This is a genomic window from Vibrio sp. 1CM23M (assembly GCF_023161755.1).
Classification (GTDB): Bacteria; Pseudomonadota; Gammaproteobacteria; order Enterobacterales; family Vibrionaceae; genus Vibrio; species Vibrio coralliirubri.
Genome location: NZ_JALNTR010000005.1, coordinates 230,687 through 288,357 on the forward strand (window position 1 = coordinate 230,687; position 57,671 = coordinate 288,357).

At 44.2% G+C, this 57,671-nt stretch carries 49 protein-coding genes and 1 other annotated feature (2 of these 50 running past the window's edge); of the genes, 30 read left to right on the forward strand and 19 right to left on the reverse strand.

Annotated elements, in window-relative coordinates:
- The 5 genes from lysS to MSG35_RS16925 all read left to right on the forward strand — a co-directional run.
- Positions 1–1,310, forward strand: the 3' portion of a protein-coding gene (lysS, locus tag MSG35_RS16910; protein ID WP_017059330.1) for a lysine--tRNA ligase. 223 nt of this gene lie to the left of the window's left edge; only the last 1,310 of its 1,533 coding nucleotides appear in the window; its start codon lies off the left edge, out of view; it ends in the stop codon at positions 1,308–1,310.
- Between the two features lie 271 nt (positions 1,311–1,581).
- Positions 1,582–2,916 (forward strand): cyclic-di-GMP-binding transcriptional regulator VpsR, encoded by a 1,335-nt coding sequence (vpsR, locus tag MSG35_RS16915; protein WP_048615012.1) that lies wholly within the window; start codon positions 1,582–1,584, stop codon positions 2,914–2,916.
- Positions 2,917–3,252: 336 nt separating this feature from the next.
- Entirely contained in the window at positions 3,253–3,375 is a 123-nt protein-coding gene (locus MSG35_RS24060; RefSeq protein WP_258954150.1) for a hypothetical protein, read from the forward strand.
- A gap of 109 nt (positions 3,376–3,484) precedes the next feature.
- A complete protein-coding gene (locus MSG35_RS16920) occupies positions 3,485–3,736 on the forward strand; it encodes a hypothetical protein (protein WP_004735015.1) in 252 nt (83 codons plus the stop codon).
- A gap of 214 nt (positions 3,737–3,950) precedes the next feature.
- A complete protein-coding gene (locus MSG35_RS16925) occupies positions 3,951–4,262 on the forward strand; it encodes a DUF6482 family protein (RefSeq protein ID WP_004735016.1) in 312 nt (103 codons plus the stop codon).
- A gap of 88 nt (positions 4,263–4,350) precedes the next feature.
- Here the strand turns inward: MSG35_RS16925 and mutH are convergent, their stop codons facing one another.
- Complete coding sequence (gene mutH, locus MSG35_RS16930; protein ID WP_048606845.1) at positions 4,351–5,016, reverse strand: DNA mismatch repair endonuclease MutH; 666 nt, start codon at positions 5,014–5,016, stop codon at positions 4,351–4,353.
- 615 nt (positions 5,017–5,631) lie between these two features.
- Between mutH and rppH the strand changes: the two genes are divergently transcribed.
- The 7 genes from rppH (at position 5,632) to MSG35_RS16965 (ending at position 13,161) form a co-directional block, all read left to right on the forward strand.
- Complete coding sequence (rppH, locus tag MSG35_RS16935) at positions 5,632–6,150, forward strand: RNA pyrophosphohydrolase (protein WP_017059335.1); 519 nt, start codon at positions 5,632–5,634, stop codon at positions 6,148–6,150.
- A gap of 2 nt (positions 6,151–6,152) precedes the next feature.
- Complete coding sequence (ptsP, locus tag MSG35_RS16940; RefSeq protein WP_050644343.1) at positions 6,153–8,402, forward strand: phosphoenolpyruvate--protein phosphotransferase; 2,250 nt, start codon at positions 6,153–6,155, stop codon at positions 8,400–8,402.
- Between the two features lie 8 nt (positions 8,403–8,410).
- A complete protein-coding gene (locus MSG35_RS16945; RefSeq protein WP_048606789.1) occupies positions 8,411–9,202 on the forward strand; it encodes a sulfite exporter TauE/SafE family protein in 792 nt (263 codons plus the stop codon).
- A gap of 57 nt (positions 9,203–9,259) precedes the next feature.
- Positions 9,260–10,081, forward strand: coding sequence for a prolipoprotein diacylglyceryl transferase (lgt, locus tag MSG35_RS16950; protein WP_017059338.1), 822 nt, complete (start codon positions 9,260–9,262; stop codon positions 10,079–10,081).
- A gap of 9 nt (positions 10,082–10,090) precedes the next feature.
- Positions 10,091–10,942 (forward strand): thymidylate synthase, encoded by an 852-nt coding sequence (locus tag MSG35_RS16955; protein ID WP_248384597.1) that lies wholly within the window; start codon positions 10,091–10,093, stop codon positions 10,940–10,942.
- 124 nt (positions 10,943–11,066) lie between these two features.
- Complete coding sequence (locus MSG35_RS16960) at positions 11,067–12,467, forward strand: winged helix-turn-helix domain-containing protein (RefSeq protein ID WP_248384598.1); 1,401 nt, start codon at positions 11,067–11,069, stop codon at positions 12,465–12,467.
- A gap of 217 nt (positions 12,468–12,684) precedes the next feature.
- Positions 12,685–13,161: a hypothetical protein gene (locus MSG35_RS16965; RefSeq protein WP_248384609.1), complete on the forward strand. Its 477-nt coding sequence runs from the start codon at positions 12,685–12,687 to the stop codon at positions 13,159–13,161.
- Between the two features lie 497 nt (positions 13,162–13,658).
- Here MSG35_RS16965 and MSG35_RS16970 read toward each other — a convergent pair whose 3' ends face one another.
- Positions 13,659–14,804 carry a Na/Pi symporter gene (locus tag MSG35_RS16970; RefSeq protein WP_048606795.1) on the reverse strand — a complete coding sequence of 382 codons (1,146 nt, stop codon included), beginning with the start codon at positions 14,802–14,804 and terminating at the stop codon, positions 13,659–13,661.
- A gap of 389 nt (positions 14,805–15,193) precedes the next feature.
- Here MSG35_RS16970 and nhaR point away from each other — a divergent pair, with 389 nt between their 5' ends.
- Together nhaR and MSG35_RS16980 are read left to right on the forward strand one after the other, a co-directional pair.
- The gene (gene nhaR, locus MSG35_RS16975) at positions 15,194–16,084 is read left to right on the forward strand and encodes a transcriptional activator NhaR (RefSeq protein ID WP_048615016.1); all 891 of its coding nucleotides are present in this window, start codon (positions 15,194–15,196) and stop codon (positions 16,082–16,084) included.
- 100 nt (positions 16,085–16,184) lie between these two features.
- Positions 16,185–16,478 (forward strand): metalloregulator ArsR/SmtB family transcription factor, encoded by a 294-nt coding sequence (locus MSG35_RS16980; protein WP_004735028.1) that lies wholly within the window; start codon positions 16,185–16,187, stop codon positions 16,476–16,478.
- Positions 16,479–16,791: 313 nt separating this feature from the next.
- Here the strand turns inward: MSG35_RS16980 and rpsT are convergent, their stop codons facing one another.
- Complete coding sequence (gene rpsT / locus MSG35_RS16985) at positions 16,792–17,052, reverse strand: 30S ribosomal protein S20 (RefSeq protein WP_004739529.1); 261 nt, start codon at positions 17,050–17,052, stop codon at positions 16,792–16,794.
- A gap of 251 nt (positions 17,053–17,303) precedes the next feature.
- Between rpsT and murJ the strand changes: the two genes are divergently transcribed.
- The 6 genes from murJ (at position 17,304) to ispH (ending at position 25,148) form a co-directional block, all read left to right on the forward strand.
- Positions 17,304–18,866, forward strand: a complete 1,563-nt coding sequence (gene murJ / locus MSG35_RS16990; RefSeq protein ID WP_032545655.1) for a murein biosynthesis integral membrane protein MurJ — start codon at positions 17,304–17,306, stop codon at positions 18,864–18,866.
- Positions 18,867–18,936: 70 nt separating this feature from the next.
- Positions 18,937–19,872 carry a bifunctional riboflavin kinase/FAD synthetase gene (ribF, locus tag MSG35_RS16995; RefSeq protein ID WP_017062867.1) on the forward strand — a complete coding sequence of 312 codons (936 nt, stop codon included), beginning with the start codon at positions 18,937–18,939 and terminating at the stop codon, positions 19,870–19,872.
- Between the two features lie 63 nt (positions 19,873–19,935).
- The gene (ileS, locus tag MSG35_RS17000) at positions 19,936–22,794 is read left to right on the forward strand and encodes an isoleucine--tRNA ligase (RefSeq protein WP_248384599.1); all 2,859 of its coding nucleotides are present in this window, start codon (positions 19,936–19,938) and stop codon (positions 22,792–22,794) included.
- A gap of 157 nt (positions 22,795–22,951) precedes the next feature.
- A complete protein-coding gene (lspA, locus tag MSG35_RS17005) occupies positions 22,952–23,452 on the forward strand; it encodes a signal peptidase II (RefSeq protein WP_004735054.1) in 501 nt (166 codons plus the stop codon).
- Positions 23,453–23,601: 149 nt separating this feature from the next.
- Complete coding sequence (gene fkpB / locus MSG35_RS17010) at positions 23,602–24,033, forward strand: FKBP-type peptidyl-prolyl cis-trans isomerase (protein ID WP_081090253.1); 432 nt, start codon at positions 23,602–23,604, stop codon at positions 24,031–24,033.
- Between the two features lie 158 nt (positions 24,034–24,191).
- Complete coding sequence (gene ispH / locus MSG35_RS17015; protein WP_248384610.1) at positions 24,192–25,148, forward strand: 4-hydroxy-3-methylbut-2-enyl diphosphate reductase; 957 nt, start codon at positions 24,192–24,194, stop codon at positions 25,146–25,148.
- A gap of 118 nt (positions 25,149–25,266) precedes the next feature.
- Here the strand turns inward: ispH and btsR are convergent, their stop codons facing one another.
- From btsR to MSG35_RS17030, 3 genes are all read right to left on the reverse strand, one after another.
- Positions 25,267–25,998, reverse strand: a complete 732-nt coding sequence (gene btsR, locus MSG35_RS17020) for a two-component system response regulator BtsR (RefSeq protein WP_017106772.1) — start codon at positions 25,996–25,998, stop codon at positions 25,267–25,269.
- Positions 25,999–26,103: 105 nt separating this feature from the next.
- Complete coding sequence (locus tag MSG35_RS17025) at positions 26,104–27,774, reverse strand: sensor histidine kinase (RefSeq protein WP_017080271.1); 1,671 nt, start codon at positions 27,772–27,774, stop codon at positions 26,104–26,106.
- A 281-nt stretch (positions 27,775–28,055) separates the two neighbouring features.
- On the reverse strand, positions 28,056–29,549 hold the full coding sequence (locus MSG35_RS17030) for a carbon starvation protein A (protein WP_248384600.1): 1,494 nt from the start codon (positions 29,547–29,549) through the stop codon (positions 28,056–28,058).
- Between the two features lie 332 nt (positions 29,550–29,881).
- On the opposite strand from MSG35_RS17030, the gene MSG35_RS17035 reads away from it, so the two are divergent.
- Positions 29,882–30,232 (forward strand): DUF2799 domain-containing protein, encoded by a 351-nt coding sequence (locus tag MSG35_RS17035; protein ID WP_248384601.1) that lies wholly within the window; start codon positions 29,882–29,884, stop codon positions 30,230–30,232.
- Between the two features lie 268 nt (positions 30,233–30,500).
- Here the strand turns inward: MSG35_RS17035 and murQ are convergent, their stop codons facing one another.
- Genes murQ through MSG35_RS17055 form a run of 4 tightly spaced genes read right to left on the reverse strand, consistent with a single transcriptional unit; the run spans position 30,501 to position 35,056 of the window.
- Positions 30,501–31,421, reverse strand: coding sequence for an N-acetylmuramic acid 6-phosphate etherase (gene murQ, locus MSG35_RS17040; RefSeq protein ID WP_048606806.1), 921 nt, complete (start codon positions 31,419–31,421; stop codon positions 30,501–30,503).
- Between the two features lie 45 nt (positions 31,422–31,466).
- A complete protein-coding gene (locus MSG35_RS17045) occupies positions 31,467–32,579 on the reverse strand; it encodes an anhydro-N-acetylmuramic acid kinase (RefSeq protein WP_248384602.1) in 1,113 nt (370 codons plus the stop codon).
- A complete protein-coding gene (locus tag MSG35_RS17050) occupies positions 32,576–33,460 on the reverse strand; it encodes a BadF/BadG/BcrA/BcrD ATPase family protein (protein ID WP_122080704.1) in 885 nt (294 codons plus the stop codon). Before MSG35_RS17050 ends, MSG35_RS17045 begins: the two co-directional genes overlap by 4 nt.
- 3 nt (positions 33,461–33,463) lie before the next feature.
- The gene (locus MSG35_RS17055) at positions 33,464–35,056 is read right to left on the reverse strand and encodes a sodium:solute symporter (protein WP_048618288.1); all 1,593 of its coding nucleotides are present in this window, start codon (positions 35,054–35,056) and stop codon (positions 33,464–33,466) included.
- Positions 35,057–35,303: 247 nt separating this feature from the next.
- Between MSG35_RS17055 and MSG35_RS17060 the strand changes: the two genes are divergently transcribed.
- From MSG35_RS17060 to tyrA, 4 genes are all read left to right on the forward strand, one after another.
- On the forward strand, positions 35,304–36,152 hold the full coding sequence (locus MSG35_RS17060) for a MurR/RpiR family transcriptional regulator (protein WP_017077734.1): 849 nt from the start codon (positions 35,304–35,306) through the stop codon (positions 36,150–36,152).
- 11 nt (positions 36,153–36,163) lie between these two features.
- Positions 36,164–37,153 (forward strand): beta-N-acetylhexosaminidase, encoded by a 990-nt coding sequence (gene nagZ, locus MSG35_RS17065; protein ID WP_248384603.1) that lies wholly within the window; start codon positions 36,164–36,166, stop codon positions 37,151–37,153.
- Positions 37,154–37,399: 246 nt separating this feature from the next.
- Positions 37,400–38,473: a 3-deoxy-7-phosphoheptulonate synthase gene (locus MSG35_RS17070; protein ID WP_017059354.1), complete on the forward strand. Its 1,074-nt coding sequence runs from the start codon at positions 37,400–37,402 to the stop codon at positions 38,471–38,473.
- Positions 38,474–38,591: 118 nt separating this feature from the next.
- A complete protein-coding gene (gene tyrA / locus MSG35_RS17075; protein WP_050622330.1) occupies positions 38,592–39,719 on the forward strand; it encodes a bifunctional chorismate mutase/prephenate dehydrogenase in 1,128 nt (375 codons plus the stop codon).
- Positions 39,720–39,880: 161 nt separating this feature from the next.
- On the opposite strand, the gene MSG35_RS17080 is transcribed toward tyrA, so the two are convergent.
- The 3 genes from MSG35_RS17080 to ettA all read right to left on the reverse strand — a co-directional run bounded on the left by MSG35_RS17080 (position 39,881) and on the right by ettA (position 43,067).
- Positions 39,881–40,891, reverse strand: coding sequence for a M23 family metallopeptidase (locus MSG35_RS17080; protein ID WP_048606822.1), 1,011 nt, complete (start codon positions 40,889–40,891; stop codon positions 39,881–39,883).
- A 49-nt stretch (positions 40,892–40,940) separates the two neighbouring features.
- Positions 40,941–41,309 carry a PilZ domain-containing protein gene (locus MSG35_RS17085; RefSeq protein WP_048615035.1) on the reverse strand — a complete coding sequence of 123 codons (369 nt, stop codon included), beginning with the start codon at positions 41,307–41,309 and terminating at the stop codon, positions 40,941–40,943.
- A gap of 90 nt (positions 41,310–41,399) precedes the next feature.
- Complete coding sequence (ettA, locus tag MSG35_RS17090) at positions 41,400–43,067, reverse strand: energy-dependent translational throttle protein EttA (RefSeq protein WP_017056147.1); 1,668 nt, start codon at positions 43,065–43,067, stop codon at positions 41,400–41,402.
- A gap of 263 nt (positions 43,068–43,330) precedes the next feature.
- Here ettA and MSG35_RS17095 point away from each other — a divergent pair, with 263 nt between their 5' ends.
- Positions 43,331–45,280: a transglycosylase SLT domain-containing protein gene (locus MSG35_RS17095; RefSeq protein ID WP_248384604.1), complete on the forward strand. Its 1,950-nt coding sequence runs from the start codon at positions 43,331–43,333 to the stop codon at positions 45,278–45,280.
- Positions 45,281–45,452: 172 nt separating this feature from the next.
- Positions 45,453–45,746 (forward strand): trp operon repressor, encoded by a 294-nt coding sequence (gene trpR, locus MSG35_RS17100; RefSeq protein ID WP_048615039.1) that lies wholly within the window; start codon positions 45,453–45,455, stop codon positions 45,744–45,746.
- A gap of 121 nt (positions 45,747–45,867) precedes the next feature.
- On the opposite strand, the gene yjjX is transcribed toward trpR, so the two are convergent.
- The 6 genes from yjjX to MSG35_RS17130 form a co-directional block, all read right to left on the reverse strand.
- Complete coding sequence (gene yjjX, locus MSG35_RS17105) at positions 45,868–46,389, reverse strand: inosine/xanthosine triphosphatase (RefSeq protein WP_248384605.1); 522 nt, start codon at positions 46,387–46,389, stop codon at positions 45,868–45,870.
- Positions 46,352–48,730: an EAL domain-containing protein gene (locus MSG35_RS17110; protein ID WP_086971431.1), complete on the reverse strand. Its 2,379-nt coding sequence runs from the start codon at positions 48,728–48,730 to the stop codon at positions 46,352–46,354. Before MSG35_RS17110 ends, yjjX begins: the two co-directional genes overlap by 38 nt.
- Positions 48,731–49,063: 333 nt before the next feature.
- A complete protein-coding gene (gene pheA, locus MSG35_RS17115) occupies positions 49,064–50,239 on the reverse strand; it encodes a prephenate dehydratase (protein ID WP_061019012.1) in 1,176 nt (391 codons plus the stop codon).
- Between the two features lie 12 nt (positions 50,240–50,251).
- Positions 50,252–50,373 (reverse strand) — a sequence feature (Phe leader region).
- Positions 50,374–50,483: 110 nt separating this feature from the next.
- A complete protein-coding gene (gene raiA, locus MSG35_RS17120; protein WP_004735034.1) occupies positions 50,484–50,819 on the reverse strand; it encodes a ribosome-associated translation inhibitor RaiA in 336 nt (111 codons plus the stop codon).
- Positions 50,820–51,257: 438 nt separating this feature from the next.
- Positions 51,258–52,682: a lytic transglycosylase F gene (locus MSG35_RS17125; protein ID WP_338116605.1), complete on the reverse strand. Its 1,425-nt coding sequence runs from the start codon at positions 52,680–52,682 to the stop codon at positions 51,258–51,260.
- A gap of 140 nt (positions 52,683–52,822) precedes the next feature.
- Positions 52,823–53,551, reverse strand: a complete 729-nt coding sequence (locus tag MSG35_RS17130; RefSeq protein ID WP_048606835.1) for an outer membrane protein assembly factor BamD — start codon at positions 53,549–53,551, stop codon at positions 52,823–52,825.
- Positions 53,552–53,688: 137 nt separating this feature from the next.
- On the opposite strand from MSG35_RS17130, the gene rluD reads away from it, so the two are divergent.
- From rluD to clpB, 3 genes are all read left to right on the forward strand, one after another.
- Positions 53,689–54,663 (forward strand): 23S rRNA pseudouridine(1911/1915/1917) synthase RluD, encoded by a 975-nt coding sequence (rluD, locus tag MSG35_RS17135; protein ID WP_017056156.1) that lies wholly within the window; start codon positions 53,689–53,691, stop codon positions 54,661–54,663.
- A 2-nt stretch (positions 54,664–54,665) separates the two neighbouring features.
- A complete protein-coding gene (gene pgeF / locus MSG35_RS17140) occupies positions 54,666–55,406 on the forward strand; it encodes a peptidoglycan editing factor PgeF (RefSeq protein ID WP_248384606.1) in 741 nt (246 codons plus the stop codon).
- Between the two features lie 142 nt (positions 55,407–55,548).
- Positions 55,549–57,671 carry the 5' portion of an ATP-dependent chaperone ClpB gene (gene clpB, locus MSG35_RS17145; protein ID WP_248384607.1) on the forward strand. 451 nt of this gene lie beyond the right edge of the window, so only the first 2,123 of its 2,574 coding nucleotides appear in the window; its start codon is at positions 55,549–55,551; its stop codon lies beyond the right edge, outside the window.

A 57,671-nucleotide genomic window follows, 5' to 3' on the forward strand; every position in this document is an offset into this window, starting at 1 on the left:
TCGCTGGTCGTGTTATGGCGAAGCGTGGTCCATTCCTTGCGATTCAAGAAACTTCTGGTCGTATCCAAGCATACGCAGCGAAAGACGTTCAAAAAGTACTGAAAGAGAAGTACCAAGGCCTAGATATCGGTGACATCATCGGTGTTAAAGGTGCGCTTCATAAATCAGGTAAAGGCGACCTTTACGTGAACATGGAAGAGTTTGAATTGCTGACTAAAGCACTTCGCCCTCTACCAGAGAAGTTCCACGGTCTAACTGACCAAGAGATGCGTTACCGTCAGCGTTACGTTGACCTAATCGTGAACGAAGATTCTCGCAATGCATTCATCGTGCGTTCTAAGCTTGTATCTTCAATCCGTAACTTTATGAGCGCGAAAGGCTACCTAGAAGTTGAAACGCCAATGATGCACGTGATCCCGGGTGGCGCAACTGCACGTCCATTCATCACTCATCACAATGCACTAGACATCGACATGTACCTACGTGTTGCACCAGAGCTTTACCTTAAGCGTCTAGTGGTTGGTGGTTTTGATCGTGTATTCGAGATCAACCGTAACTTCCGTAACGAAGGTCTATCTCCACGTCACAACCCAGAATTCACAATGATGGAATTCTACCAAGCGTACTCTGACTACAAAGACCTTATGGATCTGACTGAAGAGATGCTAAGCACGGCAGCAATGGACGTTCTTGGTTCTACTTCTATGCCTTACGGTGACGAAACGGTTGAGTTCGGTGGCACTTACGCTCGCATGAGCATGTTCGATGCAATCAAACACTACAACCCTGAGCACGCTGAGATTCAAGCACTAACAGAAGCAGACCTACAAGACCGTGAGAAGATGGTTGCTATCGCAAAATCTGTACACGTAGACGTAGAAACGTTCTGGACATGTGGTCAGCTTCTAGAAGAGATCTTTGGTGAAACGGCTGAGCCTCAGCTAATTCAACCAACGTTCATCACTGGCTACCCAGCGGACATCTCTCCTCTAGCACGTCGTAGCGATGACAACCCATTCTTCACAGACCGTTTTGAGTTCTTCATCGGTGGCCGTGAAGTTGCGAATGGTTTCTCTGAGCTTAACGATGCACAAGACCAAGACGAGCGTTTCAAAGCGCAAGTTAACGCGAAAGACGCGGGGGATGACGAAGCGATGTACTACGATGCAGACTACATTACTGCACTAGAGCACGGCCTACCGCCAACAGCAGGTCAAGGTATCGGTATCGACCGTCTAGCAATGCTATTTACAAACACGCACACAATCCGTGACGTGATCTTGTTCCCGGCAATGCGTCCACAAGCGTAATTCTCGCTTATAGGGCGTAACAGCCTATGTAATTAAAAAGCCACCTTCGGGTGGCTTTTTCTGTTTTTGGGCTTCAAAACCTAGTCTGTACCGCACTCTTGATTCGAAAAATCGTTATTTCTGACATAGTCTTACTATTGAGACATAAAATCTAAGATAGTCTCACTACTATACGTCTCTGCGCTGAATACGATCTCGCGGCATTTTGTCGAACGATGAAGCAGTGACTCGTATTAGTCTGATTTAAATAAAAATAGAATAAGGAAGAAGGATGGGAACTCAATTTAAGATGGATTCCTTACCAGGTTCTCTTATCGTCGTTGGTGGTGCGTACGAACCCTGGTTATCAGTGTTAGAACAAGTGGGTTGGCAGTGTACCCAGTGTGCAGATTTACGAAAAGCCGATGCCTTGATTGCTGATATTGGCCCATGTATTGGTATTGTCGATCTTAGTCATGATGAGTTCAGTCTCAACGGTATTGCTAACCTTGTGAGCAATAACAAGCAGGTGAGATGGCTCGCCTTTATCCGTGAATCTCAATTAAGCTCTGATACGATCTGCCAGTTTATCGTTAACTTCTGTATCGACTTTTTCACGGCGCCAATCCCAGATGCTCAATTGCTGAGTACCATTGGTCACCAACTGGGTATGCTTAAGCTTGAGCAGAAGGTATGGCCAAACTACGGCATCAATAACAACATGGGTCTTCTAGGCGATTCTGTGGCTGTGAAGCGCTTGAGAGACCAAGTGAAGCGTATTGGGCCGACTGATGTCAGTATCTTGATTTATGGTGAGAGCGGGGCTGGTAAAGAGACGATTGCACGCTCTATTCACCAAAACTCGTCGCGAGCACAGAAACCATTTTTAACGGTTAACTGTCGTGCCTTGTCTGAAATGAGAATAGAGGCCGAGGTGTTTGGTATCTCAGCACAGACAGCGACTGCGCCTTGTATGTTGGAAGAAGCTGATGGCGGAACCATCTTGCTCAATGATGTTTTAGCGATGCCACGCAATCAACAACTGAATCTGTTGCGCTTTCTACAAGAAGGTAAGATTGAAACCGCGAATGGACCCAAATCTGTCGATGTGCGTATTCTGGCCGCAAACTCCTCTGATATCGAGAAGGCGTTGATCGAGGGCGATTTCAATGAAGAGCTTTATCACTACATCAATGTTCTGCGTATTCATGTTCCAAGCTTAAAAGAACGTGTGAGCGATATTTCAGTACTGGCTAATCATTTTCTGCGTGAGTACTCGAAAGAGTTTAATGCTCAAGCGAAGAGCTTCTCAGACGATGCTATCCGTTCGATGAATCGCTACCATTGGCCTGGAAACGTGCGTGAGCTGATGAATCAGATTAAGCGTGTTGTGTTGATGTCTGATGCTGTGATCATTGAGGATCACCAACTGGATTTACCAAAACAGAATGATGAACGCCGAAGCTTGAAGAGTATTCGAGAGCGATCAGAGCGCGATGCGTTGTTAATTGTTTTGGAATCTTACGGTGGTCAGGTTTCGTTGGCAGCTAAGGAGCTCGGTGTATCACGAGCGACGATGTACCGCTTGCTGAATAAACATAGCCTAATCTCTGAAGGGGTTGTTTAGACTCTTTTCTGCATGGATTTATTCAGTCACTGTCAATTAAAGACCACGTATCTACGTGGTTTTTTTGTTTCTGAAGGGTAGTCCGTTGTTTTCTAGCTCATCCCTAAGAGAGATATGCTGCAATTTTATATAATCATAGTGAATATGTTATATGCAAATGAATATGCAACTGATATTTCAGGCGAATGCATTGTTTTAAAAATGTTAACCAATTAGCGGTTGAATAATATACTCACTTGGTTAGACTTTAACCGTGAAAGCAACGATTTAACAAAGACTTGTCTGCTTTTACTAACACATTTCTTTTTGGATTTTTTAGTTAGCTTGGAGGCGCAAATGAAACATTTCGATTTTATACAGCATATTTGCGCGTCGTTTGATCCATGTACTGACATGGTGACTGATATGTCACACACATCAGCCATGGCCGATCGAAACACCCAAGATAAACCTAACTAATAGATCCGTACCCTTATTTGGCTGCGGAAAAATAGCAGCTAAGTGAGAAGCCCTCATACTATCTAACACGCTATTTTTCCTCAGTTGATTCAACAACTGGAGAGTTATTATGCGTCACTCAGTATATTTAAAATTAGCAACAGTCCTTATCCGTGCCGATCTTCGTCGTGAAGAGCGTGAATGGCAACGAAAAGTTCGTCGTAGTTCATATGATCTGCCATGGAACAATACTCACTTATTAAGAGATATTGGTCTTGAAGCTGACGGTCGACCGATTGGTTTTTCTGAACCAGAAGTCGTCACGATTGAACGTCGAGTACGTCACCTTCGTCGTGTCTTAAGTGCGCGAATACCGACGTAATCTGCGGGGTTGATAGCACCTTTCAACCCCTAAGATAATTCACAGTGATAGTTATGGCGTCGAAAGTGCAAACTTTTGAACTAGAACTGGCCAAAAAAGAGAAGCTCTTGCTTCTCTTTTTTGCTTTTTTAAGCCGAGATTTGTGCTTTTTTAAGTCGTTATCTAGTAAAGGAAAAGAGTTCTACTAAGCTTTATAGAGCAAGGGAGGCCGGCTATGCAAAAGCATCAATTAGACATGTGGTTACATGGAGAGCACAAAGACTCTTATCAAACACCGAAAGTGTACGTTATTGGCTGTTCTGATATTTCAGAATATCTATTGGCGGTGGAGTACAAACACAAGCTAGAACCGGTAAAACAAGACGGCGAGCCGCTTCACTTTGGATCCTTGGATCAAGTGAAAGAGGAGTTACTCCGGCTCGGCTTTGAAAAGGCGTATCTTCGCTTACACAACGCTTATGATGAGTTTGGTAATGAGCCAAGCCAAAGCTACTGCGATATTGAACTGGCGCTCAAACCTCATTAAGAGGCGTTTGTAGCGCGAGATTGATTCTAATTACAGACTGTTTTGTAACGCACTGATAGTTTTGGCTATCGAGGCTAGATTAAACGATCTATGCGTAATGTGTTGTCAGCAATTTGTGGGTGAATTGAGTTCGTAGATAGAAACCGCGTGGTTTGGTTTTGATAGGTTTTCCACTTGCACCGTAAGCTTCCGTTAACACACGACTGTTAGCAGCCTTCGGACGTAAATGCAGTGCTTCTCCGTGTCTTGCTGTTATCTGTTCTACATTGCCTAAAACGATCAACTCCATCAGTTCTTCCCAATCTCGTTTCAAGAGCTCATCTTCCGCTTGGCTAGGTGTCCATAATAATGGGGATCCTACATGCCTCTCTGCTAGCGGGATCTCTCTTTCTCCCTCGACAGGGATCCACAACACCTTAGACAGCTTGTTTCGAACGTGGCTGGTTTCCCAAGTTATGCCTTGCACGCCCATCAAAGGCGCAACACACACAAAGGTGGTTTCGAGTGGCTTGCCAGAGTAGCCAATCGGAATGCTTTTTAGTTCTATCCCGAGCTTGGCAAAATCTTGTTCTGGCTTGCTGCCTGCAGGTGCACCCAAGTGCCATTCCAATAGCTGTCCAACCCAGCCTTTATCACGCTTAAGGTCGTTTGGCATCACCATCTCGGCTTCGTCGGCGAGCTCTTTAAAGGTCATTCCGGCGATAGCATACGCGCGCTCTAACAGCTCTTGTTGTGTTTGTGGTTCTGGTTTCATAATAAAAGGCATGATCAAAAAAACGATTTTATCAGAAGTTATCACCAAATGACGACTGGTTAAGAAATGATCTCCTTGCGAGAAAAGGGATCAAACTCAGGGTTATCCACAGGACATAAAGGTAATTAATTGAAATATTAATTTAGTGGATAAATAAACAGGGGTTTATGGTGGATAAAATGCTTGCCAAATGGGGTTCAAAATGAATCTTTCACTTGGTAGTGTGGATAAACATCGGAGTGGTTGATCTTTAACCATGTCAGGTTTCTGAAAGATCTTTTACATTTCTAATGTTTTTTAAAACCAGGATGTTATTTTAACTTACTGATTTATATGAAAATAAAATTAGTTTGACTGATTTGTCGTTTTTGGTGTTGATGAATCTATGGATTAAAAAAACGATTGCGGGTAATTCTTCACATAGTTATTCACAGAAAAGGTGAATAAATGTGGTCTATGTCTCACTATTGTGTGGGTAACTAGAATTTGAGCAAAACTTATCCATATTCCTAGTTATTATTCATAAATATAGCGCTTATCACGTCACTAAGTTTGCTCCGATTGGGGATATGTGGAAAAATCAGAGTAATTAAAAATTTAGATAGAGGTTGGCCAGTGATAGATGGCGATGGTTACCGATTAAATGTTGGTATTGTAATCTGTAACAACCATGGTCAGGTCTTCTGGGCTAAACGATACGGGCAACATTCATGGCAATTCCCTCAAGGGGGAATAGATGAAGGTGAGACTCCGGAACAGGCAATGTACCGCGAGTTGTATGAAGAGGTTGGCCTTACTAAAAAGGATGTAAAGATCGTCGCGACAAGTCGTCATTGGTTACGCTACAAGCTACCCAAACGACTGGTTCGGTGGGATTCTAAACCTGTCTGTATTGGACAAAAACAGAAGTGGTTCCTTTTGCGCTTAGATTGCGATGAATCGCATATCAACATGCAGCGTGGAAGTACACCTGAGTTTGATGGTTGGCGTTGGGTGAGTTACTGGTACCCAGTTCGACAAGTTGTTTCTTTCAAGCGAGATGTTTACCGTCGAGCGATGAAAGAGTTCGCATCTTTAGCAATGCCGTTTAAAGAGCGAAAAATAAAAGGAAAGCGCAAATTGCGTAGAGGTTAAGCATGCTCAGTCAACTAAGGGAAATAGTTGAACACGTATCAAGAGTTGAAGATGTGTCGACGGCTCTTGATATTTTAGTTAAAGAGACATGCAGTGCGATGCAGACGGAATGTTGCACCGTGTATTTGGCAAATAATGATATGCAGCGCCTTGAGTTGATGGCAACTCAAGGCCTGATCTTCAAAGGCAATAGCATTCACATTGGTTTTGACGAGGGTCTGGTTGGCCTTGTTAAAAGAAGTGCTGAACCTATCAACCTTGCACAAGCGTCTGCTCACCCTGCTTATAAGTTTTTTCCAGAGCTTGGAGAAAACGTCTATCACTCTTTTCTCGGAACTCCGATTATCCACCGCAAGCAAGTGCTTGGTGTATTGGTCATTCAACAGAAGACCCCACGTTTATTTAGTGAGATGGAAGAATCCTTCCTTGTCACGCTCTCAGCACAACTTGCCGTTATTGTGGCACACGCCCAAACTCAAGGCCATTGGCTGTTAGAGCAACAAAAGCTACCTGCGACTAAAGGTATTGCAGCTTCATCGGGCGTAGCAATTGGTGACTTATGGTGGGACAACACTCAGCCCGAACTCACCGATGTTTATCCTGCTTCGACGCTCAATGTAGAGAGAGAGCATGAGTTGTTGGCGGTAGCGGTTGAAAACGCCCTCAATGACTTTAAGCGCATGCGAAAGCGCTTAGATAGCGAAATTAATAAAGACGCGTTGGCGATCTTTGACCTGTTTACTCACTTACTCAATGATCCAATGTTGCGTAAGGATCTAAAAAGCCAAATTCAGAAAGGCGATAAAGCCGATTGGGCATTAAGGCAGGTTGTTGAGAGCTACTCGAACCGCTTTGCTCGTATGTCCGATGTGTATCTTCGTGAGAGAGCACAAGACATCCGAGAGCTCGGACAAAGGCTGCTCTATTTCCTCCACAACTCTGAACATGAACTTCGCACGTTAGATAAGCCGATTATCCTAGTGGTTCGTGAGTTAACCGCTTCGGTATTAGCGTCTATTCCCAAAGAAAAGCTCTTGGCGGTTATTTCTTTGGAAGGGGCGGCGAACTCGCACGCAGCAATTTTATCTCGAGCGCTTGGCATACCTTCCGTCATGGGGGTAAATCTTAACTTAGCTCAAGCTAATGGTAAGCGAGCGATTGTTGATGGGTATAGCGGTGAGATCTTTATTGAGCCGACTAAAAGCCTGCTCAAAGAGTATCGTGGGCTGATTCTAGAAGAGAGTGAGCTCTCCTCTATGGTCAATCGCGAGCTGTACCTTCCGGCAAAAACCCAAGACGACAAGCAAGTCGAGATCCTGCTTAATGCGGGCTTGAGTGCAGACACTAACATTGCTATCAACCAAGGCGTTGATGGAGTAGGGCTGTATCGAACTGAAATCTCTTTCTTGTTGCAGCAAAGATTCCCGTCAGAGGATGAGCAATTCAAGCAGTATCGTTCTGTGCTGGCAAGCTACCCAGAGAAACAAGTGGTGATGCGTACACTCGATATCGGTGGTGATAAGGCCTTACCGTATTTTCCTATCGAAGAGGACAATCCATTCCTTGGTTGGCGTGGTATTCGTTTTACGCTCGATCATCCAGACATCTTTATTATTCAGTTACGTGCCATGCTACGTGCGAGTTGTGAAAGCCATAACTTGAGTATTTTGCTGCCGATGATCTCTGGAGCTCAGGAATTGGATGACGCGCTACAGTTGATTGAACAAGCGTATGACGAAGTGCATGAGCTTGATAACCGAGTGCGTATGCCTCGCGTTGGTATCATGATTGAAGTGCCATCCATGCTGTACATACTGCCGCTGATTGCGGATAAGGTCGACTTCGTTTCAGTCGGTACCAACGACTTAACCCAATATTTATTAGCGGTTGATCGGAACAATTCACGAGTATCCGATGTCTATGAATCAATGCACCCTGCAGTGATCATGGCATTAAAACAAATTCATGATACTTGTAAGCAATATCAATTACCTGTGTGTATTTGTGGCGAGTTAGCCGGTGACCCGATGGGCGCGCTGCTATTGATTGGATTGGGGTATGAGACGTTAAGTATGAATACCTCGAATGTCGCAAGAACCAAATATTTGATTCGTCAATCGAACTTGGCTGAATTACAGGATTTGGCAAATAAGGCACTTTCAAAACCGTATGGTAGTGACATCTATAGTATGATGCTGAACTATTTCGAAGAGCGTGAATTTACAGGCTTCATTCGAGCAGGTAAAAAATAGGATTTAACGTGTCATATGAACTGATAGGCTTGTTAGCAGGCCTTGGTGCTATTGTTGGTGTTTTAGCTGGCTTGCTAGGCATTGGTGGTGGTTTGCTGGTGGTTCCTGCCTTACTGTTTTTGCTTCCTAAAGCGGGTATCCCTCAAGAGTTTGCGATGCAAATGGCATTGGCTACCTCGTTATCAACCATCATAGTTACGTCAGGATCGTCTGCGATTAACCATCTAAAGTTGGGTAACGTAGAGATATTTGTCGTTAAATGGTTGATGCCAGGTGTCGTGATAGGTGGCTTCCTCGGTTCTTTCGTGGCCGATGTAATCCCAGCTCAATACTTACCAAAAGTCTTTGGTGTGATTGTTTTGGTATTGGCGTTGCAAATGCTGCTGTCGATTCGCTCTAAGAGCCAAAAGTCGATGCCAGGTTCAGCTAAAACCGTGTTGTGCGGTGGCGGTATTGGTTTAGTATCAAGTTTAGCGGGCATTGGCGGTGGGTCTTTATCGGTACCTTTCCTTAATCATCACGGTGTGGAAATGCGTAAAGCCGTCGGCTCATCTTCGGTATGCGGTTGTGTTATCGCGATTTCGGGAATGCTAGGTTTCATTTGGCATGGATCTTCTGTCGATGATCTTCCTGCGTATAGCTTGGGTTATGTTTATCTGCCGGCTTTGATCGCGATATCTTGTACCTCAGTTTTGACCACTCGAGTGGGTGCGAAACTGGCCACTCAATTGCCAACCCCAGTGCTGAAGAAATTCTTTGCGGTGTTTTTAATGTTTATAGCAGCCACAATGCTGCTGTAGTGTCTTTTCTGTTAGTCATTGAACTAACCGTTAATCAATTTAGATAGAGAGCCAAGTATGTCTCAGGGTTTTATCGAATTCCCAAATATCGATCCTGTTCTTATTGAACTAGGACCAATCTCAGTTCGTTGGTACGGCCTAATGTACCTTGTCGGTTTTATGTTTGCTCTTTGGTTAGCAAATCGCCGAGCTGACCAACCAGGTAGCGGTTGGACTCGAGAGCAAGTATCAGACTTACTGTTTGCTGGCTTTCTAGGTGTGGTGCTGGGTGGTCGTATTGGCTACGTACTTTTCTACAACTTTGATCTTTTCCTAGCAGACCCACTATACCTATTTAAGGTATGGACTGGCGGTATGTCTTTCCACGGTGGCTTGCTTGGTGTTATTACTGCCATGTTTTGGTATGCCAAAAAGAACGGTCGAACCTTCTTTGGTGTGGCAGACATGATTGCACCATTGGTGCCATTTGGTTTAGGCATGGGACGCTTAGGTAACTTCATGAACAGCGAGCTTTGGGGCCGTGTGACTGATGTGCCATGGGCGATTGTGTTCCCTAACGGTGGTCCACTTCCTCGTCACCCATCTCAACTTTACGAGATGGCGCTTGAAGGTATTGTGCTGTTCTTCATCTTGAACTGGTTTATCAAAAAGCCGCGTCCTCTTGGTTCTGTATCAGGGTTATTCCTAGCAGGATATGGTACATTCCGCTTCTTAGTAGAATACGTACGTGAACCTGATGCTCACTTAGGTTTGTTCGGTGGATTTATCTCTATGGGACAAATTTTGTCACTGCCAATGGTTATCATCGGTGTGCTGATGATGGTGTGGGCATACAAGCGTGGTCACTACAAAGACGAATTACCACAACAAACGAAGTAAGGAATTGGTGTGAAACAGTATTTAGATCTCTGTCAGCGTATCGTTGATGACGGTACTTGGATTGAAAATGAACGCACGGGCAAGCGCTGCCTAACCGTGATCAATGCTGACCTTGAATATGATGTTGGTAATAACCAATTCCCACTGGTAACAACGCGTAAGAGCTTTTGGAAAGCCGCAGTTGCTGAATTGCTTGGCTATATCCGTGGTTACGACAATGCTGAAGATTTTCGTAAGCTAGGGACTAAAACTTGGGATGCGAACTCGAACCTGAATGAAGCATGGCTGAATAACCCTTACCGAAAGGGTGAAGATGACATGGGCCGTGTTTATGGCGTTCAAGGACGTGCATGGGCAAAAACTGACGGCGGTCATATCGACCAACTGAAGAAGATTGTTGATGATCTAACGAACGACATTGATGACCGTGGCGAGATCTTAAACTTCTATAACCCAGGTGAGTTCCACATGGGTTGTTTGCGTCCGTGTATGTACAGCCATCACTTTTCTCTACTTGGTGATACTCTGTACCTAAACAGCACTCAGCGCTCTTGCGATGTTCCCCTAGGCCTGAACTTCAACATGGTTCAAGTGTATGTCTTCCTAGCTATCATGGCGCAAATCACGGGTAAGAAAGCTGGCGTGGCTTACCATAAGCTAGTGAATGCTCATATTTACGAAGATCAACTTTCACCCATGCGTGATATCCAGTTAAAGCGTGAGCCGTTAGCTGGCCCAACATTCCATATCAATCCTGAGATTAAGTCTCTAGAAGATTTGGAAACGTGGGTAACGATGGATGACTTCTGGGTGGAAGGTTACGAATGCCACGAAGCGATTAAGTACCCATTCTCGGTTTAATCTCATTCGCTTTGTTTGATTGAAAGGCTGCCTCTGTGCAGCCTTTTTTATTTGTTATGCTTGGCTTGCTTACTATTTGTAAAACCAATAATCTTGAGTGGTCTTTTCTAACTACAGAACTACTATGACTCGCTCGCATTGCTTTGTATTGCAACACGACTTTCCCATTGCTTTCTACCCTGAGAAAAATCAGTTGGTAGTGGATAGCGAAGCGATTCATTTAGAGCCATTGCAGGCAAAGTTGCTCAGCTATTTCATCGAAAATCGCGGGCAAGTGGTTAGCACTCAACAGATAGCCGCGGATGTGTGGCAAAGAACTCAAGTGTCTGACAACTTGGTCAGACAGGTCATCAGCTTGTTGCGCAGTCAGCTTCAGGATAAATCACGTCCGTATCGGATTATTCAGACCATTCCTAAGCAAGGCTATCTGTTCGATGTTGAGGTGACTCAGCCGAGCGTCGACCCAACTCCCGTTGAGGACGTCTCTCAACCTGAATCTGAACCTAACCCTTTTGTTGCTAAGTCGAAAAAGAAAACCATCGCCCTGATTACAACCGCAGTATTCTCGGTTGGCTTAATAGCAACTTGGGCCTGGCAAACCGATGTCCCAACCAATGACACAGCTGTTATTTCTGCTCATCAAAGTGATGTGATTCCTGTTTATATCCATGACATAACACTCGATTCTGCGAACGATTATGAGATGTCAGAAAGCGTTTATAACTATCTTTTCTACGGGCTGAACTCGGCAAAAAACTTATCGGGTTACCACTTTTCTCAGCTATCGAAACAGGGCAAGCAATCTCTGGCCAACAATGGTGTTGAACTCAAAGGTTGGCTTAAGCAAAAGGGTGGTGATTATGTGTTGAGCGTGCTTGTACAAAACAACCGCCAACCCAATCAAAGTCAGAAAGTGGAAAAGACCTTTAGCCAAGATAATTTCTTCGATGCCATTGGGGATGTGATTCTCGAGATCAAAGCCATTATTGCTCCAATGAGCTCCGAATACGGCGTGGCAAGTCATCGAGTGACTTCTATTGACAACTACGATGATTGGAGTGTTATTTCTGAAGGGATATCGTTGTTCTACCAAGGAAAAGGTGGTCAGCTATTTGAAGAAATAGCACTTCAGTTGGATACGATTCAACAACAAGGGCGAGATAATTATCTGGTCAATGCCTTGCTGTCGTATTCGGAATCTTTGGCTTATTTGCAAAATCATGAGCAAGAAGATCGCGAACATGCACTGCAACTGGCAAGGCAAGCCTTCGAGATGAACCCACGTTGTGACATCGCTAATCTTACCTTGGGTCTTGCACTGTTAATCAACCAACACGCCAATCAAGCTTTCCCTTACCTTTTTTATGCGGCCGAAAGTACACCGAGCCCAATCAGTTTTTATCTGCTCAGTGTGGCTGACAAGCTGTCGGACAATCCAAAAGGTTCGCAATACAACTATCAACGCTATACCGAAGTGCAAAAAGAGCATGACGGTCAACTGTTTGATCTTATTGAATCTTTATAAAAAACAAACCTTTCCTAAACCACCAAATACGTTTTTAAGCGAAGGTGTTTCGTGAGCGCTGATGGCAACGGTACTTCCGCAAGGTGTCCTTGTACCAACAGGCCTCTCAATATGTTTGATTATTGTTTGGACTCAGGCTCGATTGCCTTGCATCAAGCGTAAAAACATCGACTTCCACATACTGGTCACCAAATCATTCATTATTTGGGGTACACACATGTTGAAGAAGTTTGCTTTTCAGATCATTCCAATTCAGATCTTCTTATTCGTCTTTTGGTTCAAAAATGGCTTTATCGATAAAGTGATGGGCGTGCTACTTGGCTTCATTACGCCCGATACTGCTTATGCGGGAGACACTTGGGCTGGTTGGAAGGGCTACATTGTCGGCACTTGGGATAAGAGCCAAATCGGTCATGCTCTACTGAGCCCAACGTTCGATCTTATGTTCCCGATTCTGATTGCTTTGCAATGTGTACCGTTTTTATTGGTTATTCGTTCGATACTTGCAGGTGAGTTCATGGCGGGCAAAGAGCGTCCGTGGTTACTCTATGCCGCATTCGCTTCTCTGTTTGTGACGGCTTGTATGGCTTTCACTCAAACTATCACTGGCGCAAGCGACGGACAGTATCTATGGCAATTTATCGGCTTTGGCATGGTTGCCATTATGTACCTGCGTAATGAGCAAGGTAAGTAAGCGTTTTTTAGATGCGAGTAAACGGGATGCGGGATACGAAGATCAAAAGCGCCCGTCATTCCCTAGACTGACGAAGGAAGGAGTAGGGAATCTCTGGGCGTTGTGTGTTAGGCAGATTCCCTATCACGCTCGTGCCTCGCTGTAGGGAATGACGGATTTTTAGATGCGAGTAAACGAGATGCGGGATACGAAGATCAAAAGCGCCCGTCATTCCCTAAACTGACGAAGGAAGGAGTAGGGAATCTCTGGATGTTATGTGTTAGACAGATTCCCTATCACGCTCGTGCCTCGCAGTAGGGAATGACGGGTGTTTAGATACGAGTAAACGAGATGCGAGATACGAAGAGCGTTTTTAATACGATATATCGAAACGCAGCTAATGAGAGGAAGTCGCTTTTCGTTACTCGTTCACCCGAATCCCGTATCTGCTCTTAAAAAGAAAAAGCCCGCAACCTAGGAGGTTGCGGGCTTTACTATAAGCGATGTTTATTTTGCTATTAAGCGGTAAGAGCTAACACGCTACCAGGAAGTACAAGGAATACCGCAACAAGGTAACCAGCCACTACAGCTTTGTTCTTCACAGCCATGTCTGAAATCAAGTCAGCGGCTTTAACAGGTAGTTCACGTAGGAACGGAATACCGAAGATGAATACCGTTGCCATGATGTTGAACACCAAGTGTACTAGAGCAATTTGTAGTGCAAATACTGCGAACTCACCAGATACTGCTGTCGCTGCAAGTAGAGCCGTAATACATGTACCGATGTTTGCACCCAGAGTGAATGGGTAAACGTCACGTACTTTAAGAACACCTGAACCTACTAGTGGAACCATCAAGCTTGTTGTCGTAGAAGAAGACTGAACAAGGATAGTCACGATAGAGCCAGAAGCGATACCGTGGATTGGACCACGACCGATTGCGTTCTTTAGAATTTCACGAGCACGACCAACCATTAGGCTCTTCATCAGCTTACCCATTACGGTGATAGCTACGAAGATAGTTGCGATACCTAGAGCGATAAGCATGATGCCGCCAACAGTGTCGCCAAATGTTGATAGAGGCTCTTTAATCGCACTTACTACTGGTTTAGTGATTGGCTTGATGAAGTTAAGACCACCCATGCTCATATCACCTGTTGCTAGCATCGGAGATACCAACCAGTGAGAAATCTTCTCTAGAATACCAAACGCCATCTCTAGTGGAAGGAAGATAGCAACGGCTAATAGGTTAAAGAAGTCGTGGATTGTCGCACTTGCGAATGCACGTTTGAACTCTTCTTTACAACGAACGTGACCAAGGCTAACTAACGTATTGGTTACCGTAGTACCAATGTTAGCACCCATGATCATAGGAATAGCTAGCTCAACAGGTAAACCACCTGCCACAAGGCCAACGATAATTGAAGTAACTGTACTTGATGATTGAATAAGCGCTGTTGCTACTAAACCAATCATTAAGCCTGCAACTGGGTGTGAAGCAAATTCGAAAAGAACCTTTGCTTGCTCGCCTGTTGCCCATTTGAAGCCTGTACCAACCATTGAAACTGAAAGTAATAGTAGGTAAAGCATGAATGCCAAGTTAGCCCAGCGTAGCCAACGAGTAGTGCTCGAGATAGGCGCTGCTGCAGTAGTAGCTTGGTTCATAATGTTTTCTCCATTGGACCGTTTAAGTCTGTGTTTGGTCTGTTTGTTTAATCTGAGCGTGATGTTAGAGGGGAAATATTTCAGTAATATTACATTTTGGTTTAGGTCGGACTTTTTTGTGATGATTTACTCTTTAAATATTCCTAAAGCTAATGCGGTTATTTTAAGTTGTTGTTTTAATTTGATTTTTAACGGTAGTTCTATAGGTGATATAGATCTTAAAAGTTAGAGAAAAATTGAAAATAATCGCTGAAATATTACATTATGAAATCAGACACTTCGAAAAAATAAGTGGTAAATCTATGTTTGTTTAGGTTTTTCCGAGTTTGTTGAGTGGCGGTGTCATATTTGATATAAAAGGGTATCTACTCTTTTATTACGGCACATCTATGTCGCATCTCAACTACAACCATCTGTATTACTTCTGGATGGTTTGCAAGCAAGGCTCTGTTACTAAAGCTGCAGAAGCCCTATTTCTAACACCACAAACGGTAACGGGGCAGATAAAAGCCTTAGAAGAGCGCATGGATGGCAAGTTGACCAAGCGTAATGGCCGCAGTGTTGAGCCTACAGAGCTTGGGCAACTGGTCTTTAAATATGCCGATCGTATGTTTGGCCTGAGTTACGAGATGCTGGATATCGTGAATTACAGCCAGCACTCTAATATTCTGTTTGATGTTGGCGTCGCGGATGCGCTCTCTAAAAGGCTCGTCAGTAAGATATTGATGTCGACCATCCCTCCAGATAACAGCATTCATTTACGCTGTTTTGAATCGACCCATGAAATGCTACTTGAGCAACTATCTCAACATAAGCTCGATATGATTTTGTCTGACTGTCCGGTGGACTCTAGTCAAAGCCCGGGCCTGTTCAGTAAAAAGTTGGGTGAGAGTGGAATGAGCTTTTTTAGTTCAGGTCAGGTTGAAGGTGTTAATTTCCCTGCTGTATTGGAGCAAAGAAAGCTTTTGATCCCTGGTAGCCGAACCTCAATGGGGCGTAAAGTGCTGCAATGGTTTGATAGACAAGGACTTAAGCCAGATATTTTAGGTGAGTTTGATGATGCCGCATTGATGAAGGCTTTTGCTCGTTACCATCATGATGCGATATTCTTAGCACCGACGCTTTATATGTCTGAAGTTGAAGAAGACACATCACTGCAACTATTAGGTGGTATTGAAGAATTAAAAGAGGAGTACTACGTCATATTTGCTGAGAGGATGATCCAACATCCAGCAGTAAAAAACGTATGTGACGCAGATTTTAGCAAATTGTTCGAATGAGTTAGTTTGTTAATGAATTGATATCGATTATCATAGTTCCACTATATGCCGGAAATACTGATAGCCCGTAGTTGGCGTAAAGGTTGTAGGGAGCCAAACTATGAACTTAAAAGAGATGGAGAAGAACTCAGCACAAGCTGTGATTCTACTTAAAGCCATGGCTAACGAGCGTCGCTTACAGATTTTGTGCCTATTACATGGTACTGAACTGTCGGTTGGGGAGTTGTGTGGCAAGTTGGAACTGAGTCAGTCTGCTTTATCTCAACATCTTGCTTGGTTGAGAAGAGATGGTTTGGTCGAAACTCGCAAAGAAGCTCAAACTGTGTATTACACATTGAGTAGTGAAGAAGTAAAAGCGATGATTAACCTACTGCATGGTATTTACTGCAAGTAGCTTATTGCTGGTGGGAGGGGGATTTCTTATCAGCGATAGAATGACACAAGGAAGTGTTAGTATTTCACATTGAACGTTAGTGTTTACCTATCTACCTATCTACCTATCTACCTATCTACCTATCTACCTATCTACGTACCAATTTGCTTCTCTATTTATTTTTCTGATTGTTTGTTTTATCTATCTGCTTAAATTGTTTATCGGTCAGAAAAGCGGCTGTTAGCACGTAAAATAAAAGCGTTACTCAAAATTTAGATATAAAAAAACCGGCCTAGGCCGGTTTTTTTCGTTTTGCGTTGTAATCAAATTTCTATTAAAGAGCTTTGATTGCAGCAGCGAAACGAGACTTATGACGTGCAGCTTTATTCTTATGAATAAGGCCTTTAGTCGCCATACGGTCAAGAAGTGGTGTAACTTCTACAAGAGCAGCAGTTGCAGCTTCTTTATCACCAGCTGCGATAGCTGCGATAGTCTTTTTCATGTAAGTGCGCATCATAGAACGACGGCTAGCATTGTGCTGGCGACGTTTCTCAGCTTGGATAGCGCGCTTCTTAGCAGATTTACTGTTTGCCAAGGGTCTAACTCCCAAAAACTTAGTTCGGTGACAATTTAAGGGCGAGGACTATCCCTCATTAGCGCTTAATTGTCAAATGATTTGTGCAAAAACCAATCGTAGCCAAACAAACTTTGGTATGGAAAGGTCATCGCGGTTAAGATGGCGGGGATTCTAACAGCATTTTTAGACCAATGCTAATAAATATGCTTCTTAGGACAGGATAGTATTTATCCTCGCTTGAAAGTAATCAACCAGTGTCAGAGGTTTCTGTGAGTAAACGACTATTAAAGTCAGGCCTGATTGTCAGCGCAATGACTTTTGTTTCCCGTGTATTGGGGCTAGTACGTGATGTAGTAGTAGCAAATTTGATGGGGGCAGGAGCGAGTGCCGATGTATTTTTCTTCGCTAATAAAATTCCTAATTTCTTACGTCGACTTTTTGCAGAAGGTGCGTTTTCTCAAGCGTTTGTTCCTGTATTAACGGAATATCACGCCGCAGGTGATAAAGATAAGACACGAGATTTAATTGCTAAGGTGTCGGGTACGCTCGGGGTTTTAGTTTCTATTGTCACCGTTATCGGGGTATTGGGCTCTGGCGTGATCACCGCGATGTTTGGTGCGGGTTGGTTTATCGACTGGCTAAATGATGGTCCATCAGCGCCAAAGTTTGAGTTGGCGAGCTTTATGCTCAAGATTACCTTTCCTTATTTATGGTTTATTACCTTCGTTGCTTTATCTGGTGCCATTCTTAATACATTAGGTAAATTTGCGGTCTCTTCTTTTACCCCTGTGTTCTTGAACGTGATGATCATAGGCGCTGCGTGGTTTATCTCTCCTAATTTAGAACAACCAGAAATTGGTTTAGCCATTGGTGTGTTTCTTGGTGGCTTAGTCCAATTCCTTTTCCAAATGCCTTTCTTGATCAAAGCGGGTGTGTTGGTTAAGCCGAAGTGGGGCTGGAGAGATCCGGGTGTGGTTAAGATCCGCACATTAATGATCCCTGCTTTGTTCGGGGTATCGGTCAGTCAAATCAACTTATTGTTTGATACCTTTATTGCCAGCTTCCTCGCAACAGGTTCTATCAGTTGGTTGTACTACTCAGACCGACTGCTTGAATTTCCTCTCGGTTTATTCGGTATTGCGATTGCGACTGTGATTCTTCCTGCTTTATCTCGTAAACACGTAGATGCTCAAGGAGAAGGGTTCGCGCATACCATGGATTGGGGCGTGCGCATGGTTTTGCTGCTTGGTATTCCTGCGATGTTAGGTCTTATCGTTTTAGCTAAACCAATGCTGATGGTGCTTTTTATGCGTGGTGAGTTCTCTCCACACGATGTACAGCAGGCATCGATGTCATTGGTAGCTTACGCATCAGGCTTGCTTAACTTCATGTTGATTAAAGTTTTAGCTCCGGGTTACTACTCTCGCCAAGATACCAAAACACCGGTTAAGTACGGCATTATCGCTATGGTGACTAATATGGTGTTTAACGCGATCTTTGCTTATTTCTATGGTTATGTGGGTTTGGCGATTGCGACGGCACTGTCTGCTTTTGTGAATATGGCATTGTTATATCGCGGATTACACCTTGCGGGTGTGTATCAATTAACTAAGACAACCTTGTTGTTTAGTGCCAAATTGATTATCTCAGGTGTGGTGATGGTAGCGGCTATTTTATGGCAGCTGGATAATATGCAACATTGGCTTGAATGGAGCTTCAGCCAGAGAGCGCTGACATTAACAGGCTTGATTGGACTTGGTGGCTTTGTTTATATTGTTTCGGTACTGATTTTAGGTATCCGAGTAAAACATTTAAAAGCAGCGACAGATTAATACTGATTAGTATATAATCCGTCGGTTTCACACAATAAATGATGCAAATAACAGGTTTTAGCTGATCATAATGGAACTGATCCGAGGTATACACAATATTAAAGCGCAGCATCATGGCTGTGTATTAACCATAGGTAACTTCGATGGTGTTCATTTAGGACATCAAGAGGTTCTGAGTCAGGTTTCTAAACAAGCTGCAGCATTAGGGCTCCCTTCTGTTGTCATGACGTTTGAACCGCAGCCTATGGAGCTGTTTGCCCGAGATAGAGCGCCAGCACGTTTAACTCGCTTACGAGACAAATACGTGCAACTGAGTAAGCTAGATATCAGTCGCTTATTGTGTGTTAATTTTAATCAGTATTTTGCAAGTTTATCCGCGGAAGCATTCATTAAGGATCTTTTGGTTGATAAGCTTGGTGTGAAGTTCTTGGTGGTTGGTGACGATTTTTGCTTTGGTAAAGGTCGCACCGGTAATTTCGCTATGCTCAAAGAGGCGGGCGAGAAGTACGGTTTTGAGGTGGTCAGCACCCAAAGCTATTGCTTAAACCAATTACGAGTAAGCAGTACTGAGATACGAAATGCATTAGCGGTCGATGACTTGGCTGCAAGTGCTACCATGTTAGGACGTGATTACAGTATTAGTGGTCGAGTGTCCCATGGTCGAAAACTAGGGAGAACTATCGGTTTCCCTACCGCTAATATTCCATTAAAGCGTTGTGTTTCTCCTGTATCGGGAGTGTATGTTGTTGAAGCATTGGATATCGACGGTGTTCCTGTCGGTGGCGTTGCTAATATTGGACAACGACCAACAGTTAATGGGGTAAGGCAGCAATTAGAAGTGCATTTTTTTGACTTTAAAGCCAATTTATATGGTAAACAGTTAGAAGTACGACTTTTGCACAAACTGCGCGACGAGATAAAATTTGAATCGTTCGACGCACTAAAGAATCAAATAGAATTGGATGCTGAAGCCGCAAGGGTGTGGCTGCTTCAGCTAAAGAATTAATCGGATGATTCCACCGATTAACATAATGTCTAACTTCGCCCAATATAACGGAATTAAGAATCGATGAGTGATTATAAAGATACCCTGAACTTACCAGAAACAGGGTTCCCAATGCGCGGCAATCTGGCAAATCGTGAGCCAGAAATGCTGAAGCGTTGGTACAAAGAAGATCTTTACGGCGAAATCCGTAAGGCAAAGAAAGGTAAAAAATCTTTCGTACTGCATGATGGCCCTCCATACGCGAACGGCGACATTCACATTGGCCACGCGCTGAATAAGATTCTTAAAGACATTATTATCAAATCTAAGACCCTTTCTGGTTTTGATGCACCGTACATCCCAGGTTGGGACTGTCACGGTCTTCCAATCGAGCTAATGGTTGAGAAGAAGAAAGGTAAGCCTGGTCAGAAGATTTCGGCTGCTGAATTCCGCGAAGAGTGTCGTAAGTACGCTGCGGGCCAAGTTGAAGGTCAGAAAGAGAGCTTCAAACGTCTTGGCATCATGGGCGAGTGGGACAAACCTTACCGCACTATGGATTTCGGCACAGAAGCGAACATCATTCGTTCTCTAGGCAAAATCGCAGATAAAGGTCACCTTCTTAAAGGTTTCAAACCAGTTCACTGGTGTACTGACTGTGGTTCTGCTCTGGCTGAAGCTGAAGTTGAATACAAAGATAAAGTTTCTCCATCTATCGATGTGAAATTTACAGCAGCTGACGAAGCGGCACTTCTAGAGAAATTTACTCTAGCTGAAGGCCACGCGGGTCAGGGCGAAATCTCTATCGTTATCTGGACGACAACACCATGGACTCTGCCGGCTAACCGCGCAGTATGTCTACGTGATGATCTTGAATACGTGCTTATCCAAGTTGAAGCAAATGGCGACCAGCCAGCTCAACGTATCGTTGTTGCTTCTGATTTAGCAAAAGACGTAATGGACCGTGCTGGTATCGAGCATTTCCATAACCTTGGTTTTGCAACTGGTGCTGATCTTGAGCTGTCTCAGTTCAACCACCCGTTCTACGACTTTACTGTTCCTGCAGTTCTTGGCGATCACGTAACAACGGATTCAGGTACTGGTGTGGTTCACACTGCGCCTGGCCACGGTCAAGAGGATTTCGTGGTTGGTAAGAAGTACAACCTAGAAATCGCTAACCCAGTTGACTCAAACGGCGTTTACCTGCCAGATACTGAGCTATTTGCTGGTCAGCACGTATTCAAAGCGAACGACTCTGTTTTAGAAGTTCTAAAAGAGAAAGGTGCACTTTTGCATCACCACGCTTACGAGCACAGCTACCCACATTGTTGGAGACACAAAACTCCAATCATCTTCCGCGCAACACCACAATGGTTCATCTCTATGGATCAAGCTGGCCTACGTGCTAAAGCACTAGAGTCAATCAAGAGTGTTGAGTGGTTGCCTGAATGGGGTCAAAGCCGTATCGAAGGTATGGTTGAAGGTCGCCCTGAGTGGTGTATCTCTCGTCAACGTACTTGGGGTGTGCCAATTGCTCTGTTCGTTCATAAAGAAACAGCAGAACTTCACCCAGAAAGCCCAGCGCTTATTGAAAAAGTCGCGAAGCTAGTTGAAGAGAAAGGCATTCAAGCTTGGTGGGATGTAGACGCTGCTGAACTTATGGGCGCAGAAGACGCTGATAAGTACGAAAAAGTAATGGATACGCTAGACGTATGGTTCGACTCAGGTGTTACGCACTTCTCTGTTGTTGATTCTCGTGAAGAGTACAACTTCCCGAACGAAGAGCGTACTCACAGTGCTGATCTTTACCTTGAAGGTTCAGACCAACACCGTGGCTGGTTCCAGTCTTCTCTAATTTCATCTATCGCGATGAAAGACGAAGCACCGTACAAGCAAGTACTAACTCATGGTTTCGTGGTTGATGGTAACGGCCGTAAGATGTCTAAATCTATCGGTAACGTTGTTGCTCCTAAAGACGTAACTAACAAGCTAGGTGCAGATATTCTGCGTCTATGGGTTGCTTCTACAGACTACACAGGTGAAGTTGCGGTTTCTGATGAAATCCTGAAGCGTTCAGCGGATGCTTACCGTCGTATTCGTAACACAGCTCGTTTCTTCCTAGCGAACTTGAACGGTTTCAACCCTGAAACTGACCTAGTACCTGCTGAAGAGATGGTTGCACTTGATCGCTGGGCTGTTGGCCGTGCTCAAGCTGCACAAGAAGAGATCGTTAAAGCATACGGCGAGTACAACACTCACGGTGTAACTCAGCGTCTAATGCAGTTCTGTTCTATCGAAATGGGTTCTTTCTACCTAGACGTAATTAAAGACCGTCAGTACACAGCGAAGCAGGGCAGCCATGCTCAACGTAGCTGTCAAACGGCGCTTTACTACATCGTAGAAGCTCTAGTTCGTTGGATGGCACCTATCATGTCGTTCACAGCAGATGAAATCTGGAATGAAATGCCAGGTGGACGCGACACGTTCGTATTCACAGGTGAGTGGTTCGAAGGTCTATTCGGTCTTGCTGAAGGCGAAGAGCTAAGCAACGAATTCTGGACTGAAATCCAGTCTGTTCGTGGCGCAGTGAACAAGCTTCTTGAAGATGCTCGTAAAGAGAAAACGATCGGTGGTGCACTGCAAGCTGAAGTGACTCTATACGCTGACGATGCACTAGCGGCTAAAATCAACAAGCTAGAAGATGAGCTACGTTTCGTACTTATCACTTCTGCAGCTGTTGTTAAGCCACTGAGCGAGAAGTCTGATGCAGCGCAAGCGACAGACGTTGCTGGTCTATTCGTTGAAGTTGCGGCTACTGAAGCTGAGAAGTGTGACCGTTGCTGGCACCACACTCCAGATGTAGGCACTATCGAAGGTCACGAGAAAGTTTGTGGTCGTTGTGTGTCGAACATCGACGGTGAAGGCGAATTGCGTAAGTTCGCATAACGACTCAGAGAAAGACTGAACTTTTTGTAAAAATCATAGCCCCAGTATCAACTGGGGTTATTTTTAGTTATAGGAAATGTGTTTAACCAAGTTGGTAATCAAGGTCACGTAACGTGACTAACAATGAATACCAATTTCGTAAATACTAGGAATAGAAATGAGTGAAGTTTCGTTAAAACAATCTGGTGTACGTTGGTTATGGCTGGCTCTATTGGTCTTCTTGGCTGATATCGGCATTAAACTCTTTGTCATGGACAATATGGGTTATGGCTGGGCAAACCGTATTGAGGTGCTGCCATTCTTTAACTTTTTGTACGTACATAACTACGGTGCAGCGTTTAGCTTCTTGAGTGATCAAAGTGGTTGGCAGCGTTGGTTATTTACGGGTATCGCATTTGCGGTAACAGGTATGCTGACGTACTGGATGAGCAAACTACCAGCAGCAGAGAAGTGGAATAACATTGCTTATGCGATCATCATTGGTGGCGCGGTAGGTAATGTGTTTGACCGAGTCGTACATGGCTTTGTTGTCGATTACTTAGACTTCTACTGGGGCACTTACCACTGGCCTGCATTTAACTTAGCAGATATGGGAATCTGTATCGGTGCTGCGATGATCATCTTAGATGGTTTCCGTAAGAAAGACGAAAGCAAATAGCTTGCCTCAAAGTCAGTCTATGACTCACAGAATAGAATAGCCCTAAGCGCTGTCGGTTGATTCCGACGGCGCTTTTTTTTATGCTGCAAGTAATATGAGAGCGAAGCAAATTGTGTTCTCAAATAATAAAGAAATCTAAGGAAAGTAACGTGGCAGCAATTAAAAATGATTCAGCAGTAACTCTACATTTTACGATTAAAATGAAGGATGGTTCAGTTGCCGATAGTACGGAAAATATGGGCAAGCCAGCGAAGTTCGTCATGGGCGATGGCAGCCTAAGTGAGAACTTTGAAGCGTGCTTACTTGGGCTTGAAGCCGGTACTGAAAAGTCTATCGAACTGAGAGCGGAAGACGCGTTTGGTATGCCAAACCCAGATCATATTCACTATATGGATCGTGCTAAGTTTGTTGGCGACTCTGAAGTCGAAGTGGGCACTATCATGGCATTCTCAGGTCCTGACGGTATGGAAATTCCAGGTATTATTACTGAAATCGCAGGTGATTCAGTGACGGTTGATTTTAATCACCCACTCGCTGGTCAAGACGTTACCTTTGACGTCAATATCTTAACGGTAGAATAACTCTCTTAACGTTAGAATAGCTGTCTTCACGCTAAAACAAGATAGCCTTACAGCTGTGACACACAACCCAGAGCTTCACTGTCTAGACGCTTCACTGTAGAATGCGAACCTCGCTGACGGCGAACTCTATAGAAACAACCTTAGTACCGCGGTAAATGATGAGCAATGAAATGAAAATAATGTTAGCTAACCCTCGTGGCTTTTGTGCCGGTGTCGATCGTGCGATCAGCATCGTAGAGCGCGCACTCGAAATGTATCAGCCACCGATCTATGTTCGCCATGAAGTGGTACACAACCGCTTTGTTGTTGAGGGGCTCAAGCAGCGTGGTGCTATTTTTGTCGAAGAACTGAGTGAAGTGCCAGACGACAACATCGTGATCTTCTCGGCTCACGGTGTCTCTCAAGCGGTTCGTAAAGAAGCGAAAGAGCGAGAGTTAACGGTATTTGATGCGACATGTCCTTTGGTGACTAAAGTTCATATGGAGGTTGCTCGTGCGAGCCGCAAACATATGGAAGTAGTACTGATTGGTCACGCGGGCCACCCTGAGGTTGAAGGCACTATGGGTCAGTATGCGAGCCAAACGGGTGGTATGTACTTGGTTGAGAAGCCAGAGGACGTACAGAACCTAGTGGTAAATGATCCAAGTAACTTGCATTACGTTAGCCAAACCACGTTATCAGTAGATGAAACAGCTGATGTAATTGAAGAGCTACGTCGAGTGTTCCCTGAGATTCAAGGCCCACGTAAAGACGACATCTGTTACGCGACTCAAAACCGTCAGGACGCAATTCGTGAGATGGCGAATGACGTTGATGTAGTGATTGTTGTTGGTTCTAAGAACTCATCTAACTCAACTCGCCTGAAAGAACTGGCTGAGAAGCTAGGCACGCCAGGCTACCTAACCGATTGCCCTGAAGACATTCAAACCGAGTGGGTTGAAGGTAAAAAGAAAATCGGTGTGACAGCGGGTGCTTCTGCTCCAGAAGAGCTGGTAAACCAAATTCTAGACCGTATTCGTGACCTGGGTGCTACTGACGTTGAAGAGATTCAAGGTCGTGAAGAGAACATGTTCTTCGAAGTACCAAAAGAGCTGCAGATCAAGCAAGTCGACTGATCGCTATTGATTGGTGACAAGATCGATTCGTAAACACTATCGATTTGTAAACAGCAGGAAGCCAACGTTGATACGTTGGCTTTTTTGATCGTGCTTTATGTCCCGACCTGAAATATGTTTACTGAAGGCCGAGCTGTTCTTTTAACGTCTTTAGATAGCGACGGCTAACAGGGACTTCAAAGCCAGTCAGTGTAATGATCTCCGCTAATCCATTTTCTAGCAGTTTGATCTCTTGGATCGATTTTATGTTGATCAAATACTGCCGATGACAACGGATCAAATCGGTTTTTTCTTCCAGGATCTTTAGCGTTAACTGTGAGGTTGCGGTTTGCGATGAGCTACGAACATGTACACCACTGATATCGGAATAGGCGCACTCGACCGTTTGGCTTGCCATGATCACAATGCGGTTATGACCGATACACGGGATCTGCTCTAAGTGACAGGGAGCAATCGCTGAGATGTTCTGTTCTGGTGCTTTCTGATTTTGTTTGATGACCTTGTTCAGGCGACAAACGCTCTTGTTTAATCGACAAGGCTCGACTGGCTTAAGTAGGTAATCAAAAGCGTTATCTTCAAAGGCTTGAATCGCATATTGGTCGTAGGCGGTGACGAATACCACGTAAGGCATGGTGTCTGGGTCAAGCATGCTTAAAAGTTCAATCCCGGTAACCTGCGGCATTTGGATATCCAAATACACGACATCAGGTTTGAGTAGGTTGATCTGTTTCAGTCCTTCGATCGCGTTACTCGCTTGGCCGATGATTTCCACTTCTCCGGTTTCGGTCAGCAGCTCAATCAGCTCTTCGCGAGCAAAAAGCTCATCATCGACAACTAATGCCTTTAACATCCTACAATCTTCATCTTGGTTCTATCCCTGCTTGATTCACGCTTATCTTTTAAATGTCTGCTTCTAAATGTTTCAACTCGGAGCTATTTGTCTCCGAAAATACCATTATTTTAGTATAGGTATGATAAAGCTCATTCGAGTAAATTGCTGTGGTTGAGATTCTATTTTTAGTGCTGAATCTTGTCCAAAGAAATTAGTGAGTCGTTTGTCAACAATTTCCATCCCTAAACCTACATGATCTTGAGATGGCTTCTGATAATTACCTGCGTTGTCTTCAACGGTTAACTTGAATCCACCCTCGAAAGCCTCGCTAGAGATCTTCACTTTACCGCCTTCCAACATATTAGATATCCCATGTTTGATGGCGTTTTCTACCAGCGGTTGCAGGGTAAAGCTCGGCAATTGTGACTCATAAAGTTGCGGGTCGATATCCCATTCCACTTCTAGTCGATCGGTAAAGCGTGCTTTCTCTATGGTCAGGTAAGCGTTGACGTGTGCCAGTTCGTCTTTGAGCTTCACGGTGTTGATGTTCTGCTTTAGGTTGCTTCTAAAGAAGTGAGACAGGTGCTGAATCAACTCTCGAGCTTTATCTGGGTCACGACGTGTTACTGCGCTGATAGTATTAAGCGCATTGAACAAGAAGTGTGGATTCACTTGAGCGTGCAGCAGTTTGATTTCTGCTTGTGTCAGTAGCGTTTGCTGCTGCTGATAGTTGCTAAAGAGGATCTGGCTCGATAATAGTTGAGCGATACCTTCACCCATCGACATATTGATAGTTGAGAAAAGTTTCAGTTTTGGCTCATACAATTTGATGGTACCGACCACTTCGTTACCCGCACGGAGTGGAATAATCAGAGCCGAGCCCAATTTACAATCCTGCGACAAGGAGCATTGGTATGGATTCTCTTTGCCATCAAGGTAGATGATGTCGTTCTGTTCCATCGAGGTGAGCGTGCTTTGCGATGAAATCGGAGTATTTGGAATATGGTGTTCATCACCAATACCAACGAACGCGAGGATTTTTTCTCGGTCGGTGATCGCCACCGCACCAACATTGGTCTCTTCATAAACGATACGTACGATTTTTTGTGCGTTATCAGAATTGAAGCCGCCATGCAGAATACCTACCGAACGCTCGGCGATGGTCAGTGCGCGACGTGAGAAGGTAGCCGAGTACTTTTCGAAGATGGTTTTTCTATCTTGGATGATACTCATGAACAATGCAGCACCGACCGAGTTAGCGATGATCATTGGCGCAGCAATATCGGAAACCAGAGCATAGGATTGTTCGAAGGGTTTTGCGACCGCTAGCAGAATCAGCATCTGAATAATCTCTGCAAACAGGGTTACCGAGAAAACCACTAACGGATTAAACAGTTGGCTGGCTTTGTTCTTTCTGACTAAGTACACATGCAGCAAGCCACCAATTAGGCCTTCTGCTGTGGTTGAGATAGCACAAGCTAAGTCCGTAAAACCGCCTAATGAATAGCGATGAATCCCGCCAGTAAAGCCAACCGCAAAGCCAACGACAGGACCACCAAACAGGCCGCCCATTACCGCACCCATCGCTCGCGTGTTGGCGATGGCATCATTGATCTGCAATCCGAAATAGGTGCCCATAATACAGAACAGGGAAAACAGAACGTAGCAGCTGATTTTATGACTTAAGCGCGAAGATATGCTCAACAAAGGGAGAATCAGCGGGGTTTTACTTAGCATGTAAGCAATCACCAAGTAGACACAGGTTTGTTGCAGCAGAGAGAGAATGAGTTCCATATTTTCACCTATTTAGACGCTGGTTAAGTGTAAAGCTCATTGCGTGGTAACGGTAGCTTTGCTTGTGTTTTCGTTGGTTATATCGAGTGACGATTGCTCCTCAATGCTGAGATACAGTAAAGCCCATCACTGCTGAGATACAATAAAGCCCATCACTGAGGACGGGCTTTAGTCTTAATTTCCACGAACCACTGGGTGATTACGGGAGCAAACGAAGTGTGTTTGGCTGCTCTTTTGTCTCTCTATGAAGACTTGTCTCTTTTATCAAAAGTCTGAAAGAACTAGGCAGTTTTGGTTACGCCTTTTGCTTCTTTCTCTTCTTGTTCATCAGCAAGATCGATATCGCCTTTGCCTTTTGAAATCTTGATAACGTAAGCCGCAACACCAAGTGCACTCACCACACCAATGATGGTTGAGATTTGCATTGGTAGACCGAAGCCTAGCTGGCTGTTGTTCAGAATGAATGTGATACACACAGATGTCATGAACACAGCAGGAACCGTGGTTACCCAGTGCAGCTTGTTGTGACGAAGTAGGTAAGCCGAAGCTGTCCATAGCATCATGACTGCTGTTGATTGGTTAGCAAAACCGAAGTAGCGCCAGATGATACCGAAATCTACTTGAGTCAGGATGCCACCGATAACGAACAGTGGTAGAGCCATCAGCAGGCGGTTACGCAGTGTTTTCTGTTCCATGTTGAAGTATTCAGCAAGGATAAGACGGCTTGAACGGAATGCTGTGTCACCAGAAGTGATTGGTAGGATAACCACGCCAAGGAAAGCAAGGATACCGCCGAATACACCCAGTAGACCAAATGAAGCGCTGTATACCACGTTACCTGGGCCGCCGTTTGCAATTGCGTCAGATAGAGACTCCACTGAACCGAAGAATGACAGAGCAAGTGCACACCAGATTAGAGCGATGATGCCTTCACCAATCATTGCACCGTAGAATACGAAGCGACCGTTCTTTTCGTTTTCCATACAACGCGCCATCAAAGGAGACTGAGTTGCGTGGAAGCCAGATATTGCACCACAAGCGATAGTGATGAATAGAGCAGGCCAAAGTGGTAGGTCATTCGGGTTCATGTTGGTGAACATGTCCTTCATCTCGAAGCCACCCATGATTTGGTGCTCGTCAGATAGACCAATCGCAGTGATTAGGCCAACAGACATGAAGATAAGCAGTGCGCCGAACAGTGGGTAGAAGCGACCAATGATTTTATCGACAGGGACAATCGTTGCGATGATGTAGTAAGCAAAGATGATAACAACCATGGTTGTTGCAGACATCGCGAAATCAGTTTGGTCGTTCACTAGGTTAGTGATCATGCCTGCAGGAGCAGATACGAATACCACACCAACTAGAAGCAGTAGAACAATGGCAAAGATGTTCATAAAGTGTTTTGCGCCATTGCCTAGGTAACGTCCAGTGATAGTTGGAACCGAAGCACCACCATTACGGATAGATAACATACCTGAGAAGTAGTCGTGTACAGCACCTGCGAAGATACAACCTAGCACGATCCAAAGCATCGCTGCTGGGCCGTAAAGGGCACCCATGATAGGGCCGAAGATTGGACCTACACCTGCAATGTTAAGCAGCTGAACTAGGTAAACCTTTGGCGTCGACATTGGAACGTAGTCCACGCCATCTTGTTTGGTGTGAGCAGGTGTTTGACGCTTTTCATTGATACCGAAAATCTTCTCGATAAAGGCACCGTAAATAAAGTAGCCACCAATGAGTGCTGCAACACAGGTAAGAAACCACATCATAATTTGTTATCCCTGAATGTATTAATTAAGTCAGGGTGTATATTAAAGAAGAGTATGAGAAGAAACTTCCGCTATGAGAGTGAGTGGTCGAATAGTCAATTAAGTGGTGTTATAACTGATTGAGTGGTTTGCTACGTTTGTAGAGCGGTTGGTTATTCGTGTTGAGAAGTGTCTTGCTTCTGGCAAGTGGCGGCTTATCAGCTTTAAGCGGTAACCAATAAGTATCAGTGGCAGATAACAGACATCAGTGGACATCAGCCAGTGTTCAGCGGAGAATCACCACAAAGGCAACGCTTCGTCAGGAAGTGGCTAGATAAATATAAAGGACTGAAATGAAAAAAATAATCGCACTATTCGTCGTGGCATTTAGCCTTGCAGGATGCAGCGCCAATGTTCAAGATTTAGCAGCTGAAGGCAATTGGCAAGAGATTGGCTATCGTGATGGTATCAAAGGGCACACTCAGCGTTCGTATTCAGAAATGACTGAGCTTGGAGCAGTCGATCAAGCGAGTTACACAGAAGGTTATCACCTAGGTGTGACTGAATATTGTAATCCGAACCATGCTTATCAGATTGGTTTATCTGGTCAGGTGTATGAAGGCGTGTGTTCTGGTACGGAAGACGCTCAACGTTTCCGCATGGAATGGCAACGCGGCTGGGACGAGTTCTCAAACGACTATTAAGCCCAAGCTAGCGATAAAAAATTAAAACTAAAAAAAGACCAGTACCGCGTGTGTGCTGGTCTTTTTGTATGCAGCGAGAGTAACTCTCACAACAGTATAATACCAATCGTAGTAAATAACTGGTCATCCTAGCTGGTTAAAACACTCGATAACATCGTTAGAAATTTTGATTGTAGAATAACTACTTATCGAAAATTTCTGCCTTGTTCTCAAGCATTTTTCCTGCGCTATTTATGATCACTTACTTACTGTGATTGGTATCAGCAGATTACTGATTATTCTCAACCGCTTTTCTCAAGAAACCATTTTGCTTATCAAGCTGAGCCTTGGCCAATTCTAAATCTAGCCCTGTTAGAATCATCAAAATAGATAACTTCACATCGTAATCAGTCGTTTTAAGTGTCGAAACTGCCAGAGCTTTGTCGCACTCCGTTGCTTGGATAACGATACGAGCAGCGCGGGCAACCAACTTTTCATTGGTCGCTTTTACGTCGACCATCAGATTTTGGTAGCTCTTACCGATACGAATCATGCTGGCTGTGGTCAGCATATTAAGCACCAACTTTTGCGCCGTACCTGATTTGAGTCGTGTTGAACCTGTTAATGCTTCTGGGCCAACCACCGGGCTAATTGCGATTTGAGCGACTTCAGCAATTGGAGAGTCAGGGTTACAAGACAATGCAACCGTTACTGCGCCAAGCTGATTGGCATAGTTGAGTGCACCAATCACGTAAGGTGTACGACCGCTCGCAGCAATGCCCACCACGACATCATTTTCTGAAAACTGAATCGCTTTCAGATCTTCAATACCGAGAGTCAGCGAGTCTTCTGCACCTTCTTTGGCTTTTAAAATCGCCTCTGGTCCGCCAGCAATTAGGCCGATAACCATCTTGTCTGAGACGCCGAAAGTCGGTGGGCATTCTGAGGCGTCTAACACACCTAATCGACCACTGGTGCCTGCGCCCATATAAATCAGTCGACCACCGTTTTGAAATGCATGAGCAATTTTATCTACCGCTTTCGCGATCTGTGGCAGTTCAGCTTCAATCGCCAGTGGGACTTGCTTGTCTTGTTGGTTAATCTTTTCAACCACTTCGAGAGAGGTGAGCAGATCAATATCCATAGTGTCAGGGTTTCTCCCCTCCGAAACGAGGTGCGAGAGCGCTGATATGAGAGCGTCGTTACTCATAATGATCCTTAAATGGTGATTCTAAAATGATGGTTCTAAAGTTGTTTAGTCAGCACGATAGAGAACGCCTAGAGAGGCAGCTCTGCTTGCGCCAGTCACTTCTGGTAAATTGCTTGGCAGTTGATGAATATGACGTTGAGCAAGCCATGCAAAAGCCATCGCTTCCATGTAATCGGCATCCACGCCTTTACTGGTGGTTGAATCAACATCCCAACTTGGAAGCAGTACAGACAGTCTCTTCATCAACAATGGATTTTGTGTACCACCGCCACACACATACAGTGCAGGCTGGTTACCCAAGCGATAAGTCTCCACTTCATTGACTATCGTCAATGCGGTGTATTCACAAAGCGTGCGCTGAACATCTTCTACTGCAAGATCTTTAAATTCTGTTAATTGTTGCTCTAGCCAAGGTAGGTTGAATAGTTCTCTGCCAGTACTTTTCGGCGGCATTTGAGATAGATAAGATTCATTTAACAACTGTTCGAGTAAAGCTTGATTGAGTTGACCTTTAAGCGCAAATTGCGCATCACGGTCAAACTTCTTACCCGTGTGTTTATCAACCCAAGCGTCCATCAACATATTGCCCGGACCTGTATCATAACCAAGCGTTGGCTGATTCGGGCGTAGCACTGAAATATTCGAGATACCACCAATATTCAACACTACAACTGAGCTGTCTTGCGGGTGAAAAATCGTATGGTGAAAAGCGGGTACGAGTGGCGCACCTTGTCCGCCTAATGCCATGTCTTTACGTCTGAAATCGGCAACCGTTTGAATCTGTGTTTTAGCGGCAATGATGTTGGCATCACCCAACTGCATGGTAAATGGAGATTCGCCGCTTGGCTGGTGGAATACCGTTTGACCATGATTACCAATCGCAGTCACAGAAGATGCAGGTGTACCTGACTTTTCGAGAAGTTGCAAAACCGCATCAGCAAACAGATGGCCAAGCTGGTGGTCGAGTTCTCCAATGGCAATCAAATCGGTTTTCTGACCAATACAAACTTCAAGCAGACGTGCTTTGAGGTCATCGGGCATTGGAAACTCATCATGAGCAAGCAATGTGATGCGCGTATCTTCAATCGACACTAAGGCTGTATCAACGCCGTCCATGCTCGTCCCTGACATCACACCGATATATAATTCTGATTTCATTGTTCACTTCCTAAATTAAGCAGCTGGATCTTTTGGCTAGCGATGACATCTGCGCCATCCAGAGCATTACCTTGAATGTTTAAGGTACGAACTTGGAGTTCTTTGGAAAGCCTAGGGCGATAGAACTGTCCTAAACTGCCTAAGAACATAATCGGTAATGAGTTATAGTCTGAGCATGTTCGTGTGAGCTTTTCTATTTCTTCAATACCTTGTTTTAATATGGTACTTGCCGTTGAGCAGCGCTGTTCCATATCAACGAGCTCTCGTGCAAATTTGGCGTAATCGGTCGCGTTAGCTTCGCCAATCCACTGTAGAATTTGGCTGCGTTCGTTGCCTGTCTTTCGCATTACAAGCTGACTCGTTAAAGAAGTACGCTTGTTATCTAATTCAACGAGAGTTTGTTGAACAGCTTGAAACCCAAGCCAAGCGCCACCACCTTGGTCACCAATTGGGAAACCCCAGCCACCAACTTGTTGAGTCTTTTGTTGTACGTCCAATTGAATCGCAACAGATCCCGTCCCAATCGCAATACAGTTAACTCCTTGTCCTGAATTAGCACCAAATACTGACGCTTCTGCATCAGTCGTTACATACAGGTGCGGGCAATGGGTTAACGCCGATTGCAGTTTGGCTTTTAAATCTAAGTTTCCTACGCCAGCAACGCCAACCACAATATAGCACTGTTGTGATTTTATCTGATTCACACTCAACATTTCATCAATATAATGAGTCAGTTGAGTGATCGCAGCTTCACCATATAAGGTCAATGACGTGGCAGGTAAAATACACTCTTCGATGTTACTTAGTGTTGGTAATATTCGCTTCAGTCTAATGGCGGTTTTAGTTCCACCGCCATCGACTGCCAAAGTATGGGTAATCATTGGCTAAACCGTTTGTAGTTTATTAACTTCTTGAGTTTGCTTCTTTCCTGAAAGGCACACGATTAACGATACAAATGTGCCAACACAAAGTTGATAAGGGAATGCTAAACGAACTCCTACCCAATCATCGTTAATCACGCCCATCACGCTATCCCAAACATAAGCTTGCATCAGCAGAGTGGTGAAGAAGCCTGCCATTAGAGCTAAAGCGACCGAAGTTTCGTTACCGCGCTCGGTGAATATCGCGGTGAAGTAGACGCCCAATAACCCTGTGTAAGCAAAGACCATTACACTCAAAGCAAACGACAACAGTGGCATGTCAGTGTACTGCTGCCAGTAGTAACACAGGATTCCCATACTACCTAAGGCCACAGCTGCTGCCGCCATACCAAATCGGCCAGCTTTCACGTAATGGAAATCATCTTGCACTCCTTTACGAGCTTCTAGCCAAGGCTTATAGATATCCTGAATAGCCACTGATGACATTGAGTTTAATCCAGAATTTAGCGTTGAAAGTGCAGCTGCAACAACCCCAACAGTAACCAAGCCTCTAAGACCTGCTGGCATTTCATTCAGCACGTAATACATGAAAATAGTGACGTTCTCGCCATTAAAATTTTGAACAACTTCTTTACCTTCAACGCCCATCAGTTCAGGCCTTTGGTAGAAGACATACAAGAGTAGGCCAATTGACATGAACACAAGCACAACTGGAATTGAGAAGATGATTGAGTTAATCATCGCCTTTGAACCTTGCTTAGCATCTTTACAAGTCAAAACACGTTGAGTCATGTCTTGATCAAGTCCAAACGCACCAATGTTTAACAGCACGAATCCCGTAATACATGCCCAAAAGCTGAAGGTGCCAGCAGGGCTAAAGTCGAGGTTAAAATCTAATAAGGTCAGTTTCGAAGCTTGGCCTTCACCAGGGTTAGCCAGTACCTGCGCAATCTGGTTGAAATCAGCTGGGATTTGCCCCAGTAAATAGATGATTACCGCAATCGCAGCACCGACATAAACCACAAGTTGAATTAGGTCACTCCAGATGACGGAACGAATGCCACCCATGTAGGTATAAGCAAGACCGACAGCCACTAAAATGACAACCGAAGTCACGACGCTGCTAGGGTCAATATTGGTAAACAGAATCATGGAGACGGCAATCGCAGCCATGTACAGGCGAGCACCAGAAGCAAATACGCGACCGACCAAGTACATCACGCCTGCGCGCTGTTTTGTTTTCTCGCCAAAACGAACTTTCAGCAGTTCGTAAACGGTAGATACTTTGTTTTTGTAGAAGCGAGGTATCAGTACTAATGCGACAAAGACAGCTCCAATAATTCCACCAATGTTGGTCGCTAGATAAGTGAGATCGCCACGGTAGCTAGATTCTGGTCCTCCCAAGAACGTCGCTGCAGATTGCGAGGTCGCCAATACTGAGATGGCAACGACCCACATTGGCATCGAGTTACCGCCTAAGAAATAATCTTTGGTGCTCGTGATCTTGGTTCGGCTGAAGTGCCAGCCTGTAAAAGCGATAACAGCGAAGTAAACCGCAAATACCGCCCAGTCCAGCGAAGTAAATAGTGAATTCATAGCAGCTCCGTAGCATGAATAGGATAGAGGGTGTTTATTATTATTTTTTCAGAATGTCAGTTTGAATAATGAGTTTCAAAATCTATTCCTTGGTGGAATAGTGACCAACGGTTTTCTTTGACCATGATCCCAGAAGGTTGTGTTAGCTATTCCAAACACCAGAATACGAAGGAATAATTATTCCAATGAAAATACAAAACTCGTTATGATAACGAGGTGCGGTTAGAGATAAGGGGAAGGGCGTTTAATGAAAGGCATTGCGAAAGTAAAAGCGCTGTTACCCAAGCTGTCTCCATCTGATGCGCTGGTGGCGCGATATGTTCTTGACCACCCACAACAGGTGAAGCAATTATCTTCGCCCGAGTTGGCCAAGGCCGTCGGAGTGAGCCAGTCAACGATAGTGAAGTTTAGTCAGAAGCTTGGTTATAAAGGGTTTTCAGAAATGAAGGTCAAACTCTACCAAAGTGATATGACTTATCAGCCCGTATCTCAACGTGGCATACATGGCACGATCACCAGAAAAGATCCGCCTGATATGGTGATGGACAAACTTCTTGCAAGCAAAACACAATCGCTTGAGCGCACTGTGCTATTAAATGAAGGTGAGCAACTAAACCATGCTGCAGATATTTTGCATCTTGCGCGTAAGGTGCAGATCTCAGGCGTAGGCGCCTCATCGTTGGTAGCGAAAGATCTTGCCTATAAGCTGATGAAAATAGGCCACGCCGCCAATGCAGAGCAAGATGCCCATATTCAAATTGCCAATGCCGCTTCTCTTTCTGAAAATGATGTGTTGATTGCGATTTCTTATTCTGGAAACACCAGAGAAGTGGTGAAGGTTGCTCAGCTAGCCAGATCGAAAAAGGCCAAGGTGATTGTGATTAGTCAGTTGTCACCTTCTGCTTTAGACAAATACGCTGACATTAAGTTGATATCAGCAGCCGACGAAAATCATATTCGCAGTTCATCTATAACTGCTCGTGATAGCCAACTTTTTATTACAGACTTGTTGTTCATTGCGTTAACTCAGCAGGAAGAGCAAGCCGACCAATTAATTGAACAAAGTAAATCTGCAGTAGCGGAATTTAAGCAATAGAAGGAAATTTTATGGGACCGTTGTGGGTTGATGTTGCAGGCTACGAGCTAACAGCTGAAGACAGAGAAATTTTAGAGCACCCAACTGTTGGTGGTCTCATCTTATTTGCTCGAAACTACCACGATAGCAAACAGTTATCGGCGTTAAACAAAGAAATTCGCAAGGTAGCGAAACGTCCTATTTTGATTGGTGTTGACCAAGAAGGTGGCCGAGTTCAGCGCTTCCGCGATGGCTTTTCCATTATTCCTGCTGCTCAGGAATTTGCGACCAAAAATAACGGTGAGCATTTAGCAGAACAGGCCGGCTGGCTGATGGCGGCAGAATTGATTGCCCATGATATCGATCTGAGCTTTGCGCCAGTATTAGACAAAGGTCATGACTGTAAAGCGATTGGTAGCCGAGCGTTTGGTGAAGATATTGATACCATTGTTCGTCATAGCAGCGCTTTCATCAAAGGCATGAAGTCGGTTGGCATGGCGACGACAGGCAAGCACTTCCCTGGACATGGTGGCGTGATTGCTGACTCACACTTAGAGACGCCATATGACCCTAGAGACGACATCTTTGAAACCGACATGGCAATCTTCAAGGCGCAAATTGAAGCTGGAATATTGGATGCCATGATGCCAGCTCACGTGGTTTTCTCTCACTATGATGATCAACCAGCGAGCGGTTCACAGTATTGGCTACAAAAAGTATTGAAGCAGCAGCTTGGATTCAAAGGCTTGGTGTTCTCCGACGATTTAACGATGGAAGGCGCTGCCATAATGGGCGGACCAGCCGACAGAGCGAAAGCGGCCTTGAATGCAGGTTGTGACATGGTGTTGATGTGTAATAAACGAGATGCACAAATTGAAGCTCTGGATCACTTAGCGATTCAAGAGGAGCCTTTAGCCAACTCATTGCTTAAAAAACACAGCTTTGATTTGTCGACACTTCACTCGGATGCTAGGTGGAAAGAGACCTCGGAGACGATTAAGCGAATGCTAGACAGTGAGTGATAAATAAACACATAATAATTTTAGATAAGGCGATATGATAAATATCGTCTTTTTTGTATCTGCGTTCCGTGGTTTAAACCTATTTATTCCTTAGAGTGAGTTAAAGTTGGTGTGTAAATTATAATTTACGGTGAATGTTTTTTATTGTTTACACTTGCAATCGTTTTTTTAGCTGTTATTGTGTTTTTAAAGATTGTTAGCCCAAATGGAAATGTTGGGTGTAAAAATAAATATACAGGTTGAGTTATGCAGAAAAGTGAATTAAGCAATGTCAATATCATCGACGAACAGGTACTGATTACTCCTGAAGAGTTAAAAGCAAAACTGCCTTTGAGTGATAATGCTCGTCGTTTCATTCAAGAGTCTCGTCAAACTATCGCAAACATCATTCATAAGAAAGATCATCGCATGCTTGTTGTATGTGGCCCATGTTCTATCCATGACATTGAAGCTGCGAAAGAGTACGCGAAACGCCTAAAAGCCTTATCTGAGCAACTTAGCGACCAACTGTATATTGTTATGCGTGTTTACTTTGAGAAACCTCGTACCACTGTGGGTTGGAAAGGTTTGATCAATGACCCGCATCTAGACGGCACTTTCGATATTGAGCATGGTCTGCATGTTGGCCGTGAGCTACTTGTTGAACTCGCTGAGATGGAAATTCCATTGGCGACAGAAGCGCTAGATCCAATCAGCCCGCAATACCTAGCAGATACCTTCAGCTGGGCGGCAATTGGCGCACGTACGACTGAATCTCAAACTCACCGTGAGATGGCAAGTGGTCTTTCAATGCCAATCGGTTTTAAAAACGGTACCGATGGCAACCTAGGCACTGCAATCAATGCAATGCAGGCGGCTTCTTCTAGCCACCGTTTCATGGGTATCAGCCGCGAAGGTCAAGTTGCACTACTAACAACGCAAGGTAACCCAAATGGTCACGTGATTTTACGTGGCGGTAAGCAGACGAACTACGATTCAGTATCGGTACACGAATGTGAGCAAGAGCTGGGTAAATCTGGTTTAGAGGCAGCGCTAATGGTCGACTGTAGCCACGCGAACTCTCGTAAAGATTTCCGTCGCCAACCTTTAGTTGCAGAAGATGTGATTCACCAAATTCGTGAAGGCAATAAGTCGATTATCGGCCTGATGATTGAAAGCCATATTAACGAAGGAAACCAATCTTCGGATATACCTCTCAATGAGATGAAATACGGCGTTTCTATTACCGACGCGTGTATCAATTGGGATTCAACTGAGGCACTATTGAAACATGCACATACGGAATTAGTCCCGTTCTTAGAGAACCGCTTGAAAGGTTAGTCAGAGTTTTAAATTTAAGTGCCTCATCTAATGGGGCATTTTAAGATCTGTTGCTAGCGAACCTACGTGATTGTGCGCTGATAGATTGGCACGGGCTTATAGATTAGTAAGGAATAAAATGGCCGTTGAACTGAACGAATTACGCGACCAAATCGATGCTGTCGATAAACAAATGTTGGATTTACTGGCTCAACGCCTTGCTCTAGTAGAGAAAGTAGGCGAAGTAAAAAGTGAACATGGTTTACCTATTTATGTACCAGAACGTGAAGCTGCGATGCTGGCATCTCGTCGTCAAGAAGCCGAGAAAATAGGGGTTCCACCACAGTTAATCGAAGATATTTTGCGTCGTACTATGCGTGAGTCTTATGCCAGTGAGAAAGATTCTGGTTTTAAGTGTCTTAACCCAGAATTACGTTCAGTAGTTATCGTTGGTGGTAATGGTCAACTTGGTGGCTTGTTTGGTCGTATGTTCAAACTGTCTGGCTACGAAGTGAAAATCCTCGGCAGCCAAGATTGGGATAAGGCCGACGAAATCTTAGATAATGCTGGGCTTGTGGTTGTTACGGTTCCAATTCACCTAACGGAAGGTGTGATTGCGAAGCTAGGTAATCTACCTAGCGATTGTATTCTATGTGATTTGACGTCAATTAAATCTAAACCGCTACAAGCAATGATGAACATGCACCAAGGCCCAGTGGTTGGATTGCACCCAATGTTTGGCCCTGATGTTCCAAGTCTTGCTAAGCAAGTGATTGTTTACAGTGATGGTCGTGGTGCTGAAAGTTACCAATGGCTACTGAATCAATTTGGTATTTGGGGCGCGAGCCTTTGCCAGATGGATGCAGCTGAACACGATCACGGCATGACATTGATTCAAGCACTTCGTCACTTCACCTCTTTTGCTTACGGCTTGCACCTGAGTAAAGAGAACCCGAATATCGATCAGCTTCTGAAGCTAAGCTCACCAATCTACCGACTTGAGATTGCGATGGTTGGTCGTCTGTTTGCTCAAGACCCGAATTTGTACGGTGATATCATTCTGTCTTCGGATGAGAATATAGAGATGATTCGACGCTTCCATAGCTGTTTCGGAGAAGCGTTAGAAATCCTAGATGGCAAAGATAAGGCTAAGTTTGTTGAGAGCTTCAACCAAGTGAGTGATTGGTTTGGTGACTACTCACAACAATTCTTGCAAGAGAGCCAAAGTCTTCTAAAACAAGCACATGACTCGATTCATCGTGGTTAATACTGATTTGAAATCATAAAAAAGAGCGACCATCTGGTCGCTCTTTTTGTTTGTGCTGAACGCTATGAAAGCATTTGGCCTACAGTAGACTAAAAGCAATTAGATCATCATAAGCCAAACCAACAGCTCTTAGCCCTTAACAACTAGCTAGCTATTAACAACTAGTTAGTCGTGATAGGTTTTTTGCTCTCTTCACTCGATACGGTGTCGATGGTCGAGCTAATGTAAGGCACGTTAGTCAGGTTGATCTGCAAGCGAACCACATTATCAATCAGTTGAACCAGTGGGCCCCACTTAACCTTTTTCTCTTTCTCGAACACGTAGTTGAAGTTCTCAGGCGTCCAATCCATCAAGTATTGCGGGTTCAGTGAGCGACCAAGGAAGCGTACTTCATAGTGCAAGTGTGGGCCGGTTGAGTTACCTGAATTACCACAGCTCGCGATGACATCGCCTTTACTCACAAACTGACCGCTACGTACCTTGAACTTCTGTAGGTGCGCATAAGAACTCATGAAACCAAACGAGTGACGCATAGTAATAAAGTTGCCGAAGCCTTTTTTACTTGGGCGTACCGTTTCAATGACTCCATCTGCAGGCGCCACAATATCTTCACCACGCTTACACGTTAAATCGATACCTGTATGTACATGGCGTTTCCCTGAAATAGGGTTAGTGCGGCTACCATAAGAAGAAGAGATACGTTGATAAGCCATCGGACTGTCGTTTGGAATCAAACGGAACATCGTGGCTCTTACTGCTGAATCGACTGCAGCCGCATCAATGCGATCTTCTAAAGAAATATCATCGGTAAGCAGCTCTTCATCAGCAAGACCCAGCACTGATTCAACATCGAATACACGCTTACCAAGCAGCTGAATCGTGCCTTCTTTCTCGGTCAGTGTTTGCGATAGCGAATGGTTGGTTTCTACTTGCTCAGCATAAAGAAACTCAGTTTGTTCTTTTTCAACAATCAGCGTTTCAATCAACTGTTGGGCATCACCCGCTTGTAGCGCGAGTTCTTGTTTACTCTCGAAGTGCATGTACGCCGCTCCGCCAATTAATAGCGGTACTGAAAAAATGGCAGTAGTGCAAATGAGCACAGCCTTACGGCCGAAGTAAAACGTCTGTTCCCCCTGACTAGAGGGAATAGTAATGGATAGTTTTTTAGACATGGTTCTGTATTAACTAAATGCTTCTAATAGAAAAAGGGTAATGGAGATGTCACTCACTACCTAAATCGGTAAGGTGTTCAATCTCTCTATAAAGCAGTTCATCGTCGCCAACATTAAGCTCTACAAGACGCTTAAGGTGGCTGATACTATCAATATCTAAATGCTCTATGCGTAAACGCATTGAGGTATTGATGGTAGAGACTATCGTTGCTTCTAATTGAATATTGATATCACTGTTTTCGAGCTTAAAGCTCACTTGAACAGGGACATCATGGCTAAGTTGTTTTGATTCATTGCATTGAATGAGTAAACCATGGAGTGATAAGTCTTGCACTGAGCCTGATACATTTACGTGTCCTTGTGAGATCTCAGTCGGGACTTGATAAATAACTCGTGAAAATTGACGTCTTTCAACCATAAGTAATCTCTCTATATCGATGCATTACACGTAAGCCAGATATATCAAAGGCCGCTATTATCGCGGCCTTTGTTCAAAATACAAGCTTATTTACTTAGCTATACGCTTGTACTTGATACGGTGCGGTTCTGCCGCTTGTGCGCCTAGAGTCTGCTTAAGCCACTCAGTGTACTCAGTATAGTTACCTTCGTAGAAGTTAACTTGACCTTCATCACGGTAGTCTAAGATATGGGTCGCAATACGGTCAAGGAACCAACGGTCATGCGAGATAACCATTGCACAGCCAGGGAATTCAAGCAGTGCTTCTTCAAGAGCACGTAGCGTTTCAACGTCAAGGTCGTTGGTAGGCTCATCGAGTAGCAGTACGTTACCGCCGGCTTTTAGCAGTTTCGCTAAGTGAACACGGTTACGTTCACCACCAGAAAGCTCACCGATGATCTTCTGTTGGTCGTTGCCTTTAAAGTTGAAACGAGAACAGTAAGCACGCGCAGGGATTTCGAAGTTGTTGATCTTAATGATATCAGCGCCTTCAGAGATCTCTTGGAATACTGTCTTAGTGTCGTCCATGCTGTCACGGAACTGATCAACAGAAGCAAGCTTAACGGTTTCGCCTAGTTCAACTGTACCTGAGTCTGGCTGTTCTGCACCGCTTAGCATCTTGAATAGTGTTGATTTACCTGCACCGTTGGCACCAACGATACCGACGATTGCACCCTTAGGCATGCTGAACGATAGGTCGTCGATAAGAACGCGATCACCAAACGATTTAGTTAGGTTGTTCACTTCAAGAACTTTGTCACCTAGACGCTCACCTGGCGGGATAAACAGTTCGTTAGTTTCGTTACGCTTCTGGTATTGGCCAGTTGTCAGTTCTTCAAAACGAGCCATACGAGCTTTAGACTTAGCTTGACGGCCTTTAGGGTTTTGACGAACCCATTCAAGTTCTTTCTCGATTGTCTTTTGACGTGCGCTTTCGCCCGCTTTTTCTTGCTTAAGACGCTCGTCTTTTTGCTCTAGCCAAGACGTGTAGTTACCTTCCCATGGGATACCTTCACCACGGTCAAGTTCTAGAATCCAGCCAGCTGCGTTGTCTAGGAAGTAACGGTCGTGGGTAATCGCCACAACAGTACCGCTGTAATCGACTAGGAAGTGCTCAAGCCATGCTACTGATTCTGCATCCAAGTGGTTGGTTGGTTCATCAAGAAGCAGCATGTCTGGCTTTTCAAGAAGTAGACGACAGATAGCAACACGACGACGCTCACCACCTGATAGGAATTCAATTTTCGCATCCCACTCAGGAAGACGAAGTGCATCAGCAGCACGCTCTAGAGCTGTCTCTAAGTTGTGACCGTCTTTTGCTTGAATCAGTGCTTCTAGTTCGCCTTGCTCTTTAGCCAGTGCATCGAAATCTGCGTCTGGTTCTGCGTAAGCTGCGTAAACCGCATCAATACGCTTAAGTGCGTCAGCAACGTCAGAAACCGCTTCTTCTACGATTTCACGAACCGTTTTTGATTCGTCTAGTACAGGTTCTTGCGGTAGGTAACCTACTTTAAGGCCTTGTTGTGCACGAGCTTCACCATCAATATCAGTATCAATACCAGCCATGATACGTAGTAGGGTAGATTTACCTGAACCATTTAGACCCAAAACACCGATTTTAGCGCCAGGAAAAAAGCTAAGAGAAATGTCTTTAAGAATTTGACGCTTAGGTGGAACAGTTTTGCTCACCCGAGACATGGTATATACGTATTCAGCCATTGCCGATCGATCCTAATTATTGTTCAAAATTGTCTGCTATTTTATACCAATATCCTCAAAGATGTTACTCCTAGGACAGAAAAGCCATTCTTGAACGAATCCTTACCTATTATTGTCACATTGGTCATTAAAACTATATTTAATAAGCTTCTGAGGCGAAGTGTTAAATATTAATAATATTTACACTCAAATCCTTTACATTTGATGTGATGTCGGGCGTAAATAGACTTCACGTATTCATACACGCACTAAGGAAAGAGCGAATGTTTTTCCGCATTGGTAATACGAAAATTGCTGTGGCTGCATCAGTAGTTTTGTCTTCATTTTCACTGGCTCCAATGGCTATGGCTGGCAATGCCTCCGAGCTTGAAATGCAGCGTGATGTTTATGACAGAGCGCAAGAGGTTTTAGACAACCGTGATCTAGAAGCTTACTCCGCGTTACGTAACAAAATTCAAACATACCCTTTAACACCTTACACCGATTATCGTGCCTTTTTATTAGGTTTAGGTGAGCGTACTCCTGCTGAGGTCGATGCCTTCATTGAAGAGAATAAAGCACTGCCGTTTTCCAATCGTATGCGCGCGCCTTATTTAGATTTATTGGCTGCTCAAAAGCAGTGGGAAACGATTATTGAGTTTCAAACCAAAGAGCCAGTGGGTGAAAAATATCAATGTATCTATTATCGTTCGCATTCTGAGCAAGGCAATCAAGAACTCGCCTTTAAAGGGGCAAAACAACTTTGGCTAAGTGGCAGTGGTATTGATGACGCTTGTGACTCTCTATTTCAAAGCTGGGATCAAGCCGGGCTAAGAACCGATGAGCTGATTCTGGATAGAATGCTGTTAGCGTTCGAGAGCCGTAACGGTAAGTTAATGAGCTATTTGATTAAGCAATTGGATCATGATGAGTCAATTACTCAAGCTAAGCAGATGAAGGCGTTGTACAACAAGCCTGAAAATGTACTCGCGTTTGCTAAGAAGCACCCAGCCAATGAATTCTACCAAGCGCAAACCGAGTTTGCTTTCGAGAAGTTAGCAAGGAAGTCATCAAGCAGCGCTCAAGAGGTGTTTGATGACGTCATCAAGGCTCAAAAGTTCTCGAAAGAGAAGTCTCAAGAGCTTGCTGATTACCTAACGTTTCGTTTGATTAACACCGATTCTGAAGAGTTGATGGCGTGGCGAGACCAGATGCTCGCGAGTTCATCAAAGCAAGTTCTGCTCGAACGACGTGCTCGCTTAGCGATTCAACATGCCGATTGGACGGGTTTGAAAGAGTGGATAGCGCGCTTGGATGACAAGCATCAGGCTTCGCTTCGTTGGCAATATTGGCAGGGCAGAGCTGAAATCGCGACGGGCGATACTGACAAAGGAAATAAGCGACTGTCAGATATCTTGGGTCAGCGTAATTTCTACAGTGTGGCTGCGGCTAAACAGTTAGGTAAACCGGTTCAATACCCAACATCGACACTTAAATACAATGCTGAAACAGTGAAGCCATTCGGCACCTCTTTGGTGCGTATTGGTGAGCTAATTGACCGAGATAAAATTGCGGCAGCGAAGAGTGAGTGGCGTTGGTTATTAACTAATGCAGATAAAGAGCAAAAAGCGATGCTTGCCGCTCATGCTGCGACACAGCGATGGAATCACTTTACCGTAACAGCGAGTATCTCTGCGAAGATGTGGGATAACATTGCGCTGCGCTTCCCTGTTGCTCATAAGTGGTGGTTTAACTTCTACGCTGAAAAGCACGATCTCGACCCGATCACCTTGATGTCTTTAGCAAGACAAGAGAGTGCGATGGACTCAGAAGCTCGCTCTCCTGTTGGCGCGCGAGGCATCATGCAAATTATGCCAAAGACGGCGCAATACACGGCGAACAAACATAAGATTAGGTATCAGGGCAGCGATGACCTTTATGATGTCGGCAAGAACATTGAGATTGGCAGTCACTACTTAGATGGTTTACTCGCTCAATATGATGACAACCGTATCTTTGCGTTTGCGGCTTATAATGCTGGACCTAGCCGTGTCAAACAGTGGCGTTCACGTAGCGATGAAAAACTTGATGCCTTCGCTTTTATTGAGATGATTCCATTCAAAGAGACTCGCGGTTACGTTCAGAATATCTTGATGTTTGAGACCTACTATCGAGATATCTTGGGTGAGAAAGGGACGTTTTTAGCGCCCCATGAGGCAAAAACGAAATACTAAGCCTTCGGCATTTTGCCCGAAACTGAGTAAGAATAAAGGCAGTGAGTGCGAACCATTTCCACTTACTGCCTTTTTACATTGGATCGCATCAAGTGTTTCGGTATAAAGTGTTAAACGCTTTCAATCGTTAAGCGACTCTTTAAAGTCAGAATTTAAAAGTAAGTGTAGAGATATGGCATCACAACCTGAATATGATAATTGGCAACAACTTATGGACTTGGTAAAGACGGCTGTCGAAAAAGATCAGCACGAGCTGTTGTTGACCATGATGATGACACCAGACGAGCGAGATGCTCTGGTTGCTCGAATTAATATCTTCTGTGAGCTGATGAAAGGCGATATGTCTCAACGTCAGGTGAGTCAAATGCTGGGCGTAGGCGTAGCGACGATCACCAGAGGCTCAAATGAGCTAAAGGCCAAATCTGAACAAGAGAAAGCCGTGATCGCCGACCTATTGCTAAAGTAATAATGGAATTAAGCATTCACTAAATAGTGAGAATACGAATTCGATAAAAAACGCTAACTGAATGTTAGCGTTTTTTGTTTCTGAAGATTGTTCTCAGAACCTTTCTAAGTTTAACGAAGAACTAAATAGGAAAGTGCTCAGGATTCACAAATGGGATCAGAGCTAAAATTAAAGCCTGGTGGTAGACAGAACTGCGCGATAGTTGATTATGTGTCAGTAGGCCAATTGCGCCACCTTTCTGTTTGATATTGTCGGTACCAAACACTTCATCCATCACATCCCCTAACTCGTTTGCATGCTCTAGTTTCTCAAGCACGGCTGGTGGCAGCATCAGGCTTGCTGAACGAGACTCTCCACGTTGACCATTCGCTTCGATCACCATCCAAGCAAAAGTGACGTTTATTTCTATTCCCGCTTCTAGACCAACATAGAAGTCTGCACCGGGCTGAGCTTGAGTTGCGTTGTGAATACGATTCACGGCACCTTGATAGGTTTCATCATTGCTCATCGGTTGATCGGCGACACCACTAGGGACGCTGATGCCTTTGAAATCAAATTCAGTATCAGGAAAAGCAGATAAGAACGCACTTTTAACGGCGTTAATTTTAGCTGGGTTCAGCGATGCGATGATTACAGATTTCATGTGTCGGATTCTTTTTGTTGTCGATTAGATTGAGTTGATGCTGTCGGTACCATTCACTCAATTCTTCTAGTGGCATGGGTTTACCAAAGTAATAGCCTTGCAGCATATCGCACTGTGCATCCTGTAACCACTGGTGCATGCCTTGAGTTTCAATCCCTTCGGCGGTGACCTTTTTCCCTTGAGCATGACACAACCCGATAACCGGTTTTACGATGTTCTGGTTATTGGTCTCAATCAAGGTATCCAAAAACGCTTTATCCAATTTAATTTTCTGAGTTGGATACTGCACCAGTTGAGTGATAGAGGTATAACCGGAACCAAAATCATCAATCGCAAGTCGATAGCCCATGCATGCCAGTTCGTTCAGCAATGGAAAACCTTCTGAATTTGAGTAAAAGGTTTCAGTGATTTCAAAATCGATTAGGCTTGGTGGAATTCGATTTAACTCCGCGTGTTCTTTAATGAAACCGGCAAGGTGAGTGGTTTCAATGCCAGCAGAAGATAGGTTGATCGACAATTGAATTGAGTGATCAAATTGAGCCTGAAGTCGATGGAATGAAGCAAACGCATTCTGTATTACCCAGCGGTCAACATGTTCGAACAGCCCGGTTTGTTCGGCTATTGGAATGAACTCATCCGGTGGAACCAAACCAAGTTGCTTTGAATTCCAACGTAATAACACCTCAACGCCAATAACATCAGTCCCGGTAGAATCCATGTAGGGCATGTAAACGAGCCTGAATTCATCATCAAAATTCTGACCTCTAAGCGCACGTTCAATGTCTGCTTGGCGCTGAATGGCTTTGTCTAAATCCCGTGAATAGTCAGCAAATTGGTTTTTACCGGCACGCTTGGCTTGGTACATCGCAGTATCCGCGTTGGACAGTAGCTTCTCGATTGAGTCACCATCATTAGGGTAGGTCGCAATACCAATACTGACCGTGATTGGAAAGCTGCCTGATTCGGTGACAAAGCCTTTTTGCAGTGGAGTCAGTAAATCAGTCGAGAATCGATGCGCGACATTTCCTCGGTGACTAGGAGCGTTAATGTAAACAACGAACTCGTCTCCAGAAAGTCGGGCTGGCATGCAGTGAGCGTCGAACTCCGCTTTGTAGTGGCGACAAATGTCTGAAATACGCTGAGCAAAAGAGACCAGAATCGAGTCGCCGATTTGATGCCCGTATTTGTCATTCACAAACTTGAAGTTATCTAAGTCAAAATAGAGAACCCAGGTTTCGGTATTCGAACTTGGTTTTGGCAACGATTGCTGAACGAAGGTTTGAAACTGATGCCTATTGGCTATTTGAGTTAACTGATCATTTTCGGCCAAGAGCTTGGTTTGCTGGTAGGTGTTGTCTAGCTCTTGATACATGTCATAAAAACGCTGTGATAGGCGGCCAAGCTCGTCACGAGTGCCTAAGCGTTCAATGTTCTTACGTTGTTTTTTTTCGACTTGCTGTAGCTGTCGATCGAGCCGTGTTATTGGAGTAATCACAGTGCGAGACAGAAGCATGAGTAGCAGAGCGACAGTTACAAACGCAGACAGTGCAAACGACAAACTCAGCTTGTTCCAAATTGAATCGAGCTTGTTTTCCAACAGGAATTGCGCCGGATCGACCGTGGCGTACAGTTCTGGTGCAAGCTTGACTGAGTGAGTAACATCATTTTCCAAAGAAACCGCTATGGATGTGAAGAACAAGCTGGTTTGGTAGTCGAACTCTATCTGTTTTCTCAGCGCATTAAATTTGTCCAGAGAGACAGAGACAACAACAAAGAACACATCGTCGGGTTGATTGTTAACGGTTGGGAAAATCGCTTTTCTATCTACCTTGTCATAGTGAACCAACATCCCTTCGCCTTGGGAGTTTTGAATATAGTTGGTACTCGATGTTGCTAAGGTGTCTTGATAGTGCTGGTCAACATACTCCAATATCTTACTGTCAATCTGAGTGCGTGAGTCATTGCTATTATCCGCGTAATAACGCAGTTTTCGATCACCATTAAGAAGTGCTAAACCTGTATAGCTTTCATCGTCATCTTGCAGGAAATGAATGGCTTCTCGAAGATTACTGACCAGTTCAAGATCGCGAGATAGATTTTGATCAGTTAAAAAATAACGCTTCACCATATCACTCTGGGTCAAGGTGTAAGAGTAGCTATTGAGGAACGAACGAGATTGGCGAAAGTATCCGGCTAGTTTTTCCATGTTCAGCTGTAGTGCATTATCTTCGCGTTTGATGAAGCTGCTTTTTTGCGTCGAATAAATAATATAGCTAGAAGCCGCGGTACTGATCAGTATCACAGGGGCTATCAGTAGTAAGATTTTAGTACTTAGCTTCATAGTTAATGACAACACTATTTATAAATTAAGCGCATAAGTTTATGTTACTTAATGCTTACTCGCTATTAATTATACGTAGTTCGATGATTTCCTGTGAAGGGGGTAAGGTTTTGTCTTTATTGATAAAAAAAGCCACTAATGAGTTTTTGTTAGAAAGGCTCAAGTAGTGGAGAGAGTAAGCGTGCCGAATGTGCGAAACAAGTGAATTGTGTTTCAGGCATGCTAGGGTGAGTTTTCTTAGCGAGAATAGTACTCGACTAGAGGGTGATTTAAGTATTTGGCCTGCTGTAGGCCAAATACTTATGTTAGCTAAAAGCTGATACTCACTTTCAGCTATGACAACTTAACTTGAGTCGCTTTGATGTTCTCACTTGGGTAGCAACCCAACACCTTAAGGTGGCGAGTAATGGCTGTTAGTTCCGTTATCGCTTGTTGCATATTATCTGAATCCAGATGCGCCTCTAAATCGACATAGAACATCTCTTCCCAAGGGTTACCCATGATAGGACGAGATTCCAGCTTGGTCATGTTGATGCCTAAGCGTTGCAGGATCAGTAGTGTCTCTACCAAAGAGCCCGCCTCTTGAGAAGTCGACATGATGAGGGTCGTTTTCGCAGGTATTTGAGTTGACACTTCAACAGGCTTGCGAGCTACCACGATGAAACGTGTGTGGTTCTCTGTTTGGTTTGCAATGTTGCCCTGAATTGGCTGAAGCCCATAAAGCTTACCGCTCGATGCATTACCAATAGCAGCTACGTCATTACCACCCAGTTCTTTAACCTTTTTCATTGCATCAGCGGTGCTTGCGCAAGACTCAAGGCTGACGCCCTTAAGGCGGCTCAAGAACTCACTGCATTGCTGATGAGGTTGTGGATGGGAATAGAGCGTTTTGATGTCTTCTAATCGGATATCACTTTTCGCTACTAGGCAGTGTTCGATTGGTTGAGAAAGCTCACCAACGATGTAAAGCGTTGTGTGTTGAAGTAGGTCATACACTTCGTTAATCGAACCTGAGCTGGTGTTCTCAATAGGTAGTACACCGTAGTCGGCATGGCCAGATTCTACCGTAGAGGCTACTTCTTTGAAGTGATTACAGTTTAACTCAATTAACTCCATATTCTTACGGCTGAAGTATTCGCGACTCGCAAGGTGAGAGTATGATCCCTTAGAACCTAAGAATGCAACGCGAGCCAATGGTTTGCGGCTTTGCGGGTTCGCTAGGTTTTGTAAATATGACTGCTGTAGTAAAACGGAATCTTCGATGATGGTGTGAAACAGCTTGGTAATGTACTGCGCATCAAGTTCGTATTTATCTTTGCCATTGTTGATCAGCTTAACTAATAGTTGTTGCTCTCGTACTGCATCACGAACTGGTTTTGATGTCTCTACTTTGCTTTTAGCGACTTCGATACTTAGCTTGCGACGCTCCGAAAGTAACTTCAGGAGTTCGTCGTCTAAATCATTAAGACGAAGGCGGATATCATCCAGTGAAATTGAGCGGTCAGTCATAAATGTGTCCTTATAAAAAAGCCTCCCTAGTGTGGGAGGCTTCTTGTTCGTTTTTGACTTGTTTTTCTAAAACGACTTAGCCTCCGATTTACGGAAGAAAAAAGAAGTCAAAAATAAACAAAGATTGAGTGTGCATAAAAAGTGTTTGTTTTATGAATGTTTAAACACAATAAGCAAGCGAGCTACGAGCGTCAAGCAAAAAAATAGCGCCCTGAGGCGCTATTTTTTAATCTGTTCTCTTTCCTTATTCTACTTCAGCTTCTAGCTCTTCGATTTCAGGCTTTTCAGCGCGGCGCGCTTCAGGTTTATGGCGTAGCTTGTTGAGTTGACGCTCTAGTTTTTGTTCTACTTCGTTGATCGCTACGTAGAGGTCGTCATGGATTGATGAAGCAACAAGTTGGCCTTTTGGTACGGTTAGAACCGCTTCAAATTTTTTCTTCTTGTTTGGTTCTTCGCTAAAGCTCGCTTGGCAGCCAATGATGTCTACTTGCCATTTATCCAGCTTTTTAAATTTGCTTTCTATGTGATCACGGATTGCAGAGGTAATGTCGATGTTTTTACCAGTGATGTTCATTTTCATAGAAGTTTTCCTCTGTTGTATCCCTCATGGGTTAACTTCAGATTACGACTTTTAGGAATAAAGAATGTGATCTAGATCTTGTTTTGATTGGGTGGGATAAGCATTAAAATCAAATGTGATCTCACGCAAGTCTTAGTATCTTTTTGGCGAAAAATGCTTGTTATCTCTATGAAAAACGATAACTTGGAGGCAAGGCTTCGCTAAAAATTAAACCAGTTTTTAGGGGCGTCTTACAGCTTATTGAAAGTGTTTGATTGAAATTTACTCAATAGTGTTTTGTAATGTAGATCTCGTGATATATAAGCTTTCTCTGAATTTGATAAGCAAAAGCCGCATAAGTTTTCTTATGCGGCTTTTGTGTTTTTAATTTGCCTTAGTGCCTTAGTGCCTTAGTGCCTTAGTGCCTTAGTTCCCCTGGCTCTTAGGGTTGAAGACAAACTAATCGTTGGTTTTTAGTAGTCTGGCTGCCCCATTTTCTCGGATAGCATTGATAGCTTGTAACTGCTTATAGATTACAAAGTAACGGTTGATGTTGGCGACATAGGTCACCGGTTCTTTGCTCACGTATTTGCGAGTGATGATTTCTACGTTTTTAAACCAGATATTTGGGTTGTAACCTTTCTGCTTGGCAATGCGCCTCATCTTTCTGATCTTAGCAGGACCAGCGTTGTAAGAAGCCAAAGTGAAGTAGATTTGGTTATCTGGCGTAATGGCAGGGTCGTCAAAATACCTGTCCTTAATGAAACGCATGTATTTCACACCTGCATGAATGTTGTTATCCACCTTATGTATGTTTTTGATGTTGACGTTTTTGTCTTTGGCGGTACTTGGCAACACCTGCATCACACCAATAGCTCCACGATGAGAAACTCTGCTTTGATCCAGTCCAGACTCTTGGAATCCTTGTGCAGACATCATCAAAGGGTCGAATTCGTATTGGCTCGAATACTTTTCAAAAACATCTGACAGCTTGGCCACTCGGTCTATTTTATTTGGGTTGAGTGCTCTACCTAACCAGCGAGTGTTGTCGATGTATTTCTGATAGATAACATTTCCAAGTAGGGTACCTGTTCGTGCAGTCTTGACGTATTTGTTTATCTCTTTTTTTAACTGAGGGCTGTTTTTTCTCAATGCCCATGCTATTTGGCCATTTTCACGTAACGGCAAATCATGATGTACTTGTATGTTTTCCATTACGTCAGTCCACAGCTTTGCTTTATGGCTGTCCAGAATTGTGCCCTGTATATAACCTTGGTTAACCAGCTCGATCAGCTCGTAGTCTTGCAGTGATTCTTCAATGAAGTGGACATGCAGTGGGGGTAAACCCAGTTCGTTAAGCTCTTTATTGACTCTTTGTACACTCTCGAAGTAACTCGAGCTTGCTCGGATCCACACCTCTTTGCCGCTCAATTGCTTGATTTCGGTGATAGGTTCGGCCTTTTTCCCTGTGATAATGAGTTCTTTACCATCTTTAATCATCGGATCTGAAAAATCGATGGTTCGTAGTCGTTTGTCGGTGATCGTTAGGTTAGCGACAGCGACATCACCATAGCCAGATTCTAAAGACGGAAGTAGATCATCTCGTTGCACGGGGATGATTTGAACATTGAGATAGGGATGTTTTTTACGAAGGCTTTTCTCAAAGTGGTAGAGCATTTCTGCCACGATGCCTTTTGGCTTACCATCCTCGATGTAATAGAAACCAAGATCGGCAGAAACTAAAACTCTAACCGTTCCTTTGGTTTTGAGCACATCCAAGTCGCCCATGTAAGGCTTATTGCTTAATGGGGACAGTTCTAATGCGTAGGATAATTGGCTAAATAGCGATATCCAGATAAATAATAACAACCTACTCACATCCACACTCCATGTTGATGTTTTGTTAAAAGTTATCTTTTGAAGATACCGTGTATTATGCGATCCATCAAGTTTGCGATATGTAGATGAAAAAAAGCGCGCTAGTAAATTAGCGCGCTTTTTGGATTGAGATGTAAGAAGTTTGATTAAGGTAGTGGGTTTAACTCAATCAACTTTTCTGTTCTTAACACAGCGTCGTCTAGGCCGAGTTGTTGATAAGCTTTTAGCTGGATATCTAAAGACTTACGCGCAGCAATGGTGTCTGGGTAAGTTTTTTGCAGCTCTTGCGTTCTGTTGATCGCAGCAATCCAAGCTTCGCGGCGTAGGTAGAAATCAGCAGTTGCTAAGTCATACTCTGCTAGGCGGTTCTTAAGTGCGAACATGCGTTTTTGTGCATCTTCAGCGTATGGACTTGCAGGGAAACGTTCGAGTAGTCGCTTGAAGTCAGCAAAAGCGAGTTTTACTGGTTCTGGATCTCGGTCACTACGGTCGATATTAAAAATATCGTGCATGAAGTTTCGGTCTTGCGCCATGTGCGTTAAGCCGCGCATGTAAAGAACCCAGTCTTGTTTCTCATGCGTTGGGTTCAAACGTAGGAAACGTGAAATGGTAGCAAGGCCAAGTGCCAAGTCATCATTTTTGTAGTAAGCGTAAATCAGATCGAGCTGTACTTGCTCAGAATAGGCGCCGAATGGGTAACGTGAGTCTAGGGCTTCTAGCTTTTCTATTGCTGAAAGCCAGCTACCGCTCTGCAGTGATTCTTGAGCGTCAGAGTAGAGAACCGATGGTGGTACATCTGGCACTATCTCTTCACTACTTGAACAACCAACCAAGAGTGATACGGCTAATAGACCCGATAAAGTAAGGTGTTTCATGTCAGGCGTCGATTCCTTGAATTAAATATTTCGTAAGCTTCCGTTACTTTCTAACCAGTAACAGATACAATGATGCAATTATTCTATTTTATCCATACTAATGGGTATTAGTCTCACGGTTTTTAAAAAAGTTCGATATGGCTCAGCAGATCACATTAACAGACACAGTAAAAAGCAGCCAGTTAGGTCAACGTTTAGACCAAGCTGTCGCTGAACTATTTACCGATTTTTCTCGCTCTCGCATTAAAGAGTGGCTTCTTGACGGCAAAATCCAAGTGGATGGCGAAGTTATTACTAAGCCACGCGTTAAGGTTTTGGGCGGTGAAGAGATCATCTTGCAAGCTGAACTTGCAGATGAAGAGCGCTGGGAAGCACAAGATATTCCTCTAGACATTGTCTACGAAGATGATGACTTATTGGTTATCAATAAGCCTCGCGATTTGGTTGTACACCCAGGCGCAGGCACACCGGATGGAACCATACTAAACGCATTGCTTTTCCATTACCCACAAATTGCAGAAGTGCCTCGTGCAGGTATTGTGCACCGTCTTGATAAAGACACAACAGGTCTTATGGTTGTGGCTAAAACGGTTCCAGCTCAAACTCGTCTTGTGCGTGCTCTTGCTAAGCGTCGTATTACTCGTGAATATGAAGCAATTGCAATTGGCAAAATGACCGCTGGTGGTGTGGTTGAGAAAGGCATTAGCCGTCACGCAACTAAGCGTACTCTAATGGACGTAAATGAATTAGGGAAGCCAGCGGTAACTCACTACCGTGTTGCTGAGCACTTCCGCGAGCATACTCGTATTCGTCTACGCCTAGAAACGGGTCGTACTCACCAAATTCGTGTTCACATGTCATACCTTCAGCATCCACTGCTAGGTGACGTTGCATATGGTGGCCGTGCTCGTATTCCAAAAGGTGCATCTGAAGAATTAACAACAATGATTCGTTCTTTTGATCGCCAAGCACTGCACGCCGTTATGCTTAAATTTGTTCACCCAATTACAGGTGAAGAAGTTGAGTTCCACGCTCCTGTGCCTAATGACATGGTTGTGATGGCTGAAGCGTTGCGTGTTGATGCTCGCGAAAACTTGGAAGACGACATTTAATTATGTCGATGATCATCCCTAACTGGAATGCACCAAAAAACGTGAAAGCATTTGCTTCGACACGTTTTGATGGTTTTTCTACTGGTGCGTATCAAGGATTAAACCTAGGTACGCATGTTGGGGATGATGCTTCGCTTGTTGAAAACAACAGAGCCTGGCTCAAGCAACACGCTAATATGCCTGCAGCTCCGGTATGGCTAAATCAAACTCACTCAACAGATGTCGTTACGGTTTTACACCCTACGGCAGATATTCTTGATGCTGACGGTGCATTTACCACAGCTAAAGGTGTTGTTTGTTCTGCGATGACAGCCGATTGCTTACCTGTAATCCTTACTGATACCAAAGGCACTCAAGTTGCTGCAGTTCATGCTGGTTGGCGTGGTCTTGCTGGTGGCATTCTTGAAAATGCCGTTGCAAAGTTTTCAAACCTAGATTCAGATAATAAGATCATTGCTTGGCTTGGTCCTGCAATAGGCAAACAAGCCTTTGAAGTAGGCGATGATGTATTGGAAGCTTTTGTTCGTTTTGACCCTCAAGCTAAGCTCGCATTTGAAGCCAAAGCTGAACCAGGCAAATGGCTAGCGAATATGTCTCAGCTTGCAACGCAACGACTGAACAAAGTTGGTGTCACTTCTGTGACAGACTCCAATCTATGTACCTTCGCTGATGCGGATGCGTTCTATTCTTATCGTCGTGATGGTATTACTGGGCGCCAAGCTACTTTTATTTGGTTAGAGTAACCTTTAGCTAGTGCAACTAGTCATCCAGTTAATTTATATTTTTATATCAGCTCTATTCTTCATTCTTATCCCTTGAAAATCCGCGTTACCGTATCCATCTTCTAACCATAAGATAAACATATCTAAGAGTAGGAAGGTTGGCATGCGTCTCGATCGATTCACTAGTAAATTCCAAATTGCGATATCTGATGCTCAGTCGCTCGCATTAGGTCGTGATCACCAATATATAGAACCTGTGCACCTAATGGTGTCTTTGCTTAATCAAGATGGTAGTGCAATTCGTCCATTGCTCACCATGCTGAATATTGATGTGGTTCAATTGCGTTCTAAATTGAGCGAAATATTAGACCGAGTGCCTAAAGTAAGTGGCATCGGTGGTGACGTTCAGCTATCGAATGCGATGGGAACGCTGTTTAACCTATGTGATAAGGTCGCGCAAAAGCGTCAAGACAGTTACATATCTTCAGAAGTATTCCTACTTGCTGCTATTGAAGACAAAGGTCCTTTAGGAAACTTACTTAAAGAACTAGGTCTTACCGAGCAAAAATTATCTCAAGCTATTGAACAAGTTCGCGGTGGCCAGAAGGTCGATGACCCGAATGCGGAAGACAGACGCCAAGCACTCGAGAAGTTCACCATTGATCTGACCGAAAGAGCAGAGCAAGGCAAGCTGGATCCTGTTATCGGCCGAGACGACGAAATCCGTCGCACGATCCAAGTACTTCAACGCCGCACCAAGAACAACCCCGTCATTATCGGTGAACCAGGTGTTGGTAAAACAGCAATTGTCGAAGGTTTAGCGCAGCGTATTATCAATAATGAAGTACCTGAAGGTTTGAGAGGTCGACGTGTACTTTCGTTAGATATGGGCTCTTTGATTGCCGGCGCTAAATATCGTGGTGAATTTGAAGAACGTTTAAAATCAGTTCTTAACGAATTATCGAAAGAAGAGGGCAACATCATTCTCTTCATCGATGAAATTCACACCATGGTCGGTGCGGGCAAAGGCGAAGGCTCTATGGATGCGGGTAATATGCTGAAACCAGCATTGGCTCGTGGTGAACTTCACTGTGTAGGTGCAACCACACTCGATGAATATCGCCAGTATATAGAGAAAGATCCTGCGTTAGAGCGTCGATTCCAAAAAGTGATAGTCGATGAGCCAACCGTAGAAGACACGGTCGCAATTCTCCGTGGTTTGAAAGAGCGCTATGAACTTCACCATCATGTAGAAATTACTGACCCCGCGATTGTCGCGGCTGCAACATTATCTCATCGATACGTTTCTGACCGTCAGTTGCCAGATAAGGCGATTGATCTGATTGATGAAGCTGCTTCGAGTATCCGTATGCAGATCGACTCAAAACCTGAGTCGCTAGATAAGCTCGAGCGTAAGATCATTCAATTGAAGATCGAGCAGCAAGCTCTTACCAATGAAAATGATGAAGCCAGTGAAAAACGTCTTCGAACATTACAAGAAGAGCTTTCTGACAAAGAACGAGATTTCGCAGAGCTTGAAGAAGTATGGAATGCAGAGAAAGCCGCGCTTTCAGGCACGCAATACATCAAGTCAGAGCTAGAACAAGCTCGTATGGATATGGATTTTGCAAGACGTGCTGGTGATCTTAACCGAATGTCTGAATTGCAATATGGTCGAATCCCAGAATTAGAGAAGCAGTTAGATCTTGCGACTCAAGCTGAAATGCAAGAAATGACGCTGCTGCGTAATAAGGTCACGGATTCAGAAATTGCAGACGTGCTATCGAAGCAAACAGGCATCCCTGTTTCTAAAATGCTAGAAGCAGAGAAAGAGAAGCTTCTTAAAATGGAAGGTGTTCTGCATAACCGCGTGATTGGCCAAGCGGAAGCAGTCGAAGTGGTATCGAATGCGATTCGTCGTAGCCGTGCTGGTTTATCTGATCCGAATAAGCCGATTGGCTCTTTCTTATTCCTTGGTCCAACTGGCGTTGGTAAAACGGAGTTGTGTAAAACACTCGCGAACTTCATGTTTGATAGTGACGATGCAATGGTGCGTATCGACATGTCTGAATTTATGGAGAAACACTCTGTTGCTCGTTTGGTTGGTGCTCCTCCGGGTTACGTTGGATATGAAGAAGGTGGCTACTTAACAGAAGCGGTACGTCGCAAGCCTTACTCGGTGATTTTGCTCGATGAAGTAGAGAAAGCGCATCCGGATGTTTTCAATATCTTATTGCAGGTGCTTGATGATGGACGCTTAACTGATGGACAAGGTCGTACAGTCGA

What these genes read in the sequence shown, in the direction of transcription:
- vpsR (WP_048615012.1), top strand. Translation starts at nt 1,582, where the DNA reads ATGGGAACTCAATTTAAGATGGATTCCTTACCAGGTTCTCTTATCGTC.
- MSG35_RS24060 (WP_258954150.1), top strand. Translation starts at nt 3,253, where the DNA reads ATGAAACATTTCGATTTTATACAGCATATTTGCGCGTCGTTTGATCCA.
- MSG35_RS16920 (WP_004735015.1), top strand. Translation starts at nt 3,485, where the DNA reads ATGCGTCACTCAGTATATTTAAAATTAGCAACAGTCCTTATCCGTGCC.
- MSG35_RS16925 (WP_004735016.1), top strand. Translation starts at nt 3,951, where the DNA reads ATGCAAAAGCATCAATTAGACATGTGGTTACATGGAGAGCACAAAGAC.
- mutH (WP_048606845.1), bottom strand. Translation starts at nt 5,016, where the DNA reads ATGAAACCAGAACCACAAACACAACAAGAGCTGTTAGAGCGCGCGTAT.
- ptsP (WP_050644343.1), top strand. Translation starts at nt 6,153, where the DNA reads ATGCTCAGTCAACTAAGGGAAATAGTTGAACACGTATCAAGAGTTGAA.
- lgt (WP_017059338.1), top strand. Translation starts at nt 9,260, where the DNA reads ATGTCTCAGGGTTTTATCGAATTCCCAAATATCGATCCTGTTCTTATT.
- MSG35_RS16960 (WP_248384598.1), top strand. Translation starts at nt 11,067, where the DNA reads ATGACTCGCTCGCATTGCTTTGTATTGCAACACGACTTTCCCATTGCT.
- MSG35_RS16965 (WP_248384609.1), top strand. Translation starts at nt 12,685, where the DNA reads ATGTTGAAGAAGTTTGCTTTTCAGATCATTCCAATTCAGATCTTCTTA.
- MSG35_RS16970 (WP_048606795.1), bottom strand. Translation starts at nt 14,804, where the DNA reads ATGAACCAAGCTACTACTGCAGCAGCGCCTATCTCGAGCACTACTCGT.
- nhaR (WP_048615016.1), top strand. Translation starts at nt 15,194, where the DNA reads ATGTCGCATCTCAACTACAACCATCTGTATTACTTCTGGATGGTTTGC.
- MSG35_RS16980 (WP_004735028.1), top strand. Translation starts at nt 16,185, where the DNA reads ATGAACTTAAAAGAGATGGAGAAGAACTCAGCACAAGCTGTGATTCTA.
- ribF (WP_017062867.1), top strand. Translation starts at nt 18,937, where the DNA reads ATGGAACTGATCCGAGGTATACACAATATTAAAGCGCAGCATCATGGC.
- ileS (WP_248384599.1), top strand. Translation starts at nt 19,936, where the DNA reads ATGAGTGATTATAAAGATACCCTGAACTTACCAGAAACAGGGTTCCCA.
- lspA (WP_004735054.1), top strand. Translation starts at nt 22,952, where the DNA reads ATGAGTGAAGTTTCGTTAAAACAATCTGGTGTACGTTGGTTATGGCTG.
- ispH (WP_248384610.1), top strand. Translation starts at nt 24,192, where the DNA reads ATGAGCAATGAAATGAAAATAATGTTAGCTAACCCTCGTGGCTTTTGT.
- btsR (WP_017106772.1), bottom strand. Translation starts at nt 25,998, where the DNA reads ATGTTAAAGGCATTAGTTGTCGATGATGAGCTTTTTGCTCGCGAAGAG.
- MSG35_RS17025 (WP_017080271.1), bottom strand. Translation starts at nt 27,774, where the DNA reads ATGGAACTCATTCTCTCTCTGCTGCAACAAACCTGTGTCTACTTGGTG.
- MSG35_RS17030 (WP_248384600.1), bottom strand. Translation starts at nt 29,549, where the DNA reads ATGATGTGGTTTCTTACCTGTGTTGCAGCACTCATTGGTGGCTACTTT.
- MSG35_RS17035 (WP_248384601.1), top strand. Translation starts at nt 29,882, where the DNA reads ATGAAAAAAATAATCGCACTATTCGTCGTGGCATTTAGCCTTGCAGGA.
- murQ (WP_048606806.1), bottom strand. Translation starts at nt 31,421, where the DNA reads ATGAGTAACGACGCTCTCATATCAGCGCTCTCGCACCTCGTTTCGGAG.
- MSG35_RS17045 (WP_248384602.1), bottom strand. Translation starts at nt 32,579, where the DNA reads ATGAAATCAGAATTATATATCGGTGTGATGTCAGGGACGAGCATGGAC.
- MSG35_RS17050 (WP_122080704.1), bottom strand. Translation starts at nt 33,460, where the DNA reads ATGATTACCCATACTTTGGCAGTCGATGGCGGTGGAACTAAAACCGCC.
- MSG35_RS17055 (WP_048618288.1), bottom strand. Translation starts at nt 35,056, where the DNA reads ATGAATTCACTATTTACTTCGCTGGACTGGGCGGTATTTGCGGTTTAC.
- MSG35_RS17060 (WP_017077734.1), top strand. Translation starts at nt 35,304, where the DNA reads ATGAAAGGCATTGCGAAAGTAAAAGCGCTGTTACCCAAGCTGTCTCCA.
- nagZ (WP_248384603.1), top strand. Translation starts at nt 36,164, where the DNA reads ATGGGACCGTTGTGGGTTGATGTTGCAGGCTACGAGCTAACAGCTGAA.
- MSG35_RS17070 (WP_017059354.1), top strand. Translation starts at nt 37,400, where the DNA reads ATGCAGAAAAGTGAATTAAGCAATGTCAATATCATCGACGAACAGGTA.
- tyrA (WP_050622330.1), top strand. Translation starts at nt 38,592, where the DNA reads ATGGCCGTTGAACTGAACGAATTACGCGACCAAATCGATGCTGTCGAT.
- MSG35_RS17080 (WP_048606822.1), bottom strand. Translation starts at nt 40,891, where the DNA reads ATGTCTAAAAAACTATCCATTACTATTCCCTCTAGTCAGGGGGAACAG.
- MSG35_RS17085 (WP_048615035.1), bottom strand. Translation starts at nt 41,309, where the DNA reads ATGGTTGAAAGACGTCAATTTTCACGAGTTATTTATCAAGTCCCGACT.
- ettA (WP_017056147.1), bottom strand. Translation starts at nt 43,067, where the DNA reads ATGGCTGAATACGTATATACCATGTCTCGGGTGAGCAAAACTGTTCCA.
- MSG35_RS17095 (WP_248384604.1), top strand. Translation starts at nt 43,331, where the DNA reads ATGTTTTTCCGCATTGGTAATACGAAAATTGCTGTGGCTGCATCAGTA.
- trpR (WP_048615039.1), top strand. Translation starts at nt 45,453, where the DNA reads ATGGCATCACAACCTGAATATGATAATTGGCAACAACTTATGGACTTG.
- yjjX (WP_248384605.1), bottom strand. Translation starts at nt 46,389, where the DNA reads ATGAAATCTGTAATCATCGCATCGCTGAACCCAGCTAAAATTAACGCC.
- MSG35_RS17110 (WP_086971431.1), bottom strand. Translation starts at nt 48,730, where the DNA reads ATGAAGCTAAGTACTAAAATCTTACTACTGATAGCCCCTGTGATACTG.
- pheA (WP_061019012.1), bottom strand. Translation starts at nt 50,239, where the DNA reads ATGACTGACCGCTCAATTTCACTGGATGATATCCGCCTTCGTCTTAAT.
- raiA (WP_004735034.1), bottom strand. Translation starts at nt 50,819, where the DNA reads ATGAAAATGAACATCACTGGTAAAAACATCGACATTACCTCTGCAATC.
- MSG35_RS17130 (WP_048606835.1), bottom strand. Translation starts at nt 53,551, where the DNA reads ATGAAACACCTTACTTTATCGGGTCTATTAGCCGTATCACTCTTGGTT.
- rluD (WP_017056156.1), top strand. Translation starts at nt 53,689, where the DNA reads ATGGCTCAGCAGATCACATTAACAGACACAGTAAAAAGCAGCCAGTTA.
- pgeF (WP_248384606.1), top strand. Translation starts at nt 54,666, where the DNA reads ATGTCGATGATCATCCCTAACTGGAATGCACCAAAAAACGTGAAAGCA.